This is a genomic window from Actinacidiphila glaucinigra (assembly GCF_900188405.1).
Taxonomy (GTDB): domain Bacteria; phylum Actinomycetota; class Actinomycetes; order Streptomycetales; family Streptomycetaceae; genus Actinacidiphila; species Actinacidiphila glaucinigra.
Map to the genome: position 1 here is coordinate 1 of NZ_FZOF01000023.1, position 56,852 is coordinate 56,852.

The following is a 56,852-nucleotide window of genomic DNA, read 5'->3' on the forward strand; positions in this document are numbered from 1 at the left end:
CGCCGGTGGAGATGACCAGCAGGAAGTCGCAGACGCTCTCCAGCTCGCTGAGCATGTGCGAGGACATCAGCACCGTGGTGCCGTGCTCGGCGGCCTCGGCCATCAGGGTGCTCATCATCTCGTGGCGCACCAGCGGGTCCAGGTCGGACATCGGCTCGTCGAGCAGCAGCAGGTCCGGTCGCTTGCCGAAGGCCAGGGCGAAGGCGACCCGGGTGCGCTGGCCGCCGGACAGGGTGCCGACCCTCGCGTGCAGGGGCACGTTGCCCGCGCGGACGATCTGCTCGGCGGCCCGCTGGTCCCAGCCCGGGTTCAGCTCCCGGCCAAGACGCAGCGTCTCGGCCACCGTGAAACGCCTGAACAGCGGCTTCTCCTGGGCGAGGAACGCCGTGCGACGCCCCGCCTCCGCCGACTGCGGCACCGCACCGAACACCGTCAAGGTGCCCTCCGTCGGCTCCAGCAGATTCGCCGCGATCGACATCAGCGTCGTCTTGCCCGCACCGTTGGGGCCCACCAGCCCGCAGATCCGCCCCGCAGGCAACCGGAACGAACAGTCCCGCAGCGCCCAGCCCCGACGGTACTTCCGCCCGACCCCATGAGCCTCGATCGCCGACTCCTCCAAGGGGCCACCCAAGTCCATGGCATCCGTGGTCTCACGCACTGGTCATCCTCTTTTCCCGACCTTCCGGTGTTCCGCCGGCCGCCGGGATGCCGGCGTACCGCTCCTCCAGGACCGCCGCGACCAGCGCCGCCACGTCCTCCCGTTCCAGGCCCGCCTCCTGGGCCCGGGTCATCCACGCCTCCAGCTCCACCCGCAGCGGGGAGTCGGCGCCCGCCTGGGGGCGGGCCAGTGAGCGGCGGATGAAGGTGCCGAGACCGGGCCTCGGCTCGACCAGCCCCTCGCGTTCCAGTTCGCGGTACGCCTTGAGCGTGGTGTTCGGATTGACGGCGCTGCTCTCGGCGACCTCCTTGGCGGTGGGCAGCCGGTCCCCCGGCATCAGGACGCCCAGCCGGAGGGCCTGCTTGGTCTGCTGCACGATCTGCTGGTACGCCGCGATCCCGCTGCGCCTGTCGATGCGAAACTCCACGAGGTTCAACACCCTTTAGCTACTCGATTAGTGGAATGATGATGAGAGGGCGATGCGAGCCGTGTCAAACACAGCGGCCGCCCCGGCGCCCCTCGGGACACAACCGTGACATTCGTGATGCGGGGGAAGCGCCTGGTCCCGGGCAGCACGAAGGCCCCGGGCGGGCGGGCCCGGGGCCTTCGTGGGGACGGGGGGAGGTCAGCGGTTCACGGGGCCGGCGCGGCCTTCCAGGCGCTGACGCCGAGCTTCCCCGTGGTGCCGAGGTCGAACTCCGGGGTCAGCGTCACCGGAGGCGAGCCGGGTGTCGCCCGCACCCTCGCGTAGGGCGCGTTGACGGGTGTGCCGTCGGTGACGGTGTTGCGCCACATCAGGCCGGCGGTCGCGCTCTCGCCCGGCGCCAGGGTGACCGGGCGGGGCGGGTCGTCGAAGCCGGTCACGAGGGCGACGCCGCCGCTGCCGCGGAAGACCTCGACGTCCGTGACGGGCTTCCGCTCCTCGTCGAGGAGCCGGACCAGCGGATGGCCCTCGACGCGCCGCACACCGGACGAGCAGTTCTCCAGGCGGAGTCCCACCACGCGCAGCCCCATGGCGGCGTCGCCTTCGTCGGCGGTGAGGCGCAGACCGGAGGAGGGGCAGGCGCCTCCCGGGGCCGGCGCCTCGTCCGCCGGGACGCTCCTGACCTTGACGACACGCACCCGTTCGCCGCCGGACCGCGGCGCGAGCGGTGCGCCGAGGTCGGCCTCGCCCCGCACGGTCCGGCCGGGCGGGACCGCGGGCACGGTGTGCGGCACGTTGGCCAGCGCCTCTCCGGCGCCGGTCGTCAGCCCGAAGGTGACGGTGTACGTGAGGGGTTCGCCGGAGTGATTGGTGACACGGAACGCGACGTGGAACGGGGCGGGGCCGGTGCAGTGGGCGGGCGGGACGCCCACCGCGGTGATCTCGACGTCGCCGGTCCCCTCGGCGCCCGCCGACGCCGAGGGGACCGGGACGGCCGAGGAGGCGCACGAGGGGCGGCCGTCCCCGTGCGGTACGACGCAGGCCGTCGCCAGGAGCAGGGGACCGGCGAGCACGGCCGGGAGGAGGAGGGCGGGGGAGCGCATCCGGCGACCCCATCAGGGCCCTCCCGTTCCCGGCCGTGGCGGAGGCCACAATTCCCGTCACACGACCGTCACAAAGCGCGGCGCACGGGGCGGCGGTCAGCGGGAGGCGGCGCTGTCGATCCACGCGACGACGGCGCCGACCGTGGCGTCGTCGAGCTGCCGGGCGATGGTGTGCACGGCGTCGCTGTCCCCCGGGAGCGGGGGCACCCCGGCCGCGATGAGCGCGGCGTGGAGTTCGATCCAGCGCGCGTCGACGGCGTCCAGATGGGCCCCCAGCGGGACACCACCCGGTGACTGCTGCGGAGTATCGAGAAGGTTCATGGTGTTTCCTCTCGGATCTCGGACGGTGTCGACCGGACTCGCCGTGCAGGACTGCCGCGCCGTGCCCGCCGGTTGCGCCGCGCCCCGGACTTCACCCGTCCGGCCCTCACCGTGCCCGCCGGGGCCTGTGCCATGGGGATGACATTCGCCGGTCCGGCGACGCGGGCGGCGCCGCACGGGGCATGGCCTACCTCAGTGCCCGCGCCCGCATCCCACGGAAGGCCTCGGATGATCGACAGGCGGACCTTCGGCACGATCGTCGGCACGGGAGCGGTCGCGGCTACGATGGCCGGACTCGCGACGGGGTGCGCGACGACCGGACCGGACGAGAACAAGCCGGCGCCGCCCATGGCCCCCGGCAAGGAACGGCCCGGCGACGCCGCGGCGTTCGGCCCCCTGAAGCAGGTGGAGGCCGGGGTCCTGGACGTCGGCTACGCGGAGGCCGGACCGGCCGACGGCCCCGCGGTGATCCTGCTCCACGGCTGGCCGTACGACATCCACAGTTATGTCGCCGTCGCACCGCTGCTGGCGGCGAAGGGCTACCGGGTGGTCGTCCCCTACCTGCGGGGCCACGGGACGACGCGCTTCCTGTCCCGCGCGACCCCGCGCGACCCCCAGCAGGCGGCGTTCGCCCTGGACATCGTCGCGCTCATGGACGCCCTGGGGATCAAGAAGGCGGTCCTCGCCGGCTTCGACTGGGGGTCGCGGACCGCGGACATCATCGCGGCGCTGTGGCCGGAGCGGGTCAAGGGGCTGGTCTCGGTGACCGGCTACCTGATCACCAACCGCGAGGCGAACAAGCAGCCGCTGCCGCCGAAGACGGAATGGGCCTGGTGGTACCAGTACTACTTCGCCACGGAGCGGGGCCGTAAGGGGCTGGAGCGCTACCGGGACGATCTGGCCCGGCTCGTGTGGAAGTTCAACTCCCCGACCTGGGGCTTCGACGACGCCACGTTCGAGCGGACCGCGACCGCCTTCGACAACCCGGACTACGTCCCCATCGTCATCGGCAACTACCGCTGGCGGCTGGGCCTGACGGAGGGCGACCCGCGCCACGCCGACATCGAGGCGCGGCTCGCCCGCGGTCCCGTCATCACCGTGCCCACGATCACCCTCGACGGGGCGGTCGATCCGTTCACCCCGCCGGGCGACGGCTCGGCCTACCGGGCCAAGTTCACCGGGAAGTACGCGCACCGCACGCTGCAGGGCATCGGGCACAACGTGCCGCAGGAGGCCCCGGCGGCGTTCGCGCAGGCCGTGATGGACGTCGGGCGGCTCTGACCGTTCGCCGACGGTCCGGGGCGGCGCCGGTGGCCGGGCGCGGGGGGCCCGGCCACACGGGGGGATGTCAGTGGTCGTCGCCACCGCGGCCGCGGCCCCGGCCGTGACCGCCGTGGTCGTCCCCTGAGCGGTCGTCGCCCCGGACGCGGTCGCCGCCGTGGTCGTCACCCGGGGGGTCGTCGCTGCCGGCGCGGTCGCCGCCGTGGTCGTCCCCGGAACGGTCGTCCCCGCGCACGCGGTCGCCGCCGTGGTCGTCGTACCCGTGGTCGTCGTACCCGCGCCGCGTGGCCGAGGGCGCGGGCGAGGCGGTGGGGGAGGACGTGGGGGACGCCGTGGGGGAGGCGTCCCCGGTGCGTGTGCGGCCGCGGGGGCGGTCGTCCTCCGTGACCCGGCCCGTCACGGCGTCCACGTGCAGTTCGTGCACGACCCCGTCCGCACCGGTGACGTACACCTCCCAGTAGCCGCGGTGCCGGTCGTCCGGCTCGATCTTCGTGACGGTGCCCGGCGTGTGGGCGACCGCGGCGGCGGCCGCCCGGCTCGCCGTGATCCCCCGGGAGCCGGCGTCGTGCCCCGGGGTCGCACCGGGTCCGGCGGTCGAGGAGACCGCGCCGCGCGCGTCGTCGCGGCCGCCGTCGTGGCCGCCCGTGGCGAACGCCGTGTAACCCCCGGCGACGAGGACCGCGGCCGCGATGGCCGCGACGGTGGTGTTGCGCTTCATGAGGAGCCCTTCCGACCGGGGCGTGCCCGGTCTGTGTCAGGTCTGTTCCGGGACCTCAATGTCGGCGGTACAGGCTGAAGGCAACCTGAAACCGGCTGAAGATCTCTTCAGGTTGATTTGGGAGGCTGGGCCCATGCGGGTGCTCATAGTGGAGGACGAGAGACGGCTCGCGGTCTCGCTGGCCAGAGGGCTGACGGCCGAGGGCTTCGCCGTGGACGTCGTCCACGACGGGCTCGAGGGGCTGCACCGGGCGGGGGAGGGCGTCCACGACCTCGTCGTGCTGGACATCATGCTGCCCGGCATGAACGGCTACCGCGTCTGCGCCGCACTGCGCGAGGCGGGCAACGAGGTCCCCATCCTGATGCTCACGGCCAAGGACGGCGAGTACGACGAGGCGGAGGGGCTCGACACCGGCGCCGACGACTACCTGACCAAGCCGTTCTCGTACGTCGTGCTCGTCGCCCGCGTCAAGGCGCTGCTGCGGCGCCGCGGTTCGGCGGGGGCGTCGCCCGTGCTGCGGCTGGGCTCCCTCGTGCTGGACACCGCCGCCCGCAGGGTCTTCCGCAACGACACCGAAGTGACTCTGACCGCGAAGGAGTTCGCCGTGCTGGAGCAACTGGCGGTGCGGGCCGGGCAGGTGGTCGGCAAGTCCCGCATCCTGGAGCACGTCTGGGACTTCGCGTACGACGGCGACCCCAACATCGTCGAGGTCTACATCAGCACGCTGCGCCGCAAGCTCGGCGCGGACCTCATCCAGACGGTGCGCGGCGCCGGGTACCGGCTGGCCTCCTCATGAGACGCCCCCGCCCCCTCGGCACCGTCCGGGCCAAGATGTCGCTGGGCGCCACGGTCGTGGTCGCGGTCGCGCTGGTGGCCGCCGGGGTGGCCGTCCTGCTGTCGCTGCGCGCCAACCTCACGGGCCAGGCGCAGAGCCAGGCCGACGACACGGCCCGCAGGATCGCCCTCGACGTCGCCAGCCGCGGGGCGGACCCGAACCGTTACGCGCGGCTCGAACTGCCCGAGGACGCACCGGTGCAGGTGACCACCGAGGACGGGCGGCTGCTCGCGGTGAGCCGGGGCCTGGAGCGGATCAGCGGCACCGGGGTCGCCGCCGTCAGGGCCGTCCGCGTGCCCGTCGCCACGCCCACTCCCACGCCCACTCCCACGCCCACCCCCACCCCCACCCCGTCCGCCGTGCCGGGCGACGACCACGGCGGCGGGGACGACGGCGGCCACGGGCGCGGCCGGGGCCGGGGCGGCCGCGACGACGAGTCGCGCGGCGGCGAGGACGACGACCGGCACGGCGGCAGCGGCACGGCCTCCCCCGCAGCCGGGGACGACCCGGTCGTCGGCGCCATCGGCAGGACGGTCGCGCACGGCACGGGGCGGGCCACGCTGGACGGCCGGACCGCCGACTACCGCTTCGCGACGGTCAAGGCCACCGACCTCGCCGGGCAGACCGTCCTCATCCACGCGGGCGCCTCGCTGACGGCCCGCGAGAGCGCGGTGAACACCACGGCGGCGGCCATGCTCGCGGGACTGCCCGTACTGCTGCTGGTGGTCGGCGGCGCGACCTGGCGGGTCACCCGGCGCGCGCTGGCCCCGGTGGAGGGCATCCGGCGCGAGATGGCCGCCATCACGGCCTCCGAGGACCTCTCCCGGCGCGTGCCCGAGCCGGCCGCCCGCGACGAGGTCGCCCTGCTGGCGCGCACCACCAACGAGACCCTGACCGCCCTGGAGGCCGCGGTCGAGCGGCAGCGCCGCTTCGTCGCCGACGCCTCGCACGAACTGCGCAGCCCGATCGCCTCGTTGCGCACGCAGCTGGAGGTCGGCTCGGCCCATCCGCACCTGCTCGACGTCCCCGGCGCCGTCAAGGACACCGAGCGGCTGCAGCACCTCGCGGGCGACCTGCTGCTGCTCGCCCGGCTCGACGCGGGGGAACGGCCCGCGCGGCGAAGGGTGGACCTGGGCGAACTGGTCCGCGAGGAGGTCCGCAGACGGCCCGCCGACCGGGTCCCGGTGACCGTCGACGTCGAGCCGCTACGGGAAGTGGCGGGTTCACGCGGCCAGTTGGCCCGGGTGGTCGGCAACCTGGTCGACAACGCCCAGCGTCACGCGCGGGCCGCGGTGACCGTGACCGTGGGCCTGCGGGACGGCCTGGTCGTCCTCGCGGTCGGCGACGACGGCGCCGGCGTGCCGGCCGCCGAACGCGCGCGGATCTTCGAGCGCTTCGTCCGCCTCGACGACGCCCGCAGCCGCGACGAAGGCGGCGCCGGGCTCGGCCTGGCCATCGCCCGCGACGTCGCGCACCGCCACGACGGCACGCTCACCGTCGGCGCGGCCCCGGCGGGCGGGGCGCTGTTCGAACTGCGCCTGCCGCCGGCGGCGGGGGACCCGGCCGCGTCCGTCAGGGGGTGAGGCCGAGCTGGCGCAGCATGCCGAGCTGGTCGCTGCTCCCCCAGCGCTCGACCATCTTCCCGTCCGCGAACCGGCTGATCTGCATACCCCGGTAGCTGACGGTGCGCCCCGTCGGGGCGTGGCCCATCAGTTCGCCGAGGTGCGTGCCGGTGATGGTGTACGCGAAGGCGATCTCGTCGTCGGTGGCCATGACGTGCTCGACCTCGACGTGCAGATCGGGGAAGGCCCGCCGCATCTCGCCGAACATCTCCTCGTAGCCCTCCGGCCCGGGCCCCTGGCCCGGGGCGGGGTCGTGGTCCACCGATCCGGCCGCGACGAATGTGCCGAGTTCGTCGAGATGGCCGCTGTTCACCGCTGTTCCGAAGCCCTCGAGGACGGAGATGTTGTCGCTGCGGGACATGCCGCGCTCCCTTGCGGTCGCGATCCCGGGCGCGCGGGGCGCCCCTTCCTCCCTTCCACCGTAGGCGCGGCGCGGCGAAGCGGCCTGCCGGGGCTCAGCCGACGCATTCCTCCTTGTCGGCGCGCGACTGCGGGATGTCGTCCGGGAGCCGGTCCGGGTCGGCGAGCGGGGTCCCCGGGCCCTGGTAGTCGCCGCCGAGGGTGAGGGTCATGTTCGCGCCGGCTTCGGCGTCCGCCGTGCCGGGGCGGAGGGCGGCGGCGGGGAGTCCCATCATCGCGGCCAGGGCCCGGGCCTGGTCGGCCTGGTCGGGCGCGTACTCCAGGGTCGTGCGGTCCTGCTTCCCGCCGGGGGCGTTGCCGCCGTTGGTGGAGTGGGTGACGCCCTTGGTGTTCTGCAGCCACTCCAGGGTGTCCTGCGCCGCGCCTTGGGGGCCGCCGCCGTTGTGGATGAGGACCCGGACCTGCGACGGATCCGCCTTGGCACCGCGGAGCTTGGAGTCGGCGGTCGCCGGCTTCTTCTTCTTCGCCTTGGTCAGCGAGACGTCGCTCTTGATCGCCTTGAAGAGCGCGGGCGCCTTCGTCTCGTCGACGACGACCGTCGCGTGCTTCGTCCCCTCGGCCGGGTTGTCCTTGACCGGGAGCGTCGTGAAGGTGATGTGCTCGGGGTCGACCCGGCTCAGGTCCTTGGCGAGGTCGGTGAGCTTGGCGACGCCGCCTATGCCGGTGTCCACGGTGAGCGACTTGGTGGCCGCGTTCGCCAGCTTGAAGAGCTTGGTGGGGTCGGTGAGGGTGTCACCGGACTTCATCTGGCGGATCATCGAGCCGAGGAACTGCTTCTGCAGGTCGATCCGGTCCAGGTCACTGCCGTTCTTCAGCGAGTGGCGGGTCCGGACGAAGGCCAGGGCCTGCTCGCCCTGGACCTTGCTCGGTCCGGCGGGGAGGTCCAGATGGGAGCCCTCGCCCTCGGGGGTCGTGTCCTTGATGGGGTGGGTGAGGCAGATCGGCACCCCGCCGACCGCCGTGGACAGGGTCTTCACGGCCTCGAAGTTGACCAGGACGAAGTGGTCGACGGGGATGCCCGTGATCTTCGTGACGGTCCGCATGGTGCAGCCCGGGTCGCGGCCCTCCTGGCCGAGGCTCTCGTTGAAGCGCGGGCCGAACGACCCCTGCGGCGTCGCGGGGATCGTCTTGGTGGAGCCGTCCTTCTGCTTGGTCGGGCAGTCCGGGATGCCGGTGACCATGTCGCGCGGGATGCTCATCGCGGTCGCGTTCGACCGGTCCTTCGCCACGTGGAAGAGGATCGTGGTGTCGGCGTGGCCGACGCTGCCGGCGTCCCCGTACTTGCCGCCGAGGCCCTGGCGGCTGTCGGTGCCGATGACCAGGATGTTCACCGCGTCCTTGCTGGTCGCCTGCTTGCTGCCCGCCGTGCCGACGTCGACGGTGGCGATGTTGCCGTCGAGATGCCGGTAGAGGAAGTAGGCGCCGGTGCTGCCCGCGAGCAGCACGAACCCGAGCGTGCCCGCGGTCCACATCAGGACCTTCCGCTTCGTGGACCGCTTCGCCTTGCGGGACGCGGGGGCCCCGGCGCGGCGGCGGCCGCCCGGCTCCGGGACGGGCCGCTGCTCCTCGCGGCGCGCACGCCGCCCGCCCTGGCGGGGCACCGTCGGGGCCGGAGGGGTGTCGGTGTCCAGCCGCAGCCGGTAGGAACCGGTCTCCGGGTCGAGGACCCACTGGTCCGCGGGGTCGATGTCGCTGCCGTCGTGCCTGTCCACGGTCGTACGGGTCCTCCGTCCACGCCCGGGGCGCCGCCCCCGCGGTGCGCCCGGTCGTCGCCTGTGTGGTCCTGGGTCCGCCCCGCGGCCGGCCCGGGGCAACCGTTCAGACATCCGAATACGGCACATGGTTGTCCTGGCGCGGTCAACTCCTGTGCGAAAGCCGGGATGCACCCGGGATTTCCGTGGCGGCTGAACCGGTTCCGCCGCCGGGCCGTACTAGGGACGGCGGTCCCGACACCCGCGCCTGGCCCGCCGTGCCGTCACGCATTCCACAGGGAAGGACCTCCGGGGTGTCGCTCTTCATACGCTCTGACCGGCCGGGCACGACGGACGACGGACCGCCGGCGGACGGGTCCTCCGCGGACGGGGGCGGCGCCCCCGGCGACGGCGCTGCCGCGCACACCGGATGGCGGGACCGGCGTCCCGCGGCCGCCCGGGCACTGCGCCGGGTGACGACGGCACTGGCCGCGGTGGTCGTCCTGGCCGCGCTCGTCGTGCCGGACCGGCTCTCCGCCATGGGGCCGGACCACTTCGTCCGGCTGCCCGTGGAGGGGCTGCTCGGGACCGCGCTGCTGATCGCCCTGCCGCGGCGGGCCCGGCGGCCGGCGGCCGTGCTCATCGGCCTGGGCCTGGGCGTGCTGGTCCTGCTGAAGTGCCTCGACATGGGCTTCTACGAGGTGTTCGCCCGGCGCTTCGACCCGGTCTTCGACTGGAGCCTGCTCGCCGACGGGGAGGGGTACCTCACCGCCACCTCCGGCCGGGCGTACGCCGTCGCCGCGACGACCGGGGTGGTGCTTCTCGTCCTTCTCGTACCGGCCCTGACGGTGCTGTCCACGGTCCGGCTGAGCCGGCTGGTGGACCGGCACGGCCGGGGGGCGACCCGGGCCACGCTCGCGCTCGGCACGGTGTGGGTGCTCTGCGCGGCGCTGGGGCTGGAGACGGCCGATGCGCCGGTCGCGTCCCGGGAGTCGTCGGCCTTCGTCCAAGAGCGCGCGGGCGACGTCCGGGCCTCGCTGCGGGACCGCGAGCACTTCGCCGAGGCGGCGGCGCACGACGCCTTCGCCGGCACCCCCGGCGACCGGATGCTGACCGCGCTGCGCGGCAAGGACGTGATCTTCGCCTTCGTCGAGAGCTACGGCCGCAGCGCCGTCGAGGACCCCAGGATCGCGCCCGGCGTCGACGCGGCCCTGGCGGACGGCACCCGCACGCTGCGTGCCGCCGGATTCTCCTCCCGGAGCGGCTGGCTCACCTCACCCACGTACGGCGGCGGGAGCTGGCTCGCGCACTCCACCTTCCTGTCCGGACTGTGGGTGCCCAACCAGCAGCGCTACCGCTCGGTCGTCACCAGCGACCGGCTGACGCTGACGGACGCGTTCCGACGCACCGGCGCCTGGCGCACGGTGGGCATCATGCCCGGGGTCACCGCCTCGTGGCCGGAGGGCGAGTTCTACGGCCTGGACCACGTCTACGACTCCCGCGACCTCGGCTACCGGGGGCCGAAGTTCAGCTGGGCACCCGTGCCCGACCAGTACAGCCTCTCGGCCTTCCAGCGGCTGGAGCACGGCAGGCCGCACGACAAGCCGCTGATGACGGAGATCATCCTGGTGTCGAGCCACCGCCCCTGGGCTCCCGTCCCCGAGATGATCGACTGGGACCGGGTCGGCGACGGCTCGGTCTACGACGGGATCAGCAAGCGGGGCAAGAACCCGGACGAGGTGTGGAAGGACCGTTCGAGCATCCGCACCGAGTACGGCAACTCCATCCGGTACTCGGTGAACAGCCTCGTCCAGTACGTGGCGAAGTACGGCACCAAGGACACCGTGCTCGTCTTCCTCGGCGACCACCAGCCCTCCCCCGTCGTCACCGGCAGCGACGCGACGAGCGACGTGCCGGTCGCGATCGTCGCCCACGACCAGGCCGTACTGGACCGGACGGACGGCTGGGGCTGGTCCGACGGGCTGCAGCCCGCCCACGACGCCCCGGTCTGGCGGATGGACACCTTCCGCGACCGCTTCCTGACCGCGTACGGGTCCCGGCCGGCCCCCTGACCGCCCCGCCCGAACCACCCCGCCCGTATCTCCCCGGCGTCGTCCACAGCCTGTGGACGACGCCGGGGCGCGCTCAGCCCCGCCGGGCGGCCCGTGCGGCGAGCCAGTCCAGCGCGTCCGTCGCGGAGCCGAGAACCGAGATGTGCCCCTCGCCGGGCCGCAGCCACAGCTCCGCGTCCGGGCACCGCCGGGACAGCCACACGCCGTGCGCGGCGGGCACGATGCGGTCCGCCCCGCCGTGCAGGACCAGGACGGGCGCGGCGACGCCGGCCGGGTCGAAGCCCCACGGCGCCACATAGGCGAGGTCGTCGTCGACCATGCCGCCCGGCCCGCCCTCGAGTCCCTTGCCAGCGACGTCGCCCAGCCACCCCCACGTTCCGGCCAGCGCGGCATGGTCCCCGGGCGTGAACAGCTCGGGGTCGAAGTCGCCGGAGGCCAGTGCCTCTTCGAGCGCCGCGCGCCCCCGGACCGCCGCACCGAGCTCCGCCGCGCCGGAGGGCCCCATCCCGGCGAACCAGTCGAGCCCCTCCGCGCCGAACGGCGCCAGGCCGGCCCCGCTGACCACCGCCAGGACCCGGTCCGGCAGCAGGGCGGCGCAGGCCAGCGCGTGCGGGCCGCCGCCGGAGTGGCCCATGACCGCGAAGCGGCCGATGCCCAGCGCGTCGGCCACGGCCGCCGCGTCACCGGCCGCCGAGGCGACGTCCCGGCCCGGACGGGGCGCCGAACCGCCGTACCCGGGGCGGTCGTAGCCCACCCAGCGGATGCCGCGCTCGGCGGCGGCCGCGAACAGCGGCTCCGGGGGCGTGCCGATGTTGGGCGTGCCGTGGTGCCACAGGACGGCCAGTTCGGCGCCGTCCTCCCGGCCGCCCGGCCCGGTGTCGTACACGTGCAGCGTCCGCCCGTCGGCGAGTGCGATATCCGTCTCCGTCACCATCCGGCCGAGTCTAGGCGCGGGCACCGACACCCCACCGGGACCGGGCGGACGGGCACCGGCCGCGGGCGCGGAAATCCGCTGCCCCGGCGCACCGCGCACTGTTACCGTCCCCCGGTGTTCTCCCTCCTCGAACCCGCCCTGTTCACCCGGCTGCGCGACGCGCGGCGGATCCTCGTCGCCGGGGCCGGCGGCGGCTTCGACGTCTACGCCGGGCTGCCGATCGCGCTGGCGCTGCGCGAGGCGGGCAAGGAGGTCCACCTCGCCAACCTCTCCTTCGCCGACCTCTACGGCCTGGACCTCGACGTGTGGGTGGACCACGACGTCGCCGCCGTGCGCCCCGCGACGGCCGCCCGCGGCGACTACTTCCCCGAGCGGACCCTCGCCCGCTGGCTGGAGTCGCAGGGCCTGCCCTCGACCGTGTACGCGCTGTGCCGTACGGGCGTCGCACCCCTGCGGGCCGCGTACCGGGCGCTGATCGGCCACTTGGGCGGGGTCGACGCGATCGTGCTGGTGGACGGCGGCACCGACATCCTCATGCGCGGCGACGAGAGCGGACTCGGCACGCCCGAGGAGGACATGGCGAGCCTCGCCGCGGTCGGCGGGCTCACCGGCGTCCCGCAGCGGCTGGTGGCCTGCCTCGGTTTCGGCGTGGACGCGTACCACGGGGTGAACCACTCCCTGGTGCTGGAGAACCTGGCCGCCCTGGAGCGCGACGGGGCGTACCTCGGGGCGTTCTCGCTGCCGCGCGACAGCCGCGAGGGCCGGCTCTACCTCGACGCGGTCGCGCACGCCCAGGAGGCGACCCCGGAGCACCCGAGCATCGTCCACGGCTCCGTCGCGGCCGCGGTGCGCGGCGACTTCGGCGACGTGCGGTTCACGGAGCGCACCAGGAACAGCGAACTGTTCGTCAACCCGCTTATGGCGATGTACTTCTGCGTGGACGCGGTGGGCCTGGCCGCCCGCAACCTCTACCTCGACCGGCTGGAACGGACGCAGCTCACCCGGCAGATCAGCTCGATCGTCGAGGAGTTCCGCGACGAACTGCCGCGCCAGCGACCGCCGCGGACCTTCCCGCACTGACCGTCCCCGCACCGCCGGCGGGCGGTCAGCCGCGCACGTCCGCCGCGAGGGCGTCCAGCGACAGCCGCCACAGCAGCGCGGCCGCGTCCGGGTCCAGCGCGTGGTCGGCCACGCCGCCGGAGGTCCCGGGGATGTGGCGGTGGGCCTCGGCGCAGTCCTCGAAGTAGCGCCCCGCCACGCGCTCCAGCCCGGGCGCGGTGGCGACGTACACGACCGTGGCGGCCCCCTGCTGCGGGGTCTTGAAGGTGTGGCCGCCGGACGCGGCGGCGGCGTCCAGGGCCTCGCGGGTGAGGTGACGGGACAGGTTGGTGCCCAGCACCGCCCCGGGGTGCACCGCGTTGACGGTCACGCCGTCGGCGGCCCAGCGCCGGCCGGCCTCCACCGCGAAGAGGACGTTGGCGGTCTTGGACTGGGCGTACGCGAGGCCGGCGTCGTAGGGGCGGTCGCGGAAGTGGACGTCGTCGAAGTGCACCGGGCTGCGCAGGTGGGCGACCGAGCTGAGGGAGACCACGCGGGCGCGGCCCGCGGCGGCGAGCGCCGGGTGCAGGCGGGTGGCGAGCGCGAAGTGCCCGAGGTGGTTGGTCGCGAACTGCAGCTCCCAGCCCTCGGGCGTGCGCGTCTCGGGGGTCATCATGACCCCGGCGTTGTTGACGAGGACGTGCAGGGGGCCGTGCCAGGCGGCGGCGAAAGCCGCCACGGAGCGCTGGTCCGCGAGGTCGAGCGGGGCGACCAGCACCCGCCCGGCGCCGCCGGCCGCGATGCCCGCGGCCGCGCGCTCGCCGGCGGCGGTGTCCCGTACCGCGAGGGTGACCTCGGCGCCGGCGCCGGCCAGGGCGCGGGCGGTCTCCAGGCCGATGCCGGAGGCCGCACCGGTGACGACGGCGCGGCCTCCGGTGAGGTCGATGCCGCCGACGACCTCGGCGGCGGTGGACTGTGCGGTGAAGCCGGAGCCGGTCATGGCGCTGCCTTCCTCTCGGCGCGGCGGTGGTGCCGCCCCCTTCCAGGCAACCACCGCCGGCCGTCCGCGGCGCCCCCGGGCGGGGGTCAGCGCAGCGCGCTCTTCTGCCGCCACTGGTCCCAGCCCACGTTCCAGTCGCCGAAGCCGTCGTTCGGCGCGACGGTGCCGAAGAACGCGGCGTTCCAGGGGGCGGCGTGCGCGTACATCCCGGACCAGGTGAGCCGGATCGAGTCGTGGACCGTCTCGTCGTAGGCGTCGCCGAGGCCGACGGTCTCGGAGTTCATCCGGACCGTGCCCTCCTTGGCCAGCACCACCGCCGTGCCGCGCCACGAACCGGTGTCCGGTCCGGGGGTGCCGCCCCCTTCCAGGCAACCACCGCCGGCCGTCCGCGGCGCCCCCGGGCGGGGGTCAGCGCAGCGCGCTCTTCTGCCGCCACTGGTCCCAGCCCACGTTCCAGTCGCCGAAGCCGTTGTTCGGCGCGACCGTTCCCTTGGCCTCGGACCCCTTGATCTCGAAGGGATCGCCGACCCGGACCTGGGAGTACAGCCAGCCCGCGTCGGCGTCGCTCATCCCGACGCAGCCGTGGCTGCGGTTGGCCCGGCCGAAGAACGCGGCGTTCCAGGGGGCGGCGTGCGCGTACATCCCGGACCAGGTGAGCCGGATCGAGTCGTGGACCGTCTCGTCGTAGGCGTCGCCGAGGCCGACGGTCTCGGAGTTCATCCGGACCGTGCCCTCCTTGGCCAGCACCACCGCCGTGCCGCGCCACGAACCGGTGTCCGGTCCGGGGGTGCCGCCCGAGACGGGGACCGTGCGCACCGTCCGGCCGTCGCGCTGCAGGGTGAGCTGCTTGCGGTCGAGGTCGACCTTGACCACCTGCCGGGCGCCGACGGTGAAGGAGGCCTGGTAGTCGCGGACGAACCAGCCGCCCCGCCCGGAGTCGGTGCCGTCCAGGCGGGCGTCCAGGGTGACCTCGGTGCCCGGCCGCCAGTACTCCCGGGGCCGCCAGTCGACCCGGTCCCGGCCCGAGTAGTCGGTCAGCCAGCCCCAGGAGCCCTCGGTGTCGTCGGAGGTCGTCACCTTCAGCTGCCGCTCCACGGCGGCCTTGTCGGTCACGGGGTTGTCGAAGACGAGGGATATCGGCTGGGCGACGCCGACCGTGGTGCCGTCGCCGGGCCGCCAGTCCACCTTGTTGACCTTGCGCGCCGCGGCGGTGGTGAAGCTCGACTCGCTCCTGCCGGTCGTGCCGCCCGGGGTGCGGGTACCGGCCTCGACGGTGTACGAGGCGCCGGGCACGACGTTGCGGTCCGAGGTCCAGGTGCGGCGGTCCGCGGACAGGGTGCCGGTCAGTGCCTTGTCGTGCGGCCCGGCGACGGTGACCGCCGTGAGGGTGCCGCCCTTCGCGGTGACGCGGACGGGCTCGCCGGCCGTTACCCGCCCGCCGTGCGGGGTGACGGTGACGGTCGCCGCCCGCTCCTTGTGCTGCTCCGTGTCGCCGGCGGCGTGCGTCGCCGCCGGGGCGCTGCCCGAGCAGGCGGTGAGCACGGCGGACAGCAGGGCGGCCGCGACGGCGGCGGTGCGCAGGCGGGGCCGGCGTATCGGGCCCACACGTTTCCGGGACAACGGAGACCTCCGGGAGGGACGGGGAGAGCACGGCCGGGAAACGGCCGGACCCCGGGGACTCTAGGCCGCGAAAAGCCCTGGTGGAGCGCCTGGGAGCCGTATGACGGCAGCTGGTGGGAAACGGTCATGGTCCGGTCACATTCGCCGCTCGGGGCGGTCACGAAGGGCTGTGAGCCTTCCGATGTTCCCACCCGACCACACCTCAGGGAGGCGCAGTGTCGGCACTGCTCGTGACGGCGGGCTGCGGCCCCCGGCAGGCCTGGCTCGGACCGGTCAGCGCGGAGACGTACCGCTCGTTCCTGGCGTCCCGGACGGGTTCGGCGCTCGGCCCGAGCTTCCTCCAGTGCCCGTCGTGGGCGCTGGTGAAGCCGGGCTGGCGGCCCCGGTTGCTCGGCTGGGGCACCGGGGACGACTCCGGGCGCGGTGAGCTGCGCGGCGTCGCGCTGGTGCTGCTGCGGCAGTTCCCCGGGACGCGGAAGTCCTTCGCCTACCTGCCCGAGGGGCCGGTCGCCGACTGGTCGGACCCCGGCATCGACGCCTGGCTGACGCCGCTCCTGCGCCACCTGCGCGGACTCGGTGCCTTCGCCGTGCGCATCGGCCCCTCGCCCGCCCACCGCCGCTGGGACGCCGCCGCGCTGAAGTCCGCGACCGGTCTCGGCCGGCGCCTGTCCGACGTCCTGGCGTGCGAGGTCGACCCGCTCGGCACGGTCGTGGCCGAGCGGCTGCGGGCCCGCGGCTGGCGGCGCTGCGGCGGCGACGGGCCGGACGGCGGCGGGGACGCGGACGCCCAGCCCCGCCACGTCTTCCGGGTCCCGCTGGCCGGCCGCAGCGCCGAGGACCTGTGGTCGGGACTCAACCAGGAGTGGCGCCGCAACATACGGAAGGCCCGGAAGTCGGGCGTCGAGGTGACCGTGGGCGGCGCGGCCGACCTCCCCGAGTTCTTCCGTCTGCTGCGGATCACCGAGGAGCGCGACGGCTTCCGGCTGGGCCGCTCGCTGGAGTACTACCAGCGCCAGTACGCGGCCCTCAACGCCGAGCAGCCGGGCCGGATGAAGCTCTACCTCGCCCGCCACGAGGGCGAGGTGCTCGCCGCCCACACGATGATCACCGTGGGCCGGAGGGCCTGGTACCAGACCGGCGCCTCGGCGGACCACCGCCGCGAGGTCCGCCCCTCCAACGCCCTGCAGTGGCGGATGCTGCAGGACGCCCACCAACAGGGCGCACTGGAGTACGACATGCGCGGGGTACCCTCCACACTCGACCCGGAGGACCGGGCGTTCGGTCTCACGCGATGGAAGCTCGGAACCGGCGGGCAGGTCGTCGAGACCCTGGGGGAATGGGAGACGGCCTTGGACGGCACCGCCAACCACACGCTCTACCGGGCCTTCCAGGTCTACCTGGCACGCCGGTGAGCGCCCCCGCGGCGGCCCGGCCGGCCGACGGGAAGGCCGCCCCGGCCGGGGCGGCAGCCACCGGCTCGGTGCTGCGCAGCGGCGCCCTCATGGCGGCGGGTTCGGTGGTCTCCCGCGCGACCGGCTTCGTACGGTCCGCGACCGTCGCCGCGGCGCTCGGCGTCGGCCTGGCCGCCGACGGCTACTCGGTCGGCAACTCGGTGCCCACGATCGTCTACATGCTGCTGCTGGGCGGCGCGCTCAACGCGGTGTTCGTACCCGAACTGGTGCGGGCCGCCAAGGAGCACGAGGACGGCGGCGCCGCCTACACCGACCGGCTGCTGACCGTGTGCACCGTCGCGCTGCTGCTGATCACGACGGCGGCCGTGCTGGCCGCGCCCGCGATCGTGGCCGCGTACACCGGCTACACCGGGGCGCAGGCGGCGACGACGGTGGCCTTCGCGCGCTCCTGCCTGCCGCAGATCCTCTTCCTCGGCCTGTTCACGCTGCTCGGCCAAGTCCTGAACGCCCGCGGCCGGTTCGGCGCGATGATGTGGACGCCCGTCCTCAACAACCTGGTCGTCATCGCCGTCTTCGGCCTCTACCTGGCCACGGCCGGCACCGGCGGCGGGCTGACCTCCGGCGAGACCGCGCTGCTCGGCTGGGGCACCACGGCCGGCATCGCGGTGCAGGCGCTGGCGCTGGTGCCGTCACTGCGGGCGGCGCGCTTCCGCTGGCGGCCGCGGTTCGACTGGCGGGGCAGCGGGCTGTCCCGGCCGCTGCGCTCCGCCGGGTGGCTGGTGCTGCTGGTGCTCACCAACCAGGTCGCCTACTGGGTGGTGACCCGGCTCGCCACCTCCGCCGGACAGCGCGCCGCGGCCCTCGGCATCGACGGCGGCGCCGGCTTCACCGCGTACAACAACGCCTATCTGCTGTGGGCCGTACCGCACGGCATCGTGACGGTCTCGCTGGTCACCGCCCTGCTGCCGCGGATGAGCGCGGCGGCGGCCGACGGCGACCCCGCGCGGGTGCGCCGCGACGTCTCGTACGCGCTGCGCAGCAGCTCCGCGCTGGTGGTGCCCGCCGCGTGCGCGCTGCTGGCGCTCGCCGGGCCGGCGATGGCGCTGGTCTTCGAGCACGGCAGGACCGACGCCGCCGACGTCGCGGTCATGGCGAACGCGCTGGTGGCCTTCGCCCCCGGTCTCGTCGCCTTCTCCGGGCAGTACGTGCTGTCGCGCACCTTCTACGCGCTCGGCGACACCCGCACCCCGTTCCTGCTCAACCTGGTGATCTCCGGGCTCAACGCGGGCCTGTCCGTCACCGCCTACCTGCTGCTGCCCGCGCGCTGGGCGGTCACCGGCATGGCCGGGGCGTACTCGGTGGCGCTCTTCGCGGGTTGGGCGGTCACCGCGCACGTGCTGGGCCGCAGGCTGGCGGCGCCGGACGGCGGTCGCGGGCCGTGGCGCTCGCCGACCGCGGGCGCGCTGGCCCGGCTGCTGCTCACCGCGGTGCCCGCCGCGGCCCTGGGCCGGACGACGGCGGACCTCGCCGCGGACCTCGGACCGCTCGCCGCGGCGGTGGCCGGGGCGGCCGTCGTCGTACTGGTCTTCGCGGCCGCGGCCCGCCCGCTGCGGCTGACCGAGGTCGAGGCCGCCCAGCGGGCGCTGCTCGGCAAACTGCGGCGCGGTGCGCGATGACTTGCGATACTCCGCTCATGCCACGCGTCCTTCTGATCGAAGACGACCCTTCCGTGCGCGAGGGTGTCGAACTGGGCCTGCGCCGCCGCGGTCATGAGGTCCGGACGGCCGCGACCGGCGAGGCCGGGCTCACCGCCCTCGGCGAGTTCCAGCCCGATCTGCTGCTGCTGGACCTGATGCTGCCCGGCATGAACGGCGTCCAGGTCTGCCGCCAGGTGCGCGAGACGAGCCAGCTGCCGATCATCATGCTCACCGCCCGCGGCGACGACTTCGACGTCGTCGTCGGGCTGGAGGCGGGGGCCGACGACTACATCGTCAAACCCGCCCGCACCGAGGTGATCGAGGCCCGCATCCGGGCCGTGCTGCGGCGCATCGAGGAGCCCGGGGGCCGCCCGGCCGTCGAGTTCCACGGCGACCTGGCCGTCGACCGCGCGGGGCTCGGCGTCGCCAAGTCCGGGCAGCGGGTGGCACTCGCGCCCTCCGAGCTGAAACTGCTGCTCTTCCTCTCCGCCGCGCCCGAACAGGTCTTCAGCCGCCAGCAGTTGCTGGAGCACGTGTGGGAGCACAGCTACCACGCGGACGCCCGGCTGGTCGACGCCTGCGTCCGGCGGCTGCGCAACAAGATCGAGGACGTGCCCGGCAGTCCCCGCTACATACAGACGCTGCGCGGCTTCGGCTACCGCTTCGGGCCGCTGTGATCCGCTGGAGGGCCCGGATCGGGCTGCGCAGCCGGCTGGTGCTGGCGTTTCTGCTCGTCGCCGCGGTCAGCGCGGGCACTACCGCCGCCCTCACGTACCGCGAGGCGCGCAACGCCATCCTCGAACAGGTCCAGAACACCGCCGTCTCCTCCTTCCGCGAGCAGGCCGCCACCGTCGGCACCACGCTCCCGATGGACGGCGCGGCCCTCCAGGAGGTGCTGCGCGACATCGCCCGCAAGGGCAAGCCGCGCACCTGGGTGGTGTTCGCCGAGTACGGATCGATGCGGGTCTCCTCGGGCACCAGCCCCGTCTCCACCGTCATCACGCCCGAACTGCGCCGCGCCGCGCTGGCCAGTCCCCGGGGCGTCTTCCAGCGCGTCGACAAGGACGGCACCCCCTGGCTGACCATGGCCGTGCCGACCGTCTTCAAGACCGGGCTGTCCGCCCGCCCCACCGGGCTCGTGCTCTACGCCGTGATGCCGCTGGCCACGGAGGAGGACGACATCCGGGCGATGCTCACCGCCGCCCGCGACGGAGCCCTGCCCGCGCTGCTCGTCGCCCTCGTCCCCGCCCTGCTCGCCGCCCGCAGCGTGCTCCGCCCGGTCCGCGACCTGCGCACGGCGGCACAGCGCATCGGCCGCGGCGAGCTCGACACCCGCATCCCCGTCAAGGGCAGCGACGAACTCGCCGACCTGGCGTACACCTTCAACGACACCGCCCTGCAACTGGAGCGCTCCGTCACCGAACTGCGCCGCGCCGAGGTGCGGGCCCGCCGCTTCGCCTCCGACGTCTCGCACGAACTGCGCACCCCGCTGGCCGGGATGCTCGCCGTCACCGACGTGCTCGACGAGGACGCCGAGCGGCTCGCCCCGGACACCGCGGCCGCCGTCCGCCTCATCAGCGCCGAGACCGGCAAGCTCGCCGTCCTGGTCGAGGACCTGATCGAGATCTCCCGCTTCGACGCGAAGGCCGCCGAGCTCAACGCCGACGAGGTCGACGTCGCCGAGACCATCCGCAGGACCCTGGCGACCCGGCGCTGGACGGACCCCGCGCAGGTGGCCTGCGAACTGCCCCCGGGCATCCGGGCCCGGCTCGACCCGCGGCGCTTCGACGTCGTGGTGGCCAACCTCGTCGGGAACGCGCTGCGCCACGGCGGCGCCCCCGTCCGCATCCGGCTGCGCGACGAGCCGCCCGACGGCGGCCGCGCCCGGTTCGCCGTCGAGGTCGCCGACAGCGGCCCCGGCATCGCCCCGGACGTCCTGCCGCACATCTTCGACCGCTTCTACAAGGCCGACGCCGCCCGCACCCGCTCCGCGGGCAGCGGCCTGGGCCTGGCCATCGTCCGGGAGAACGTCCGTCTGCACGGCGGCACGGTCCGCGCCGCCAACGGCCCGCACGGCGGCGCCGTCCTCACCGTGCGGATGCCGCTGGCCACCCCCCGTCCGGACGGGGAGGCGGCGCCGTGAGACCGCGGTCCGCACCGGCCGCCGCCGGCCGCCGGTTCGTCCCGGCCCTGGTCTGCGCGGCCGCGGCCCTGCTGACCGGCTGCGGGGTCCCGGGCTCCGGGGTCGTCGAGGCGGGCGGCCCGGCCACCGTCGAGGCCTTCCCCGGGACACCGAACCGGCTGACGCTCTTCTTCCTCTCCCCCGAGGGCCGGCTCACCCCGGTCCTGCGCGCGACCCGGGACGACGCGCAGGCCCCGCCGGTGGCGACCGCGCAGGTCGTCACGGTGCTGCTGGACGGGCCCGAGCCCCAGGAGAGCAAGGCGGGACTCGGCACCGGGCTGCCCTCCTCCGCCGGGCCGGTGGACGTCGCGTCGTCCCGGGGCACGATACGGATCACGCTGCCGTTCCCCGTACGGCGCCTGAAGGACAACGCCGTACGCCAGATCGTCTGCACCGCCGCCTACGCCGAGGGCCGCGAGGACGCCGCCGCGATCGTCCTGGCCGGCGGCGACGGCACCCTCCCGCCCGCCCGCTGCGGCGGCGCCCTGCCCGGCACGGCCTCCTCGCGCTGACCGCGACCGGCGCCGAACTGCGGGCGCGCGCCATGAGCGGTAGAAGTGGAGGTGGGCCCGGACGGCCGCGTCCTGGCGGGGCCGGAAGAGGACGGGCGAGAACGGCGACGGATGGCGATGCGAGATTCCAGCCTCGACGACGACTTCGACGGCGGCCTCCCTCCCCGGCCCGATTCGAGCGTTCCGGCCACGGCCGTCATCGACGCCCACGGGGTCGTCACGGGCTGGAGCAGCGAGGCCGAGCGGCTGCTGGGGTACGGGCACGACGAGGTCGTGGGGCAGCCCGCCAGCCGGCTGCTCGGCTCGGACGCCGCCCGGTCCACCGAGTGGTTCCTCGCGATGCCCTTCGGCTGGGGCGGCAGATCGGTGCTGCGCCGCCGGGACGGGCGCCACCTGGACGTGTCCGTGCGGGTCTACCCGTCGCTGGACGGCCACGGCCGGCCGCAGCGGCTCATCGTGGTCTCCCCGATGGACCGGCGGCACTGGGGGGCGGTGGACAGCGTGGTCGAGGAGGCCTTCGACCAGGCCATCCTGCCCATGGCGATCTTCGACAACGAGCTGCGGACCCTGCGCACCAGCAGGGGCATGCAGCGCGAGGCCGGACGCACCGAGGAGCAGATGCGGGGCAGACGCCCCTCGGAGTTCCTGGCGGGCAGCGCGGGGGAGGCCGTCGAGGAGGGCGTCCGGCACGTCCTGGCCAGCGGTGAGTCCCACGACCTGCACCTGCGCATCCGCTCCCGGGTGGCACCGGCGCCGCGCACCTGGACGATCACGCTCTCCCCGCTCGCCGATCCCCTGCGGCGCAGCGCGCGCGTCCAGCTCACCGCGGTCGACACCACCGAGCAGCACGTGGCACGGGAGCGGCTGGCCCTGCTCAACGAGGTCAGCACCCGGGTCGGCAGCACCCTGGACGTGAGCCGCACCGCCCAGGAGATGGCCGACGTGGTGGTGGGCAACCTCGCCGACTTCGCCACCGTCGACCTGCTCGACCCGCTGTTCCGCGGGGTGGAACCGCAGCCCGGGGACCCCGGGGTCGCCCTGCGCCGCGCCGCGCAGCAGTCCGTCCTCCCCGGCATGCCCGAGTCGGTGATCGCGACCGGGGAGCTGGACCACTACCCGCTGGACTCACCGCCCACCCGCTCCCTCGTCACCGGCCGCGCCTCGCTGCACGGCACCGTGGACCGCGCCATCGACGTCTGGGCCGCGGGCGACCCCGGACGGGCCGAGATGCTGCGCCGGCACGGCATCCACTCGGTGATGGTCATCCCGCTGCGGGCCCGCGGCATCACGCTCGGCGTCGCCGTGCTCGCCCGGCACCGCAGACCCGACCCCTTCGACGAGGACGATCTGCAGGTCGCCGAGGAGATCGGCGCCCGGGCCGCGGTCGCCGTCGACAACGCCCGCCGCTACACCCGCGAACGCGCCACCGCCCTGGCCCTCCAGCGCAGCCTGCTGCCCCAGCGGCTCGGCCGCCAGGAGGCGGTGGAGGTCGCCTCGCGCTACCTGCCCGCGGGCAGCGGCGCGGGCGTGGGCGGCGACTGGTTCGACGTGATCCCGCTGTCCGGGGCCCGGGTCGCGCTGGTCGCGGGCGACGTCGTCGGCCACGGACTGCGCGCCTCCGCCACCATGGGACGGCTGCGGACGGCCGTGCGCACCCTCGCCGACGTCGACCTGCCGCCCGACGAACTGCTCGTCCACCTCGACGACCTGGTCGTCCACCTCGCCGGGGAGGAGGTCGGCGAGGACGACTCCGAGAACGTCGTCACCGACCTCGTCGCCACCTGCCTGTACCTGGTCTACGACCCCGTCTCCCGGCTGTGCACCGCCGCCAGCGCGGGACACCCCCCGCCCGTGCTGACCACGCCGGACGGCACCGCGCAGTTCGTCGACCTGCCGCCCGGACCACCGCTCGGGCTGGGCGGACTGCCCTTCGAGACCGTCGAGTGCGCACTGGACCCGGACAGCCTCCTGGTGCTCTACACCAACGGCCTCATCGCCACCGAGGACCGGGACGTCGACACCGGCATGGCGGCGCTGCGCCGGGCGCTCACCCGGCCCGACCGCTCCCTGGAGTCCGTCTGCGAGAACCTGGTGGCCCTGGTCCCCGACCCCCCGGACGACGACGTCGCCCTGGTCGTCGCCCGCACCAAGGTGCTGGACGCGTCCCAGGTCGTCACCTGGGACGTGCCCGCCGAGCCCGCCGCGGTGGCCGGTATCCGCGCCGAGGTCACGCGCCGGCTGGCGGAATGGGGGATGGAGGACATCACCTACACCGTGGAGCTGGTCGTCAGCGAACTCGTCACCAACGCCGTCCGGTACGGAACCCCGCCCATCGGACTGCGCGTCATCCACAACTCCACCCTCATCGTCGAGGTCTCCGACGGCAGCGGCACCGCGCCCCACCTGCGCCGGGCCCGGGTCTTCGACGAGGGCGGCCGCGGACTGATGCTGGTGGCGCAGGTCACCGAACGCTGGGGGACGCGTCACACCCAGGAGGGCAAGACGATCTGGGCGGAGGTCGCCCTGGCCGATCCCTGAGAACGGACGCCACCCGAGGGCGCCGGACGAGGAAGGGAATGGTGCACATGTGCCGGTGGCTCGCCTACTCGGGCACACCCATGCTGCTCGACAACATCCTCTACAAACCGCGGCACTCCCTGATCGACCAGAGCCTGCACTCCCGCATGGGGGTCGAGACCACCAACGGGGACGGCTTCGGCATCGGCTGGTACGCCGCGGACCTGGACACCCCGGCGATCATCCGGGACATCGGGCCCGCCTGGAACAACCGCAACCTGCGGGAGATCTCGCGCCACGTCACCTCGCCGCTGTTCTTCGCCCACGTACGGGCGTCGACGGGCACCGCGATCCAGCAGACCAACTGCCATCCCTTCCGGCACGGCCGCTGGCTGTGGATGCACAACGGCGCGATCACCGACTTCCACCGGCTGCGCCGCGACCTCTCGCTCGCCGTCGACCCGGCGCTGTTCTCCTGCATCGAGGGCTCGACGGACTCCGAGGTGATGTTCTTCCTCGCGCTCACCTTCGGCCTGGACCAGGACGTGCCCGGGGCCGTGGCGCGGATGGCCGGGCTGGTGGAACGCACCGGCCACGAGCACGGGGTCGAGTTCCCGGTCCAGATGACCGTGGCGGTCACCGACGGGGAGAGCCTGTGGGCCTTCCGCTACTCCAGCGAGCACACCTCGCGGTCGCTCTTCTACAGCAGCAGGGTGGACTCGCTGCGCGAGCTCCACCCCGACCTGTGGTTCCTGCAGGGTGTGTCGGAGGAGACCCGGCTCGTGGTGTCCGAACCCCTGGGCGACCTGCCGGACGCCTGGCACGAGGTCCCCGAGAGCACCTTCGGGGTGGTGCGGCCCGGCCAGGACGAGCTGCTGCCGTTCGAGCCCGCGGCCCCCGACGGCATCGCGGCGTGACACGGGTCACGGGAACCCGCGGGGGACGGACGGACAGCAGACAGAAGTGACCACTGATGTACGAACCCGGGTACGGGACGGGGACCCCGCCGCCTTCGCGGAGCTGTTCGACGCGTACGCCCGCGCCGTCTACAACCACGCCTTCCGGCTGACCGCCGACTGGTCGGTCGCCGAGGACGTGATGTCGGCGACCTTCCTGGAGGCCTGGCGGCTGCGGGACCGCGTCGACCCCGAAGGGGGCTCGCTGCGGCCGTGGCTGCTGGGTATCGCCACCAACATCGCGCGCAACCACTGCCGCGGCAACCGCCGCTACCGGGCGGCGGTCGCCGCCGGCGCCCAGGCCGGGACCGCCGCGCTCGAAGTGCCGGACCACGCCGAGCTCGTGGCCGGCCGGGTCGACGACCGGCGCCGCCTCGCGGCCGTGCTCGCCGCCCTCGCCCGGCTGCGCCGCCCCGAACGCGAGGTGCTGACGCTGTGCCTGTGGGAGGGCCTGGAGTACACCGAGGCCGCCGAGGCCCTCGGCATCCCGGTCGGCACCGTGCGCTCCCGGCTGTCCCGGGCCCGTACGCGACTGCGCAAACTCGCCGACGCGGAGACGGAACCCGAAGGCCGCCGCCGACAGACAGAAGGGGACCGCACGAACGCGGTCCGGCCCGCACAGGAAGGAATCCGATGAACGCCCATCCCTCGGAATGGGAGGAGACCCCCCGTCTCCTGCCGCGCGTGGAGCGGGATCTGCCGGCGGACCGTCACCAGTTGCACAAGGAGCGTCTGATGACCCGGATCCACGAGGAGCTCGCCGCGAGCCCCGGCCCGCACGCCACCGCCGCCACCCGCCCGGCCGCGCGCCACAACCCCTTCCTGCGCCGCATGGTCCTCGTCCCGCTGACCGCGGGCGTGCTGGCCGGGGCCCTGGCGACGGGCCTGTTCGTGTTCGGCGGCACGGAGGACACCGGCACGGGCGGCGGCCCCGGCACCTCCGCCGCCGGCCCTGTCCTGACCACCCGCCTCGGCACCGCGGACCCCGAGGGCGCCGCCCGCCTGCTGGACACCGTCTCGCTGGCCGCCGCCGAGGCACCGGCCACGCCCGTTGGCGACGGCCAGTACGTCTACATCGAGTCGAAGACGTCCGCCATCAGCGTGCGGCACGTGCACGGCACGACCAGCCTGGCGAGCTCCCCGCTGCACCGGCGCCAGACCTGGCAGTCCCGCGACGGCAAGGACGGCTGGCTGATCGAGCCCGGCACCACCGGCCCGGAGGGCATGACCCTCGCGGGCACCGACGAGCACGGCGACGAGCCCGAGCCGACCCTGAACGCGCCGAGCTACGACTACCTCACCGCCCTGCCCACCGACCCCGACGTGCTCCTGGCCAAGATCTACGAGGAGACGAAGGGCACGGGCAACGGCCCCGACCAGGAGGCCTTCACCACCATCGGCGACCTGCTGATCGAGAGCTACCCGCCGGCCGAGCTGACCGCCGCCCTCTACAAGGCCGCCGCCAAGATCCCCGGGGTGGTCGCCGTGGACGACGCCGTGGACGCCGCCGGGCGGCACGGGGTGGCGGTGGCACGGCTGGAGGAGGCCACCGGAGAGCGCACCGAGTGGATCTTCGACCGGAAGACCCACGTCTTCCTCGGCGAGCGCACCGTCCAGGCCGCGCGGGACCCCCACGGAGTCGTGCCGCGCGGCACGGTCGTCTCGACCAGCGCGGTGCTGACCCGCTCGGTCGTCGACGGCGTCAAGCAGCTGCCCGGCGCGGCGGGCTGAGACCGGGTCAGTGCGGCGGGGGCGGGGGGAGCGTCGCCACGTCCGGCGCGGCCGCGGGCCACACCAGCAGGACCGGGCAGGGCGCGTGGTCCACGACGAAGCGCGCCACGGGGCCCAGGCTCCGCGGCCCGAGCCGCGCCAGGTCGCCGTCGCGGGCCATCACCAGCAGATCGGTGCCGGCCACGGCGGCGACCACCTCCCGCTCCACCCGCCCCGACCGCTCCTCACGGCGGCACGGGCGGCCCAGCCGCCGGGCCGCGGAGTCCAGCAGCCGTGCCGCGGAGTCCGCGCCGAGATCCTCCAGGCGGGTGCCCGGATCGTGCTCCGGGTGCCCGCGACCCAGCAGCCCGGCATAGGCGGCGTGCGCGAGACCGGGCACGTCGGGGCCGCTGACGTGCAGCAGGACGACGTCGGCGGCCTCCGGCGCGTGGACGCGGACGGCGTCGACACAGGCGGGCCAGGTCCCTTCGGCGATCCAGGCGGTCACGATCACGGACATCACCCTCCGAGGACGTACAGCGAACCCCACAGTGCCACCACCGCCAGGCCCAGCGCCGCAGGCACGGTGAGCAGGCCGAGGACGGTGAACTCCTTGAGGTCCACGTCGTGTTCGTGCTGGTGCACGATACGCCGCCACAGCAGGGTCGCCAGAGAGCCCGCGTAGGTCAGGTTGGGGCCGATGTTCACCCCGAGCAGGACGGCGAGGACGGCGCCCGGCCCGGCGGGTGCGGTCAGCGGCAGCAGGACCAGCACGGCGGGCAGGTTGTTGATCAGGTTGGCCAGGACGGCGGCGAGCGCCGCGACGCCGAGCAGCGCGGGCAGCCCGGTGCCCCCGGGCACGATCCGGCCCAGCACGTCGGCGAGCCCGTTGTCGACCACCGCCCGGACCACCACGCCCAGCGCCAGCACGAACGCCAGGAACGGCACCCCGGCCGCCCCCGCCACGGCGCGCACCGTCATCCGCCGCCGCATCAGCGCCCGTACGGCCAGCACCAGCGCCCCGGCCGCGGCCGCCCACGCGGGATCGATCCCGAGCGCCGGGGTGACGACGAAGCCCGCCAGCGTGCAGACCACCGTGACCAGAGCGAACACCGGCAGCGGCGGTGTCCCGGCACCGTCCGGGACGGGGACGGCGGCCGCCAGGTCGCCGCGGAACCAGCGGCGGAAGACGACGTACTCCACGGCGATCGCGACCAGCCACGGCAGCACCATCAGCCCGGCGAAGCGGGTGAAGCTCAGCCCGCTGGCCGCGAACGCCAGCAGGTTCGTCAGGTTCGAGACCGGCAGCAGCAGCGAGGCGGTGTTGGACAGGTGCGTGCAGGCGTACACGTGCGGCTTCGGCCGCACCCCCAGGCGGGCGGCGGTCGCGAACACCACCGGGGTGAGCAGCACCACCGTCGCGTCCAGGCTCAGCACCGCCGTCACCGCCGACGCCAGCACGAACACCGCACCGAGCAGCCGCCGCGGCCGCCCCGCGGCCACCCGGGCCATCCACGCCCCGCCGGCCCGGAAGAGCCCCTCCTCGTCGCAGAGCCGCGCCAGCACCAGCACCGCCGCCAGGAACCCGATCACCGGCCCCAGCCGCGCCGCCTCCTCCCGCGCGTGCTCCAGCGGGATCGCCCCGCTCCCCACGGCCACCGCCGCCGCCGGCACGGCGAGCACCGCCTCCGGAAGCCCGAACGGCCGGATCACCGCCCCGGCGAGCACGAGGAGCAGCAGCGCGACGGACAGCGCCTCCGCGGTCGTGGTGTTCAGGGTTCCGTTCCTCCCGGGTGGGGCCGTGATGGCCCCTCATGGAACCACGCCCCACCCGGGACGACGCTCACCCCTCCGCGTGCGTGCCGCCCGCGATCTCGGCGAGCGCCGCGGCGACATGGCCCTCGGTGGTGGCCTTGTCGAGGCCGAGGGAGGTCAGCGGGCCGTCGCCCGCCTCCAGTTCGAGGAGGGCGAGGAGGAGGTGCTCCGTGCCGATGTAGTTGTGGCCCAGGCGGAGGGCCTCGCGGAAGGTGAGTTCGAGGACCTTGCGGGAGGCGAGGTCGTACGGGATGAGCTCGGGGACCTCGGACACGGCCTCGGGGAGGCCCGCGGTGAGGGCGGTGCGGGCGGCGTCGGGGGTGACGCCCTGGGCCGTCATGGCGCGGCCGGCGAGGGCGTCGGGCTCGCTCAGCAGCCCGAGGGCGAGGTGCTCGGGGCGGACCTCGGGGTTGGCGGCGGCCTTGGCCTCGCTGTGGGCGACCATGACGACCTTGCGGGCCCGCGGGGTGAAGCGCGAGAAGCCCTGCGAGGGGTCGAGGTCGGGGAAGCCGCCGGGGTCCTTGGGGACGAAGCGCTTCTGGGCGGCCTGCTTGGTCACGCCCATGCTCTTGCCGATGTCGGTCCAGGAGGCGCCGGACCGCCGGGCCTGGTCGACGAAGTGTCCGATGAGGTGGTCGGCGACCTCGTCCAGGTGCTCGGCGGCGATGACGGCGTCCGAGAGCTGGTCGAGGGCGTCGGGGTGGGCCTTCTTGATGGCTTCGATCAGGTCGTCGAGCCGGATCTGCTGCGTCATGCGTCAACGATAGGTTGACGATGCCCGACCGTCAACCGGAAGTTGACGATCGGGGCGATTAACCGGTGGTGCCCCCGTCGAGCCGTACGGGCACCGGGAAGCTCGGTTCGAGCCCTGCCCCGGTGCCCGTACGGCCGGCCCTCGTCGCGGGACTCAGCGCACGGTGAGGACCAGCTTGCCCGTCGTGCGCCCGGTCTCCAGCGAGGCGTGCGCCTTGGCGGCCTCGGACAGGGGGAAGGTTTCGGCGACCGTGACGCGCAGGGCGCCCTCCTCGATCAGGCGGGCGACCGCGGTCATGCCGGCGTGGTCCGCCTCGACGAGCATGCCCGTGGCGCGCACCCCCCGGCGCTCGGCCTCGGCCCGGCCGGGCCGAGCGCGGGCGGCCGCCCGTCGCCGGTCTCCCGCCGGTCGTGGCCTCGCCGATCGGCAGGAGGGTCACGAGCAGCCCGCCCTCGCGCAGGGTGCCGAGGGAGCGGACGGACTCCGGCCCTCCGAGGGGGTCGAGGACGACGTCCACGTCGCGGACGGCCTCGGCGTAGTCGGTCGTGCGGTAGTCGACCAGTTCGTCGGCGCCGAGGCCGCGCAGGAAGTCGTGCTTGGCGGCGCTCGCGGTGCCGATGACGTACGCGCCGAGGGACTTGGCGATCTGGACCGCGACGTGGCCGACGCCTCCCGCGGCCGCGTGGACGAGCACCCGCTGCCCGGGCCGGAGCGCGGCGACGTCGGCCAGGGCCTGCCAGGCGGTGAGCGCCACCAGCGGGACCGCGGCGGCCTCCTCGTGGCTCATGGCGGACGGCTTCCGCACGAAGGCGCGGGCGGGACCGGTGACGTACTCGGCGTGGGAGCCGGCGCCGTACGGGTAGGGGAGCATGCCGAAGACCTCGTCGCCGGGACGGAACAGGGCGACTCCCAGCCCGGTCTCCTCCACGACGCCGGAGACGTCCCAGCCGAGGACGAACGGCGGGGCGCCGAGGAAGAGCCCGGACTGCCGGTGCTTGGTGTCGGTCGGGTTGAGGCCGGCGGCGTGGACGCGGACGAGCAATTGCCCGATGCCGGCGGTGGGGCGCTCCAGCTCCGCCTCCCGCAGGACCTCGGGGCCGCCGAGGACGTCCTGGGTGATCGCGCGCATGGTGCGAGGGGTCGTGTCGTTCATGCGCTCCAGCCTGCCGACCGGCGGCGCGAGGGAAAATGGCCTGATTGCCATCATCCGATAAGATCGTGCCATGCATCGTGTGGTCGTCCTCGCCCTCGACGGCGTCTATCCCTTCGAGCTGGGCATCCCCAACCGCGTCTTCGGCTCCGCCGGGGACCGCTACGAGGTGGTGACCTGCACCGCCGACGGGCGCCCCGTGCGCACCGACTCCGACTTCTCGGTCGCCGTCGAGAACGGCCCCGAGGTGCTGGCCACCGCCGACACCGTCGTGATCCCGCCGTACGACCAGGCGCGGATCACCGCCGAGCTCCCCGCCCCCGTCGCCGCCGCGCTCGGCAGGATCCGGCCGGGCACCCGGATCGTCTCCATCTGCACGGCGGCCTTCGCGCTCGCGGCCGCCGGACTCCTGGACGGCCGCCCCGCCACCACCCATTGGGCGCTGGCGGACCGCTTCCGGCGGATGTTCCCCGGTGTGGCGCTCGACGCGGACGTGCTCTTCGTCGACGACGGCGACGTCCTCACCTCGGCCGGGGCCGCCTCCGGGGTGGACGTCTGCCTGCACCTGGTGCGCGCGGACCACGGCAGCGCGGTCGCCAACCTCGTGGCCCGCTGCTGCGTCGTACCGCCCTGGCGGGACGGCGGCCAGGCCCAGTACATCGAGCAGCCGATGCCGCAGACCGCGGACGCCGGGACGGCGGCGACACGGCAGTGGGCGCTGGACCATCTCGACCTGCCGCTCACCCTGAACGACCTCGCGGACCACGCGCGGATGAGCCTGCGGACCTTCGCCCGGCGCTTCCGTGACGAGGTCGGCACGAGCCCGGGGAAGTGGCTCATCCAGCAGCGGGTCAGCCGGGCCCGGCACCTGCTGGAGTCCAGCGACCTCCCGGTGGACCGCATCGCCGGCGAGGTGGGATTCGCCACCGCGACCTCGCTGCGCCAGCACCTCCACGCCGCCATCGGCGTCTCCCCCCTGGCCTACCGGCGCACCTTCCGGGCCGCCGCCACCCGCTGACGCAACCGACCCGGGGAGGCCCCGATGGCAGTGGAGCTGATCTACGAGACGCACGCCACGACCACCGACAACGAGGCGGGCATCGCCACCGGACGGCTGCCCGGACGGCTGTCGGAGCGGGGCCGTCGGCAGGCCCGGGAGCTGGGCGAACGCCGCCGCGGCCAGGACATCGCAGCGGTGTACACCTCCGACCTGCACCGCGCCGTGGAGACCGCGGCCCTCGCCTTCCCGGACGGGCGGCCCCCGGTCCACCGGGACCCCCGGCTGCGCGAGTGCGACTACGGCGCGCTGAACGGCGGGCCGGCCGAGCTCGTCGCGGCCCAGCGCCTGCGGCGCGTCGACGAGCCGTTCCCCGGCGGCGGCCAGAGCTACCGGCAGGTACTCGCCGCCACGGACGCGCTCCTGCACGACCTGGCCGGACGGTGGGACGGCCGGCGCGTCCTGCTGATCGCCCACTCCGCCAACCGCTGGGCCCTGGCCTGCCTGCTGGGCGGGGTACCGCTGACGGAGAGCCTCCGGGCCCCCTTCGTCTGGCAGCCGGGCTGGACGTACACCCTGCCCGGCGACTGGCCGGGCCCGGACGGGGGGTCGGCGCGGCCTTGGGCCGTGTCGTCCTAGGGCCGTGTCGTCCTAGGGCGCGGTGAAGAGGGTGGGGAAGCGGGGGGCGAGCCAGGGGCGGCGGCCCCAGGCGGCGATCCTGCCGCGGGCCATGGCGGCGGTGGCGCCCCGGCGGCCGAGCGCGATCAGGAAGAAGGTGACCGGCTCGGTGGTGATGGTGCAGTCAGGACGGCGCGGCGGCTCGTCCGTGACGTCGGCGGCGCCGTCGGTGAAGGTCACGGCGAAACGGGTGATCCCTGGGACGCGCAGCGCGTAGCAGGCGGAGAAGCCGGCCGCCGCCCGCGCGTCGACGACCCGGGGCATGGCCGTCCTGAGGAAGGGCATGCAGCGGGCGACCCGCTCGCGGTCGACCATGTGGGGCCGGCGCAGGGCGACCGCGATGTCGTAGCCGTGGCCGAGCATGTGGGTGAGCAGGTACGAGCCGAGCGTGGCCAGGTCCATGGGGCCGAGCGGGGTGACCACCGCCGTGCCGGGCTCGCGGGCCGCGGCCGCCTCGGTGAACGCGCGGGCGTGCCGCACGATGCCCTCGGCCAGAACCGGGCCGCCGCGCTCGGGGAAGGCGGCCAGGGACGCGGCGTTCTCCGCGGCGAGGCTGCCGGGGGTGCCGTCGCCGTACGGCCGCTCGCGGCCCTCGGCCAGCGCGGCCATGAGTTCGCCCGCGAGCACCAGGTGCGCCGCGGCCTCGCCGACCGTCCACTCGGCACCGGGTATCGGCACCGAGGTGTCCGGGCACGCGCGGAGCAGGGCGGCTATGTCCTCGGCGGCGGCGTGCAGGGACTCGGCCTCGGCCGGGCGGTCAGGGGCGACGGTCATGGTCGGACAGCGTGGACCAGCACCGTTCACCTGTCCAGGCCCTGGGAGGGAAAGTCCTGCGCGAAAACGCGACCGGAAAAGCCGCGGAATGGCGGAACGCGAAAAGGGGGACGCCCCCGGGCAGCCGTGGCTGCCGGGGGCGTCCCCAGGGAATGCGCTGCGCGCGATCAGTACGCCGAGTTGACGTTGTCGATCGTGCCGTAGACGTGGGCCGCGTAGTTACAGGCGGCGGTGATGTTCGCGACCGGGTCGTAGATGTTCCACGAGGTACCGGGGACGTGGTACGCCTTGAACGTCGGGTCGATCACCTGCATCAGACCCTTGGAGGGAATTCCCTTGGCGGCGTTCGAGTCCCAGCCGTTGATGGCGTTCGGATTTCCGGAGGACTCGCGCATCAGGTTCTTGTAGATCCCGTTGTACGTGCCCGGGATGCCGTTGGCGCGCATCACCTTCAGGGACTCGTTGATCCACGTGTTGACGGAGCCCGACTGCGCCGTGGTGGCGGCGGAGGCGGTGGGGGCCATGGCCACGCCACCGGCGACGACGGCGACGCTCGCGGCAGCGCAGCCGAGGGAGATCTTCTTGGCCTTGGCGACGCGGTTGAGCTTCGACATAGCGGAGATCTGCATTCGAGTAATTCCTCTTCCGTGGGGTACGCCATGAATTGTTGGCCGACTTAAATCCCGAGGTCAATGCACCCCTGTTACTAACGGGATTAGTTGTGGGACCAGGGACGAAAGTCCCGCCGCTCAGGCGTGGGAAGGGGATTCCGGGGCGCGGTCTACTAAGAGACCGTGAAAGTGGCGCACGTCATATCGGCCACGTCACACGCAGACCCGGACAAATCGCCCATTGAGTGACGCGGGCCATGTGGCCCGCGTCACTTTTCTGGGCGATGGTTCACTCGGGGAAACGACGGATTCACGCACGGCGAGGATTTCCGGCCCGCCGGGTCGGCGGGCCGGCCCGGCGGGCGGATCCAGGCGCTCAGGGCCCCGGCCGGCTACGCCGAGGGGGCCGAGGCGATCACGACGGTCGCGTACAGCTCCTCCGACACGGCCACCCGTGCCTCCAGCCCGGCCCGGGCGACCGCGGCGACGGCGGCCGGGGCCTGCTCCTCGCCGGTCTCGAAGAGGAGCCGGCCGCCCGGAGCGAGCCACGCGGGCGCGGCGACGGCGACCCTGCGGAGGACGTCGAGGCCGTCGGCCCCGCCGTCGAGGGCGACGCGGGGCTCGTGGTCACGGGCCTCGGGGGGAAGGAGGGCGACGGCGCCGCTGGGGACGTACGGCACGTTCGCGACCAGCACGTCGACACGGCCGCGCAGCCCCTCGGGAAGGGGGCCGAAGAGGTCGCCCTCATGGACGTGGACGTCGCCGTCCGCCGCCGCGAGATTGCGGCGGGCGCAGGCGACCGCCGACGGGTCGATGTCGGCCGCGTGCAGCACGGGGCGGTCGAGCGTGGCGGCCAGGAAGGCGCCCACCGCGCCGGAGCCGCAGCACAGGTCGACGACGACGGCACCGGGCCGGCCCAGGGCGTGCCCGAGCGCGGCCGCCTGGCGGGCGAGGAACTCCGTACGGCGGCGCGGGACGAAGACCCCGGGGCCGACGGCGATCCGCAGGCCGCAGAACTCGGCCCAGCCCAGGACGTGTTCGAGCGGGAGGCCGGCCACCCGGCGCTCCACCATGGCGGCGAGCTCACCGGGGGTGCGGGCGGCGGAGACGAGCAACCGGGCCTCGTCCTCGGCGAAGACGCAGCCGGCCGCCCGGAGCACGGAGACGACCGGCGCGACGGACACGGCCAGGGGTACGGCGGAGGAGCCGGAAGAACCGGAAGAACCGGAAGAAGAGGAAGAAGAGGAACCGGAGAAAGAGGAGCCTGAGGAAAAGGGTCCGGAGGAAGCGGGTGAAGCGGAGGACATGGAGGCCTTTCGGGGCGCCGCGGGGCGCTCTCGACGGCCTAGGTCGTCCGGAGCGCGGGGCCGCCGGAGGAGAGCACCCAACCTGACATGGCGGTAATGGGTCTCACCTCCTCGGTACGTCCACTGCTGGGGACGGCAACGTTACCCGAGCCCCCGGTACCGCGCCCACCCCCAGGGCCGCGACGGCGGCACGCGGGTCGTCGGCGTGAAATCGCAGGACGCGGGCCTCCACGGGCGCCCCGAGGGGGCGCAGGAAGGTGACGGGCTCGGTCAGTTCGACGGTGACCGTGGTCTGGCCGCCGACGACCAGGTCGACGGTGCCGTCCCCGGCGAGCGTGACGAGTCGTCCGTCGGGGAAGCGCCGGTCGACCCGGGCCGCCGCGATCCGCCCGGCGGGTACGCGGATGTCGACGAGGGCGCCGTACCGCAGCCGCAGCGAGCCGTCCGCCCCGACGACGTGCGGGCGCACCACGCAGGCGGCGTGCATGGCCAGTACGAAGAAGCAGCCCCACACGTCGATGACGAGCGTGACGGCGTGCACCACGGGCCAGGGGATGACGAGCGCCAGCACCACCGTCTCGACGACGGAGACGAAGAGGAAGCCGTACATCGTCGCCGTCTGCGCCCCGGTGTACGGGACGGCCACGGCGCCCTCCCCCACCCCGTGCGGCCGGCGGGCGATCCAGCGCACCAGGCTCACCGACAGGGCGAGTTCATGGCGGATCAGCCGCCGCGCGGGCGCCGGGACGGTGTCGCACAGGGCGGTCCACGCGGCGGCGCGGCGCGTCAGGCCCCGCCGCCGTGCGTCCCGGTGGGCCCGCACCGCACGCGGCAGCCGCCACAGCAGGACGGCGGTCATGCACAGTTCCGCGCCCCAGAGCACCGGCTCCGGCACCGGCACGCCCGCCACCAGGCACGCGGCGAGCACCGCCTCGGCCGCCACCAGGGCACCCAGCGCCCACGCCCCCCGGCGGCTCACCGGGCACGCTCCTGCATCAGCCGGATCGCCTGCCGTACGGCCTCGGCCTGGGCGGGTGCGTGGTCGTCGAAGAAGGCCGCCATGAAGCCGTCCTCCGCACCGCCGGCCGTCGTGAGGTCCTCGCCGGAGACGTCGATCGCGGCGGCGACGTCGTCCGGGACGGAGTCGGCGATCGCCCGGGCCACCTCGGCGACCCGCGGGTCGTCCACGGCAGCCCCGGCCAGCTCGTCCATCCGCGCGTACACCTCGTAGGCGCGGCGCATCGCGCCGGGGTCGGAGCCCATGGAGCGCAGCAGGCCGGTGAGCCAGCTCCGGGCCTCGGGGGTGGCCGCCGTGTCCAGCAGCGCGAGCAGTTCGCGTTCCTTCACGGCCATCGTGGGCTCGGGTCCGGCCAGCTCCGCGGAGGTACGGGCCATCTCGGCGAAGAGCGCGGCCAGTTCCGGGGAGACCGGCGCCCCGGCGGGCAGTCCGCCGCCGGCCCCGGCCTGCTCGAGGAGTTCGGCGAGGCGGGCCCGGCGCGACCGGATGGCCTCCTCCTGCCGGGCGAGGTCCGCGTCGAGTTCCGCCAGCACCTCGTGCAGTTCCCTGCCCGCGTCGTCGGCGAGCACGTCCCTGACCTCGTCCAGGCCGAGGCCGAGTTCCGTCAGGCGCCGGATTCGGGTGAGCTCGACGGCGTCGCGCAGACCGTAGTCGCGGTAGCCGTTGACCCGGCGCGCGGGCTCGGGCAGCAGCCCGATGCGGTGGTAGTGCCGCACGGTGCGGGTGGTGACCCCGGCGAGGGCGGCGAGTTCTCCGATGCGCATGAGCCCAGTAGAGACCTTGACGCCGCGACAAGGTCAAGGAGCGAACAAGACCGGCCGGACATACGGTCGGAAACCTGGGAAAATCCCCCCAGGGCGGTGGCCGCCGACGCCCCGGCGACCCGGTCCGCGCCGCCCCGACGACCGCGGGCACCCTCAGGACCGCCGCCACCGCCGGCCCCGTCTCCCCGCGGGAGGGCCCCCGTCCGCGCGCGGCGGGCGGGAGCCTTTTGCGACTGTGACACGTCAAAGCGGAAAGGAGGCCATTCATGCGTCATACGACAGCCGCGGCCGTCGCGGCGACCGCACTCCTGCTGGCCGGCTGCGGCACGCAGTCCGGCGGCCCCGCGGGCGGCAGCCCCAGCGGTTCCCCGAGCGGCACCGGCACCGCCGGAGGCGGGGACGGTACGGGAGGGGCCTGCACGGCCGAGGCGGCGCTCACCGCCGAGGACACCGGCCGCACCGTCTGCCTCACCGCCGGCGGCACGGTCCGCGTCACCCTCGACGGCACACCCGACCGCCCGTGGTCCCCCGTGACCAGCGAGGGCAGTGCCCTCACCCCCACCAACGCGGGTATCGGCGCCCCCCGCGGCGACACCATCGCCGCCTACCGCGCCACCGCCCCCGGCACGGCGCGGCTCACCTCCACCCAGCCGCTGTGCGCCTCACCCACCGCCCCGGACCAGGTGGCCTGCCTGGGACTGCGGGAGTGGACGGTCACCGTGCGGGTCGCCGGCAACTGAACTCCCCGCCTCTCCAGGAAGGTTGTACTGCAACAGGCATCGAATCGGGCACGGTATCCCCACCACCGGGCGAAGCGCCGGTAACGGATCGGCACGGGCCGTCAATGCAGTGGCCCGCTGTCAGAGACATGACGTAGCGTTCCGTCTTGCCGCCGACGTAGGTGCGCCGGACCCGTCACGGACGTCCGCGCCCCGCGGCGCACCCATTGTCTCGCCGGAAGACGTCCGGCCACCCACGCCTGCCTGGGGGGAACCAGCTTGCGCACCCGCCACCTCGCGGGCGGGACGGCTCTGTCCGTCCTGCTCGCCACCGCATCCCTGCTCGGGGTCACGGCAACGCCGGCCGCGGCCGACGCCGCCCCGTCGGCCACCTCCTCCGAGGCGCAGCCCACGCTGCATGCCCTGGACGACCCGGCCCAGGCCGCGACCACGCTCACCGTGAACGTCCCCGCGACGGCCGTGCCCGGCGCCGAGGTCACGATCACCGGCACCCTCGGCTCGGCCGAGCCCTTCGCGGCCGGCACCGAGGTCACCGTCACCCGCACGGACCCGGCCGACACGGCCGGCACCCCGCTGGGCACCGCGGCCGTCGCCGAGGACGGCACCTTCCAGCTCAAGGACACCCCGGCCGCCCAGGGCAACAACACCTACTGGGTCAGCTACGCCGGCGACGCGACCCACGCCGCCGCCGCCGCAACGGGCACCGTCACCGTCGCCCGGGCCTCGACCACCCTCAACGTGTCCGCCCCGGAGACGGCCCTGCCCGGCGCCGAGGTCACCATCAGCGGCTCCCTCGGCTCCACCGAGGACTACGCGCCGGGCACCACGGTCGCCATCACCCGCACGGACAGCCACGGAGGGACCGGCACCCCGCTGGGTACCGCGACCATCGGCGAGCACAACATCTTCCAGCTCAAGGACACCCCCGCTGTCCAGGGCGACAACACCTACACGGTCAGCTACGCGGGCGACGCGACCCACACCGCCGCCACCGCCAAGAGGACCGTCAACGTCACCCGGGCCGCGACCACGCTCACCGTGAACGCCCCCGCCACCGCCAAGCGGGCCACGAAGCTCACGGTCACCGGCAAGCTCACGGCCGCCGCGCCCTTCCCGGCCGGCACCAAGGTCACGGTGACCCGGATCGACCTCACCACCCCGAAGGGCAAGTCCCTCGGCACCAAGACGGTCGCCTCCAACGGGACGTTCAGCTTCACGGACACCCCGTACACGGGCGGCAACGTCACCTACTCCGTGCACTACTCGGGCGACGCGACGCACACCGCCGCCCTGGGCAAGGACACGGTCGCGGTCTCCCGGGCGGCCACCTCGGTCAGCATCAAGACGAACCACTCGACCTACTCCTGGGGTTCGACGGCCACCGTCACCGGCCACCTCGGCAAGACCGGCAAGAGCCGCGTGGTGTCGATCTACTCCAAGGCGGCGGACGGCACGAAGAAGCTGGTGAAGACCGGCACGGTCAACAGCTCCGGCGACTTCAAGGTGAGCTACAAGCTCTACCGGAACACCACCTTCTGGGCGTCGTTCGGCGGCGACTTCTACTCGGCGCCGAAGTCCGTGTCGCGCTCGGTCGGCACCCGGATCAAGGTCTCCACGTCCGTCGCGCGGCACTACAAGACGGGCAAGATCGGCTCGACCACGTACTACTGGTTCCACAAGAACACCGACCCGGTGTTCACCACGAGCATGAGCTACTACAAGAACCGCAAGCAGCGGTTCGAGCTGCAGGTCTACTACCAGGGCAAGTGGTACTCGGCCGGCAGCGAGTACTTCTGGCTCGCCACCAACGGGAAGTCGGCCGTGCAGCTCGAGGCCCCCGGTGAGTCCGGCATCCGCGCCCGCATGCGGTCCACGTACGTCAAGGGCTCCTCGGGCGACTCCGTGAACACCACGACCTACGGCCCCTGGAAGTACATGTACTTCACCAAGTGACGCCGTCCGGCGTCGCACGCGGGCGAGGCCGCCCCGGAACCTCCGGGGCGGCCTCGCCCGCGTCACGCTCCGCCGCCGAGCGGCTCGGGCTCGGCGGCGCGGCCGGCGGGTCGGCGTCTCGGCCGAAGCGGGCTCTGGGGCACACGGGGCCTACGTGGCGTGAGCGCGACCGCGGGGGCTCACCAGGGGATGAAGCGTCCCGGTCGAGATCGCGAAGTGGAGGAATCGCCCACTCCGGAAACGCTCAGGCCTCGCCGGCCTCGAGCAGGTTCGCGGCGGCACCGACGATCCTCGGGTCGGGCACGCCCACGACCTCCTCGTCCTTGTCGCCGTAGTCGAAGCGGCCCAGCACGCTGCGCATGGCCTCCACGCGGGCCCGCTTCTTGTCGTTGCTCTTCACGACCGTCCAGGGCGCCTGCTCGGTGTCGGTCTCCCGGAACATCGTGACCTTGGCCTCGGTGTAGTCGTCCCACCGGTCCAGGGACGCCAGGTCCATCGGGCTGAGCTTCCACTGCCGCACCGGGTCCACCTGGCGGATCGTGAAGCGGGTGCGCTGCTCGTCGCGCGACACGGAGAACCAGAACTTCACCAGGTCGACGCCGTCGTCCACGAGCATCCGCTCGAACGCGGGCGCCTGCCGCATGAACCGCTGGTACTCGTCCTCCGTGCAGAAGCCCATGACGCGCTCCACGCCGGCCCGGTTGTACCAGGACCGGTCGAAGAGCACGATCTCCCCCGCGGTCGGCAGATGCTCCACGTACCGCTGGAAGTACCACTGCCCGCGCTCGCGCTCGGTCGGCTTCTCCAGCGCCACCACCCGCGCCCCGCGCGGGTTCAGGTGCTCGGTGAAGCGCTTGATCGTCCCGCCCTTGCCGGCCGCGTCACGCCCCTCGAAGACGATCACCAGCCGCCGGCCGGTCTCCTTGATCCAGCTCTGCAGCTTCAGCAGCTCTATCTGCTGGAGCCGCTTGTGCCACTCGTACTCCTTGCGCTCCATGCGGAAGTCGTACGGATAGTTCTCGCGCCACGTCTCGACCGGGGAGCCGTCCGGCCGGATCAGCACGGGGTCGTCCTGGTCGGTGTAGTCGACCTGCATCCCGGCGAGCAGATCCAGGTCCGCGGGGTGCGGGAGCGTCGTCATGTCGCCTCTCACCTCCGGGTCCGCGCGAACGCGCGTACGTCTGACCCCACGGTAACGCCGCCCGCCGCCACCCCGCCCCACGCCCCGGCGAACCCCACGTGACGGGCCCGGGTACATCTCGCCCGTGCGCCGTCAGGGGCGGCAGCGGTCCAGGCCCTCGGGGCTGTAGCAGGGGAGGTGGCCGTGGGACCTGACCACGTCCTGGCCGGCGCCGCGGATCATGTACGTGAGGAAGCTCGCGGCGAGCGAGCCCGTGGCGGGGCGGTCGTAGGTGTAGGCGTACTCGATCTCCGTGAAGGGGTAGCTGCTGTCGCCGATGGCGGCCGGGGTGGGCGTGCGGCCGTTGATGGCCAGGGTGTGCAGGCCCGGGGAGGCGGTGGCGGCGCGCAGTTCGCCGTAGCCGATGGCGCCGGGGAGGCGGGCGACGGTCTTGAGTACCTGGTCGGTGCTGTCCAGCTCGCAGCGGATGACCTTGTCGTCGGGGGAGTTGCGGTTGCGGCAGTCGCGTGAGGTGAACGCGGGCTCGCCGTGGCCGCCGAGGACGTGCCGGCGGAACAGGTCGCGGGTACCGGAGTCGGCGTTGCGGCTCACGAGGAGGACGGGCAGGTCGGGGCCGCCCAGTTGGCTCCAGTTGACGACGGCGCCGCTGTACACGCGGCGTATCTGCTCGACGGTCAGGTCCCTGACGGGGACGTCGTCGTTGACGACCAGCGCGAAGGCGGAGACGGCGACGCGGTTCTCGTCCAGGCGGGGGTTGCCGTCCGGTTTGGGGCCGTCGGAGAGGGCGACCACACCGGGGGCCCGGTCGTCGGCCAGCTCGCGGACGCCCTCGTTGCTGCCGTGCGCGTCGACCGTGATCGTCGTGTCGGGGCAGTCCGCGGCGTAGCGGCGGGCGAGCTCGTCCATGACCGGGGCGAAGGCCGTGGAGCCGGTGACGCTGAGCCGTCCGGTGGCGCAGCCGATGGGCGGCGGCGGGTCCTCGCGCACCACGATGATGGCGGCCAGGACGGTCACGCAGAGGGTGAGCATGATGGTGAGCCACCGGGCGGCCCGGCTGAACAGCGGCGGCTTGGAGTCGACCGGCATGGCCTTGTTGGGGACCACCACGCCGTCGCGGATGCCCCCGCTGACCCGGACCCCGCCGCCGACGTGGCCGCCGGTCAGCAGCACGAGCAGCTTGAAGTGCTGGCCCCGGTTGAGGGGGACGCGCGGCAGATGGATCACATTGCCCTGGTGCCGTACGCCGCCGGTGTCGCCCGCCGGGGCGAAGTGGTCCATCAGCGGCCCGGCGTCGGCCTCGGTGACGGCCACGCCCCGCACCGTGCGGCCGGCGAAGACGACGGTGAGCGCGCGGTCGGGGTCGCGGTTGGTGTAGTCGGAGTCGGTGACGGCCTCGCCGCCGTCGTTCTCGACGCGGATCAGCACCAGCGTGGCGTCCGACATGTCGGGGAGGTCGTTGAAGAGCCCGATCCGCACGTTGGGGGCGCCGCCCCCGCCGTCGGGGTCGTCGCTGCCGATGGGCGTGTCCATCTGCACGCGGTAGCCGATGCGCCTGCGACGCGGGACGCGGCGCTCGTACCAGACCACGCCGACGGAGACCACCAGACCGAGCAGCGCGGTCAGCACCGCCACCACGTTGTCGGCGCTCAGCCAGTCGCCCACCTCTCGCCCCGCTCCCCGCTGGTCCCGCCTGCAGTCCGGTCACCGTACGGCGGGGAACACGCCCCGGCGGCGCCTTCCCTGTCCCGCCGTCAGATGTTCGCCGGGCGTTTCCCGGGGTCAGGCGCGGGGGATCCGGCGGACGCTCCAGTCGAAGCCCCCGCGGCACACCACGGCGCCCGTGGCGTCCCTGATCTCGGCCGCCGTCGCCAGCCGCGCCCGGTCGCCGGCCCCGGACAGCACCTCCCGCAGCGCGCGCCGCGCGGACTCGCCCAGCGCGCAGGAGGCCACCAGTCGGCCGCGCGCGGGGGCGAGGAACTCGACCGTCGCCGCGGCCCCGAGCGGCACCACGCCGTCGAACTCCCCCGGGGCCTCGACCGCGGCGACCACCGCGGCCAGACCCGCCGCGTCCAGCAGGGCGATCAGCCCGCTGGAGTGCAGGCTGCCGATCACATTGGTCAGCGCGTACGGGGTGTCCAGCGCCACCTCGGCGGCGCAGTCCACGGCCCGCAGCACCTGGATCCCGGCGGTCCGGTGGGCCGGGACGGGTTCCAGCAGGGAACGCGCCAGCGCGGTGGCATCCATCCACCCAGGCTCGCGCCCCCGGCCGACGTCCGCGTTACGGGGAACCGTCGCCCCGCCCAAGAGCCGGGGCGAGGGAGACATACCCCCAACATTTGCACAGGCGAAAGTTTGCACCGTACCAACAACCACCGCCCGCGCTCAGGGAAATCGCGCAGGAGTACCGTCTCGGCGCGACGGGCTCTACCGTCCGGAAGCGCGTACGAATCCCGAGCATGGAGGCGCGATGAAGGCCAACCGGTTCACGGCGGCGACCGCCCTGGTCGCCGTGGCGCTGGTGTGCACGATCGCCGCGCTCGTGTACCCGGCGATGTCCGGGGCGAACGTCGCGGCGTCCTCCCCCGAGGCGCAGGCGGTGACCACCCCGTACGGCCCGCTGACCCCCCTCGACCGGGAGTTCGTCGTCAAGGTGCGGCTCGCCGGGCTGTGGGAGTTCCCCGCCGGGCAGATGGCGGAGCAGAAGGGCACGACACAGGCGGTCAAGACCGCCGGGCGGCACCTCATCGACGGGCACACCGCGCTGGACAGCGCCGACCGCACGGTGGCCACACAGCTCGGCATCCCGCTGCCCAACCAGCCCACGCCGCAGCAGATGGGCTTCCTCGGCACCCTGTCCTCCGCCTCCGGGGGCGACTTCGACAGCAAGCTCGCCAACATCCTGCGGCTGACCCACGGCCAGATCTTCAACACGATCGCCAAGGTCCGCTCCACGACCATGAACAGCCTCGTACGGCAGCTGGCCGACCAGGCCAACGACACCGTGCTGGACCACATCACCGTCATGGAGCAGACCGGGCTGGTGGACTTCCCGCAGATCGTCGCGCAGACCACCGCCAGCCCGACCACGGACCCCAAGGACCTGATCGCACCGACGCCGGTGCCGGGCGAGCCGACGCTGATCGTCAACCCCTCGGCCGCGCCGCCCTCCACGGCGCCGTCCTCGGCCGCGCCGACCATCGGCTGACGGCCTACTCCCCGCCCTCCAGGTCGCCCTCCGTCTCCAGGAAGGCCTGGCGGAGCTGCTCGACGACCTTCGGATCCGGCTCGGCCCACATGCCGCGCGACTCCGCCTCCAGCAGCCGCTCCGCCATGCCGTGCAGGGCCCAGGGATTGGCCTCCTGGAGGAAGGCGCGGTTCTCCGGGTCCAGGACGTAGGTGCGGGCCAGCTTGTCGTACATCCAGTCGGCCACGACGCCGGTCGTGGCGTCGTAGCCGAAGAGGTAGTCGACGGTGGCGGCCAGTTCGAAGGCGCCCTTGTAGCCGTGCCGCCGCATCGCCTCGATCCAGCGGGGGTTGACCACCCGGGCGCGGAAGACCCGGGAGGTCTCCTCCGCCAGGGAGCGGGTGCGCACCGTCTCCGGCCGGGTGGAGTCGCCGATGTACGCCTCGGGGGAACGGCCGGTCAGCGCGCGGACGGTGGCGACCATGCCGCCGTGGTACTGGTAGTAGTCGTCCGAGTCGGCGATGTCGTGCTCGCGGGTGTCGGTGTTCTTCGCGGCCACCGCGATCCGCCGGTAGGCGGTCTCCATCTCCTCGCGGGCCGGGCGCCCGTCGAGGCCGCGCCCGTAGGCATAGCCGCCCCAGACGGTGTAGACCTCGGCGAGGTCGGCGTCGCTGCGCCAGTCCCGGCTGTCGATCAGCTGCAGCAGGCCCGCCCCGTACGTCCCCGGCCGGGAGCCGAAGATGCGGGTGGTGGCGCGCCGTTCGTCGCCGTGCGCGGCGAGGTCGGCGCGGGTGTGGGCGCGCACGTAGTTGGCCTCGTCCGGCTCGTCGAGGCCGGCGACCAGCCGGACCGCGTCGTCCAGCAGGCCCACGACGTGCGGGAACGCGTCCCGGAAGAAGCCGCTGATGCGCAGGGTGACGTCGACGCGCGGACGGCCCAGCTCCCGCGCCGGGACGGCCTCGACGCCGGTGACGCGGCGGGACGCGTCGTCCCACACCGGCCGCACGCCCAGCAGCGCCAGCGCCTCGGCCACGTCGTCGCCCGAGGTGCGCATCGCGCTGGTGCCCCACAGCGACAGGCCCACCGACTGCGGCCAGGTGCCGTCGTTGTCCTCGCGGTAGCGGGCCAGCAGCGAGTCGGCGAGGGCCTGTCCGGTCTCCCAGGCGAGCCTGCTGGGCACGGCCTTGGGGTCGACGGAGTAGAAGTTGCGGCCGGTCGGCAGCACGTTGACCAGGCCGCGCAGCGGCGAGCCGGAGGGGCCCGCGGGCACGAAGCCGCCGTTCAGCGCGTGCACGACGGCCTCGGCCTCGTCCGTCGTACGGGCCAGCCGCGGCACGACCTGCCGGGCGGCGAAGTCCAGCACGCGGGCCACGTCCTCGGGCAGGCCCCCCGCGACCTCGGCGACGGACTCCGGCGCCCAGCCGGCGTCCTCCATGGCCTGCACCAGGGCGCGGGCCTGCTCCTCGGCGGCGTCCGCGGTCACGCGGGTCGCCTTCGACTCGTCCAGGCCCAGGGCCTCGCGCAGGCCCGGCAGCGCGGCCGTACCGCCCCAGATCTGCCGGGCGCGCAGGATGGCCAGCACCAGGTTGACCCGCTCGGCGCCGGCGGGGGCCCGGCCCAGCACGTGCAGACCGTCGCGGATCTGGGCGTCCTTGATCTCGCAGAGCCAGCCGTCGACGTGCAGCAGGAAGTCGTCGAACTCGGCGTCGTGGGGCCGGTCCTCCAGACCCAGGTCGTGGTCGAGCTTGGCGGCCTGGATCAGCGTCCAGATCTGTGCGCGGACGGCGGGCAGCTTGGCCGGGTCCATGGAGGCGATCGCCGCGTGCTCGTCGAGCAGCTGCTCCAGGCGCGCGATGTCGCCGTAGGAGTCGGCGCGGGCCATCGGCGGCACGAGGTGGTCGACGAGGGTGGCGTGCGCGCGGCGCTTGGCCTGGGTGCCCTCGCCGGGGTCGTTGACGAGGAACGGGTAGATCAGCGGCAGGTCGCCGAGGGCGGCGTCGGGACCGCAGGCGGCGGACAGGGCGGCGTTCTTGCCGGGCAGCCACTCCAGGTTGCCGTGCTTGCCCAGGTGGATCATCGCGTCGGCGCCGAAGCCGCCGTCGGCCTGGGCGGCGGCGATCCAGCGGTAGGCGGCGAGGTAGTGGTGGGAGGGCGGCAGGTCCGGGTCGTGGTAGATCGCGATCGGGTTCTCGCCGAAACCGCGCGGCGGCTGGATGAGGATCAGCAGGTTGCCGCGGCGCAGCGCCGCCAGCACGATGTCGCCCTCGGGGTTGGCGCTGGTGTCGACGAACATCGCGCCGGGCGGCGGGCCCCAGTGCTCCGTCACCGCGTCGCGCAGCTCCTGCGGCAGCGCGGCGAACCAGCGGCGGTAGTCGGCGGCCGGGATACGGACCGGGTTCGCGGCCAGCTGCTCCTCGGTCAGCCAGTCCTGGTCGTGACCGCCCGCGTCGATCAGCGCCCGGATCAGCTCGTCGCCGTCACCGGAGACCAGGCCCGGGATCTCCTCCCCGGGCCCGAAGTCCCACCCCTCGGCGCGCAGCCGGCGCAGCAGCGCGACCGCGCTGGCGGGGGTGTCGAGGCCCACCGCGTTGCCGATGCGGGAGTGCTTGGTCGGGTACGCCGACAGCACGAGCGCCAGTCGGCGCTCCGCGACCGGGATGTGCCGCAGCCGCGCGTGGCGGACGGCGATGCCCGCGACACGGGCGGCTCGTTCGGCGTCGGGGGCGTAGACGGGCAGGCCGTCCTCGTCGATCTCCTTGAAGGAGAACGGGACCGTGATCAGCCGGCCGTCGAACTCGGGGACGGCGACCTGCGTCGCGGCGTCCATCGGGGACAGGCCCTCGTCGCTGCCCTCCCACACCTCGCGGGAGGAGGTCAGGCAGAGCGCCTGCAGCACCGGCACGTCCAGCGAGGCGAGCGCGCCCGCGTCCCAGGCCTCCTCGTCGCCGCCCGCCGAGGCGTCGGCCGGGCGGGTGCCGCCGGCCGCCAGCACGGTGGTGACGACGGCGTCCACGCCCCGCAGGGCGTCGAGCAGTTCGGGTTCGGGCGCGCGCAGCGAGGCCACGTACAGCGGGAGCGCCCGGGCGCCGGCCTGCTCGATCGCGGCGCAGAGGGCCTCCACGAAGGCGGTGTTGCCGCTCATGTGGTGGGCCCGGTAGTAGAGGACGGCGACCAGCGGGCCGTCGGTCACCGCGGCGGCCCGCTCCAGCCTGCCCCAGGAGGGCGCGGAGGCAGGGGGCTCGAAGCCGTGGCCGGTGAGCAGCACCGTGTCGGACAGGAAGCGGGCCAGCTGCGCCAGGTTGGCCGGACCGCCGTGCGCGAGGTACGCGTGAGCCTCGGCCGCGATGCCGACGGGGACGGTGGACAGCTCCATCAGCTGGGCGTCCGGGGCCTGTTCGCCGGTGAGGACGACCACCGGGCGGGGTCCCGCGAGGAGCGCGTCCAGGCCCTCCTCCCAGGCGCGGCGCCCGCCGAGGAGCCGTACGACGACCAGTTCGGCGCCGTCGAGGAGGCCGGGCAGCTCGTCCTGCGGCAGCCGGGCGGGGTTGGCGAAGCGGATCGGGACGGGGCCGCCGGCGGCGTTCGCGGCCCGGGCGCTGAGCAGGTCGGTGTCGGAGGTCGACAGCAGCAGGATCACGTCGGACGTGCCTTCCTCGGGGTCCGCGCCCCGGGCCGGTGGAGGACGGCGGGAGTTCCTGGCTCCCGGGGCCCGGCGCTCACGCGCCGGCCCCGGTGACAGTGGCGGGACCGCACCGGAATCGCACCGGTTTCCTCCGCTGATGCCGTCGATGGCGTGGGCGCGGCTGGGTGGCCTGCCCGCGCAGCATAGTAAGCGCTGGGCCCGCCGTACGGACCCCTCGGGCCGCACGTCCCCGGAGTACCCGCAGGTATGCTCGCGGCCATGCCGTCGCCCTCCGATCCCCCCGTGAGCGGCGCCTTCGCCGCAGCGACGGCGGGGCGCGGACGCGACGACGCCTGCCCCGGAGCACTGCGGCTGCACGCCGCCGACGACGGCGCGCTCGCCCGGATCCGCATCCCCGGCGGCCTGCTGACGATACGTCAGGCCGAGGCGCCGGCGACCGCCGCGGACCGCCTCGGCGACGGCCGCATCGACCTCACCTCCCGCGGGAACCTGCAGGTGCGCGGGCTCCGCGACCCCGGCGCGGGAACGGAGCTGGCGGCGCTGCTCGGCGAGGCCGGACTGCTTCCCTCCTGGGCCCACGAACGGGCCCGCAACCTCCTCGCCTCACCGCTCGCCGGACTCGACGGCCGGGGCAACGGCGAGCTGCGGGGCTGGATACGGGAAGCGGACGCCCTGCTGTGCGCGAGCCCGGCCGCCGCCGGGCTCTCGGGGCGCTTCCTCTTCGCCCTCGACGACGGCCGCGGCGACACCGCCGCGCTCGGCGCCGATGTGACATTGATCGCGCTGCCCGGTGCCGCCACCGCCGAACTCCGCCTCGCCGGACGGCCCGTCGCGCGGGTACCGGCCGCCGACGCGCCGCGCTGGGCGGTGCGCGCCGCGGAGACCTTCCTGACCCTCGCCGCCGAACGCGGCGCCCGCGCCTGGCGGATCGCCGACATCGACCCGGACGGCACCGCGATCGCGGCGCAGCTGCGCGCCGAAGGCGCCCCGCCCGCCGGGCCCCCGGCCGCCACCGCGGGCGGACCGCCCCCGCTCGGCCTCGTCCCGCACCCCGGCGGAACCACCTGCGCGCTGTCCGTGGGCGTACGCCTGGGCCGCCTCACCACCGGCGCGTGGCGGCTGCTCGCGCGGATCGCCGGGACCGGCACCGGGGAGCTGCGGATCACCCCCTGGCGCGGTGTCGTCCTGCCGGGCCTGCCGCGCGCCGCCGCGCGGGAGGCGCTGGACCGCCTGGCCGCGGCCGGCTTCCTGACCGGCGAGGACTCCCCGTGGCGCGGCGTCACCGCCTGCGCGGGACGCCCGGGATGCGCCAAGTCGCTGGCGGACGTACGCGCCGACGCACTGGCCGCACTGCGCGACGCCGTCCCCGAGCCGGGACACCGCCTGCTGCCCGTGCACTTCTCCGGCTGCGAACGCCGCTGCGGCCACCCGGACGGCTCGTGGGTCGACGTGGTCGCCGGCGCCGACGGCCGCTACCGCGTCGCCACCGCGGGCACCACCTCCGCCACCACCGCCGCGGACCTGCCCGCCGCCCTGGACACCGCCCGCCGCACCAGCACCCCACCACCCCCGAGGACGACGTGATCGAGTACGAGAAGGACGGACCGGAGATCTACCGTCAGTCCTTTGCCATCATCCGCGCCGAGGCGGAACTCGACGGTCTGCCGCCGGACGTGGCGCAGGTCGCCGTCCGCATGATCCACGCCTGCGGCATGACCGACCTCGTACGGGACCTGGCCTACAGCCCGTCGGTGGTCGCGGACGCGCGCGCCGCGCTGCGCGCCGGGGCGCCGATCCTCTGCGACGTGCAGATGGTCGCCAGCGGCGTCACCCGCAAGCGGCTGCCCGCGGACAACGAGGTGGTCTGCACCCTCTCCGACCCCGCCGTCCCGGCCCTCGCCGCCGAACTCGGCACCACCCGCAGCGCCGCCGCCATGGAGCTGTGGCGGGACCGCCTGGAAGGCGCCGTCGTCGCCGTCGGCAACGCCCCGACCTCCCTGTTCCGGCTGCTGGAGATGATCGAGGCGGGCGCACCGCGCCCCGCCGCGGTCATCGGCGTGCCCGTCGGCTTCGTCGGCGCCGCCGAGTCCAAGGACGCCCTGGCCGCGCACGCCTCCCGCCTGGAACACCTGGTGGTACGGGGCCGGCGCGGCGGCAGCGCCCTGGCGGCCGCCGCCCTCAACGCCCTTGCGACCGAAAGCGAAATCGTATGACCACCGGCCGTCTCTACGGAGTGGGCCTCGGCCCCGGCGACCCCTCCCTGATGACCGTGCGGGCCGTGGAGGTCATCCGCTCCGCCGACGTCATCGCGTACCACTGCGCCCGGCACGGCCGCAGCATCGCCCGCTCCATCGCCGCGGCGCACATCCGCCCCGAGCAGATCGAGGAGCGGCTGATGTACCCCATCACGACGGAGACCACCGACCACCCCGGCGGCTACCGGGGCGCGCTGGACGACTTCTACGCCGAGTCCGCCGAACTGCTCGCCGCGCACCTGGACGCCGGGCGCACCGTCGCCGTCCTCGCGGAGGGCGATCCGCTCTTCTACGGCTCGTACATGCACATGCACAAGCGGCTCGCCGACCGCTACCCGGCCGAGGTGATCCCCGGCGTCACCTCCGTCAGCGCCGCCGCCGCCCGCATCGGGCGACCCCTGGTGGAGGGCGAGGAGGTCCTGACGATCCTGCCCGGCACGCTGCCGGAGGAGGAGCTCGCCGCGCGCCTCGCGACGGCGGACGCGGCGGCCGTGATGAAGCTCGGCCGCACCTTCCCCACCGTGCGCCGGGCCCTGGAGGCCGCCGGGCGGCTGGAGGACGCGCACTACGTCGAGCGCGCCACCATGGACGCCGAACGCCTGGAGATGCTGGCCGACGTCGACCCGGAGTCCGTGCCCTACTTCGCCGTCGCCGTGCTGCCCAGCCGCGTCGACGAGCGGCCCGCGGCGGACCCCTCCCCGGCGGACGGCGAGGTCGTGGTCGTCGGGCTCGGCCCGGCCGGTCCGATGTGGCTGACGCCGGAGGCGAGGTCCGCGCTCGCCGGGGCCGACGAACTCGTCGGCTACACCACCTACGTGGACCGCGTCCCGGTCCGCCCCGGGCAGCCGCGGCACGCCTCCGACAACCGCGTCGAGGCCGAACGCGCCGAGTTCGCCCTCGACCTCGCCCGGCGCGGGCGGAAGGTCGCCGTGGTGTCCTCGGGCGACCCGGGCGTCTTCGCCATGGCCACGGCCGTGCTGGAGGCCGCCTCCGCCGAGCCCTACCTCGGCGTCCGCGTACGGGTCGTGCCCGGCATCACCGCCGCCCAGTCGGCGGCGGCGCTCGCGGGCGCGCCCCTCGGCCACGACTACGCGGTCGTCTCGCTCTCCGACCGGCTCAAGCCCTGGACGGTCGTCGAGGAACGGCTGCGCGCCGCCACGGCCGCCGACCTCGTGCTGGCCCTCTACAACCCGGCCTCCCACAGCCGCAGGACGCAGCTGGAGAACGCGCTGAAGGTGCTGCGCGAGGGCCGTGTGCCGGGCACGCCCGTGGTCGTCGCCCGGGACGTCGGCGGCCCCGAGCAGGCCGTACGGGTCACGACGCTGGAGGACCTCGACCCGGCGACCGTCGACATGCGGTGCGTGCTGCTGGTCGGCTCGTCGCAGACGAGGACGGTACGGCGCGGCGACGGCACCACGGTGGTGTGGACACCCCGGCGGTACCCGGCCTGACGCCGGGCCCCGCTCAGGCCGTACGCGCGCGGAGCCACTCCAGGGCGCCCGCCACGTCCGGGACGACGGGCACGCCCTCCGGGACCGGTGGGCGTTCCACGACCACCACGGGCAGGCCCAGTTCGCGGGCGGCCGCGAGCTTGGGCGCGGTGGCGGTGCCGCCGCTGTCCTTGGTGACCAGCACGTCGACGCGGTGCCGGCGCATCAGCTCCAGCTCCCCGTCCAGAGTGAACGGGCCCCGGTCCAGCAGCACCTCCGTCAGCGGCGGGTGCGGCGGCTCCGGGGCGTCCACCGAACGCACAAGGAACCACAGGTCGGTGACCCCGGCGAAGGCCCCAAGACCCGTACGGCCCGTGGTGAGGAAGACCCGCCGCCCGAGCCCCGGCAGCACCCGGGCCGCCTCGGCCAGTGAGGCCACCGGGTGCCGGCGGTCCCCGGGGCCGGCGACCCAGCCGGGGCGGCGCAGGGCGAGCAGGGGAACATGGGTGGCCGAGGCCGCCTCGGCGGCGTTGAAGGACATCGTCCCGGCGAAAGGATGGGTGGCGTCGATGACCACGTCGACCGCGTGCGCCCGCAGCCACGCCGCGAGCCCCGCGGGGCCGCCGAAGCCGCCGGTGCGCACCTCCCCGGGCGGCAGCCGCGGGCGTTCCACCCGCCCCGCGAGCGAGCTGGTCACCCGCCACGCCGCCGGGTCGGCGGCCAGCGCCTCCGCGAGGCGGCGCCCCTCGGTGGTGCCGCCCAGGACGAGGACGTGCCGCTGTCTGCCGGTCATCCCCGCACCCTACGGTGCGCGGTGAGCGGCGGCCGGAGCGCCCAGCTGGAACGGACCGGGCTGCGGCACGGCTGGACCACCGGCGCCTGCGCGACGGCGGCCGCCACCGCCGCGTACACCGCCCTGCTGGGCGGCGAGTTCCCCGACCCGGTGACGATCACCCTGCCCAAGGGGCAGCGGCCCGCCTTCGCCCTCGCGGTGGAGGAGCGCGGCGACGGCTGGGCCATGGCGGGCGTCGTGAAGGACGCCGGCGACGACCCCGACGTCACCCACGGCGCCCTGGTCCGGACCACGGTGCGCCACGGCGCGCCCGGCAGCGGGGTCGTCTTCCGCGCCGGTCCGGGCGTCGGCACGGTCACCCGCCCCGGGCTCCCGCTCGCGGTCGGCGAGCCCGCCGTCAACCCCGTCCCGCGCACGATGATGCGCGAGCACCTCGCGGAGGTCGCCGCCCGGTACGGCGCCGCCTGCGACGCCGAGATCACCGTCTCCATAGACGACGGCGAGGAGTTGGCGCGCCGCACCTGGAACCCGCGGCTCGGCATCCTCGGCGGGCTGTCGGTGCTCGGCACCACCGGCATCGTGGTGCCGTACTCCTGCTCGGCCTGGATCGACAGCATCCGGCGCGGGGTGGACGTGGCGCGTGCGGCGGGCCGTACGCACGTCGCGGGCTGCACGGGGTCGACGTCGGAGAAGGTGGCCGTCGCCGTGCACGGCCTGCCCGAGGACGCGCTGCTGGACATGGGGGACTTCGCGGGCGCCGTGCTGAAGTACCTGCGCCGCCACCCGGTGCCGCGGCTCACGATAGCGGGCGGCTTCGCCAAGCTCTCCAAGCTGGCCGCGGGCCACCTCGACCTGCACTCCTCCCGCTCCCAGGTCGACAAGGCCTTCCTCGCGGACCTGGCCCGCCGCGGCGGCGCGGACGAGACCCTGGCCGAGGCCGTCGCCACCGCCAACACCGGCCTCCAGGCCGTCCAGTCGTGCCTCGCCCACGGCGTCCCGCTCGGCGACCTCGTCGCCGAGGCCGCCCGCCGCACCGCCATGGGCGTCCTGCGCGAGGCGCCCGTGGCGGTCGACGTCATCTGCATCGACCGCGCCGGGACGATCGTCGGCCGCGCGGGCTGAGGCACGCCCGCGGGACGGGGTCCGTCGCTAGGCTCGGGGCATGAGAGCCGCGGGAAGGTTCACCGTCACAGCGTTCGTGCCGACCGAGCTCGTGCCGGAGCCGGCCGTGACCACCGGGACGCCGGTCGGGGTCGCCACGATCGAGAAGACCTTCGAGGGCGAGGTCACCGGCCGCTCGTCGACCCTCTTCACCGCCGCCTACGACCAGGCGAGCGGCACCGGCACGTATGTGGCGATGGAGTCCTTCGAGGGTGCGCTGAACGGCCGCGCGGGCACCTTCAACTTCGCCCACTCGGCGACGACTTCCGGCAGCGACCGGACCGCCGAGTTCTTCGTCGTCGTCCCCACCAGCGGCACCGGCGAACTGTCCGGCATCACCGGCGCGGGCGGCCTCGCGATCGACGAGGACGGCACGCACCGGATCTGGTTCGACTACGACCTGGGTTGAAGGCTCTCGCGGCTGTCCCGCCGTCTCGCGCCCTGCGGGCGCAAGGACGCGGGCTGCGGACGGCGGGGTGAGGGTGTCGGGCCCGTCATCGCCGTGCGGATGGGTGGTGGCCGGGGTTCGGGCTCCGGAGCGGGGTGCCGTTCCGTTGGCGCGGGTCTCGTCGCCGTCCGCGGGTATAGATGGCCGCTTCCACGCCCACCCATGATGGCTGGCGCGCCCGCCGTAACCGGCGTCTGCGGCTGATTCGGGGTGCTGTCGAGGGGCCTGCAGCGGAAGCAGGTCCGATCCTTGAGGGATGTGGGGGAATCACCCGCAGACGCGGGTTACGGCACGCGCGGCACCCACGAACGGTAGGCGCGGCAACCGGCCGTCTGCACCCGCGGACGGCGACGAGACCCACGCCACCCGACACGCAGCCCGCTCCGGAGCCTGGACCCCCACCACCCACCCACCGGCGCGCCGCCGAGGCAGCCAGGCCCCGACTCTCCCGTCCGCAGCCCGCGTCTTTCCGCCCGGAGGACGCAGGACGAACCCGCGCCGCGAGCGCGTGCCCTAGGAGGAGGCAGCGCAGTCCGTCGCGTGCCGGTGAACGCGCTCGGCGGAGTACAGGTGGCTGTCGCGGAACTGCTCCGCGCCCAGCGTGCGGCCGACCATGATGACCGCGGTACGGACCACACCGGCCGCCTTCACCTGGTCCGCGATGTCCGCGAGCGTCCCGCGCAGCACCAGCTCGTCGGGGCGCGAGGCCATCGCCACGACGGCCGCCGGGCAGTCCGCCCCGTAGTGCGGGGTGAGTTCGGCCACGACGCGGTCGACGTAGCGGGCCGCCAGGTGCAGCACGATCAGCGCGCCGCTGCGGCCCAGCGTCGCCAGGTCCTCGCCCTCCGGCATGGGCGTGGCCTGCTGCGCGACCCGGGTGAGGATGACGGTCTGCCCGACGGTCGGCACCGTCAGCTCCCGCTTCAGGGCCGCCGCGGCCGCCGCGAACGCGGGGACGCCGGGCACGACCTCGTACGGGATTCCGGCCGCGTCGAGGCGGCGCATCTGCTCGGCGACGGCGCTGAACACGGACGGGTCGCCCGAGTGCAGCCGGGCGACGTCGTGGCCCTCCTCGTGGGCGCGGACCAGCTCCTCGGTGATCCGGTCGAGCGTGAGCTGCGCCGTGTCCACCAGCCGCGCGTCCGGCGGGCACTCGGCGAGCAGTTCGCGGGGGACGAGGCTCCCGGCGTACAGGCACACCTTGCTGGCCGCCAGGATCCGCAGGCCGCGCAGGGTGATCAGGTCGGCGGCACCGGGTCCGGCGCCGATGAAGTGGACGGTCATGGCTGCGCTCCCGCGGGTTTGACGGCGGACCACTGGGTGACGGGCATGGCCTGGCGCCAGCCCGTGAAGCCGCCGACCGGGGCGGCGTGCGCGACGGCGAGCCGGACGAGCTCGCCCCCGTGCCGTGCGTACCACCGGGCGAGCAGGGCCTCGGACTCCAGCGTGACGGTGTTGGCGACCAGCCGTCCGCCCGGCCGCAGGGCCGCCCAGCAGGCCTCCAGGAGGCCGGGCGCGGTGAGCCCGCCGCCGACGAAGACGGCGTCGGGGACGGGCAGTCCGTCCAGTGCCGCCGGGGCGGCGCCGGTCACGACCCGCAGCGCCGGGACGCCGAGCGAGGCCGCGTTGCGGGTGATGCGCTCGGCACGGACGGGGTCGCGCTCCACGGTGACCGCGCGGCAGGCGCGGTGCGCCCGCATCCACTCGACGGCGATCGAGCCCGAGCCGCCGCCCACGTCCCACAGCAGTTCGCCCGGCGCGGGCGCGAGCGCGGCGAGGGTCGCGGCCCGTACGTGGCGCTTGGTGAGCTGCCCGTCGTGCTCGTACGCGGTGTCCGGCAGCCCGGGGACGAGGCCCAGCCGCGGCGTGGCCGGCTCCGCGGCGCACTCGACCGCGACGACGTTCAGCGGATCGCCGGGCGGGTGCGGCCAGTCGCCGGCGGTGCCGTCCACGATCCGTTCGCGGGCCGAGCCCAGTTGCTCCAGCACCCGCAACCGGCTCGCGCCGTAGCCCTGTTCGCGCAGCAGCCCGGCCACCGCGGCAGGGGTGTCCGCGTCCCGGCTCAGCACCAGCACCCGGCGCCCGTCGTGCAGCGCGCCCGCCAGCGCGGGCAGCGGCCGCCCGACCAGGCTCACCACGTCGGTGTCCTCCACCGCCCAGCCGAGCCGCGCGCAGGCGTACGACACCGACGAGGGGTGCGGGAGCACCCGCAGCCGGTCCGCGCCCAGCACCTCGGTGAGCGTCCGCCCGATGCCGTGGAACATGGGGTCACCGCTGGCCAGCACCGCGATCCGGCGCCCCGCGTGGGCGGCGATCAGCCCCGGCACGGCCGGCCGCAGCGGCGAAGGCCAGGCGACCCGCTCGGCGGTGACCTCGGGGGGCAGCAGTTCGAGCTGGCGCGGGCCGCCGACGACGACCGCGGCACCGGTGAGCGCCTCCCGCGACGCCGAGGTCAGTCCGTCCCAGCCGTCGGCGCCGATACCGACGACGGCCACGAGGGCGGACGCGTCGTCGTCCATCACGGTCACCTCGGGAGTCGGCGGGAACGGTCGGGCACAGCAGCCGCACTCTACGTGACGTGCCAGGTGGGTCCCGGGCCCGGGGCCACTACCCTCGGATGCGTGGCAACGGACTCCCTGGCCGTCGGCCAGCGTTCGCTCGGCGACCCCGCCGTCGGCTATCCCCTGTGGCCGCCGCTGACGGAGGGCTGCCCGCGCACGAGCACGGCCAGCGTCTCCTACCCCGTCGAGGTCGACTACGCCTACGAGCGCGTCCCGGACGGCCTGTTCGGCTCCCCCGAGGCCACCACCGCCCGGCACGGCCTGGACCGCTGGGCACCGCTGCTGCCGCCGCTCGCGGCGCCGGGGCTGGGCGAGGGCGGCACCCCGCTGGTCGGCCTGGGCGGCGGGGTCCTGGTCAAGGACGAGTCGCGCAACCCGACGTGGAGCCACAAGGACCGCCTCAACCGCTGCACGGTCAGCGCGGCCCTCGCCTGCGGCGCGCCCGGCGTCGTCGTCGCGTCCTCCGGCAACCACGGCGCCTCGGCCGCCGCGTACGCCGCCCGGGCCGGGCTGCGCTGCGTCGTCCTCACCTCCCCGCAGCCGCCCCCGGCGGTCGTCTCCTTCCTGCACGCCTACGGCGCCGAGGTGCTGCCCGTGCCCGTGGAGGCGCGCCGGCCGCTGATGCGCCGCGTCCACGAGGAGTACGGCCTCCACCCGGTGAGCAGCCTCACCCCGACGCACACCGGGCACCCCTTCGGCGCGGAGGGCTACAAGACCGTCGCGTACGAGATCTTCGGCGAAGTCGGCGTGCCCGCGGCGGTGTTCGTCCCCACCGGCTACGGGGAACTGCTCTTCGGCGTCGCCAAGGGGTTCGCCGAAATCCGCCGCCTCGGCCTGGCCTCGGCCGTCCCGCGCCTGTTCAGCTGCGAGCCCGCCGCGGGCGGCCCGCTCGCCGCCGCCGTCCGCCGGGGACTGCCCGCGGTCACCGTGCCGGTCGGCCCCACGGACGCCT

Annotated in this window: 50 protein-coding genes, 2 pseudogenes and 1 riboswitch (1 of these 53 running past the window's edge); of the genes and pseudogenes, 25 read left to right on the forward strand and 27 right to left on the reverse strand. The window is 74.5% G+C overall.

The window, feature by feature from the left end:
• The 4 genes from CHF15_RS32175 to CHF15_RS32190 all read right to left on the reverse strand — a co-directional run.
• The coding region (locus tag CHF15_RS32175; protein ID WP_107418592.1) for an ABC transporter ATP-binding protein at positions 1-637 on the reverse strand (637 nt) is incomplete at its 3' end.
• A gap of 13 nt (positions 638-650) precedes the next feature.
• Positions 651-1,094 carry a GntR family transcriptional regulator gene (locus CHF15_RS32180; protein WP_179280066.1) on the reverse strand — a complete coding sequence of 148 codons (444 nt, stop codon included), beginning with the start codon at positions 1,092-1,094 and terminating at the stop codon, positions 651-653.
• Positions 1,095-1,291: 197 nt separating this feature from the next.
• The gene (locus CHF15_RS32185) at positions 1,292-2,185 is read right to left on the reverse strand and encodes a DUF4232 domain-containing protein (protein ID WP_089227443.1); all 894 of its coding nucleotides are present in this window, start codon (positions 2,183-2,185) and stop codon (positions 1,292-1,294) included.
• Between the two features lie 96 nt (positions 2,186-2,281).
• Positions 2,282-2,506, reverse strand: a complete 225-nt coding sequence (locus tag CHF15_RS32190; protein WP_089227444.1) for a hypothetical protein — start codon at positions 2,504-2,506, stop codon at positions 2,282-2,284.
• Positions 2,507-2,734: 228 nt separating this feature from the next.
• Between CHF15_RS32190 and CHF15_RS32195 the strand changes: the two genes are divergently transcribed.
• Complete coding sequence (locus CHF15_RS32195) at positions 2,735-3,787, forward strand: alpha/beta fold hydrolase (protein WP_089227445.1); 1,053 nt, start codon at positions 2,735-2,737, stop codon at positions 3,785-3,787.
• A 67-nt stretch (positions 3,788-3,854) separates the two neighbouring features.
• Here the strand turns inward: CHF15_RS32195 and CHF15_RS32200 are convergent, their stop codons facing one another.
• The gene (locus CHF15_RS32200) at positions 3,855-4,505 is read right to left on the reverse strand and encodes a PepSY domain-containing protein (protein WP_089227446.1); all 651 of its coding nucleotides are present in this window, start codon (positions 4,503-4,505) and stop codon (positions 3,855-3,857) included.
• A gap of 133 nt (positions 4,506-4,638) precedes the next feature.
• Here CHF15_RS32200 and CHF15_RS32205 point away from each other — a divergent pair, with 133 nt between their 5' ends.
• Entirely contained in the window at positions 4,639-5,301 is a 663-nt protein-coding gene (locus tag CHF15_RS32205; protein WP_089227447.1) for a response regulator transcription factor, read from the forward strand.
• Positions 5,298-6,923: a sensor histidine kinase gene (locus CHF15_RS32210; protein WP_089227448.1), complete on the forward strand. Its 1,626-nt coding sequence runs from the start codon at positions 5,298-5,300 to the stop codon at positions 6,921-6,923. The genes CHF15_RS32205 and CHF15_RS32210 overlap by 4 nt, the downstream gene beginning before the upstream one ends.
• Here CHF15_RS32210 and CHF15_RS32215 read toward each other — a convergent pair.
• Both CHF15_RS32215 and CHF15_RS32220 read right to left on the reverse strand, forming a co-directional pair.
• Complete coding sequence (locus CHF15_RS32215) at positions 6,913-7,323, reverse strand: ester cyclase (protein ID WP_089227449.1); 411 nt, start codon at positions 7,321-7,323, stop codon at positions 6,913-6,915. The genes CHF15_RS32210 and CHF15_RS32215 overlap by 11 nt on opposite strands.
• A 94-nt stretch (positions 7,324-7,417) precedes the next feature.
• Entirely contained in the window at positions 7,418-9,094 is a 1,677-nt protein-coding gene (locus CHF15_RS32220) for an LCP family protein (RefSeq protein WP_089227450.1), read from the reverse strand.
• A gap of 293 nt (positions 9,095-9,387) precedes the next feature.
• On the opposite strand from CHF15_RS32220, the gene CHF15_RS32225 reads away from it, so the two are divergent.
• Positions 9,388-11,145 carry an alkaline phosphatase family protein gene (locus tag CHF15_RS32225; RefSeq protein ID WP_245939148.1) on the forward strand — a complete coding sequence of 586 codons (1,758 nt, stop codon included), beginning with the start codon at positions 9,388-9,390 and terminating at the stop codon, positions 11,143-11,145.
• Between the two features lie 73 nt (positions 11,146-11,218).
• On the opposite strand, the gene CHF15_RS32230 is transcribed toward CHF15_RS32225, so the two are convergent.
• Positions 11,219-12,079: an alpha/beta fold hydrolase gene (locus tag CHF15_RS32230; RefSeq protein WP_089227451.1), complete on the reverse strand. Its 861-nt coding sequence runs from the start codon at positions 12,077-12,079 to the stop codon at positions 11,219-11,221.
• Between the two features lie 114 nt (positions 12,080-12,193).
• On the opposite strand from CHF15_RS32230, the gene CHF15_RS32235 reads away from it, so the two are divergent.
• Complete coding sequence (locus CHF15_RS32235; protein ID WP_089227452.1) at positions 12,194-13,159, forward strand: DUF1152 domain-containing protein; 966 nt, start codon at positions 12,194-12,196, stop codon at positions 13,157-13,159.
• A 25-nt stretch (positions 13,160-13,184) separates the two neighbouring features.
• Here CHF15_RS32235 and CHF15_RS32240 read toward each other — a convergent pair whose 3' ends face one another.
• The 3 genes and pseudogenes from CHF15_RS32240 to CHF15_RS32250 all read right to left on the reverse strand — a co-directional run bounded on the left by CHF15_RS32240 (position 13,185) and on the right by CHF15_RS32250 (position 15,737).
• Positions 13,185-14,117 carry an SDR family NAD(P)-dependent oxidoreductase gene (locus CHF15_RS32240; protein WP_089227453.1) on the reverse strand — a complete coding sequence of 311 codons (933 nt, stop codon included), beginning with the start codon at positions 14,115-14,117 and terminating at the stop codon, positions 13,185-13,187.
• Between the two features lie 86 nt (positions 14,118-14,203).
• A pseudogene (locus CHF15_RS32245) lies at positions 14,204-14,476 on the reverse strand (hypothetical protein); the annotation flags it as partial.
• Between the two features lie 49 nt (positions 14,477-14,525).
• Positions 14,526-15,737, reverse strand: a complete 1,212-nt coding sequence (locus CHF15_RS32250) for a L,D-transpeptidase (protein WP_245939149.1) — start codon at positions 15,735-15,737, stop codon at positions 14,526-14,528.
• Positions 15,738-15,952: 215 nt separating this feature from the next.
• Here CHF15_RS32250 and CHF15_RS32255 point away from each other — a divergent pair, with 215 nt between their 5' ends.
• The 9 genes from CHF15_RS32255 (at position 15,953) to CHF15_RS32295 (ending at position 26,744) form a co-directional block, all read left to right on the forward strand.
• Positions 15,953-17,149 (forward strand): lipid II:glycine glycyltransferase FemX, encoded by a 1,197-nt coding sequence (locus CHF15_RS32255; protein ID WP_089227455.1) that lies wholly within the window; start codon positions 15,953-15,955, stop codon positions 17,147-17,149.
• On the forward strand, positions 17,146-18,825 hold the full coding sequence (gene murJ / locus CHF15_RS32260; protein WP_089227456.1) for a murein biosynthesis integral membrane protein MurJ: 1,680 nt from the start codon (positions 17,146-17,148) through the stop codon (positions 18,823-18,825). Before CHF15_RS32255 ends, murJ begins: the two co-directional genes overlap by 4 nt.
• A 17-nt stretch (positions 18,826-18,842) precedes the next feature.
• On the forward strand, positions 18,843-19,523 hold the full coding sequence (locus CHF15_RS32265) for a response regulator transcription factor (protein WP_089227457.1): 681 nt from the start codon (positions 18,843-18,845) through the stop codon (positions 19,521-19,523).
• Complete coding sequence (locus CHF15_RS32270) at positions 19,520-20,989, forward strand: sensor histidine kinase (protein ID WP_089227458.1); 1,470 nt, start codon at positions 19,520-19,522, stop codon at positions 20,987-20,989. The genes CHF15_RS32265 and CHF15_RS32270 overlap by 4 nt, the downstream gene beginning before the upstream one ends.
• Positions 20,986-21,540 (forward strand): GerMN domain-containing protein, encoded by a 555-nt coding sequence (locus CHF15_RS32275; protein WP_089227459.1) that lies wholly within the window; start codon positions 20,986-20,988, stop codon positions 21,538-21,540. Before CHF15_RS32270 ends, CHF15_RS32275 begins: the two co-directional genes overlap by 4 nt.
• Positions 21,541-21,651: 111 nt before the next feature.
• Positions 21,652-24,078, forward strand: a complete 2,427-nt coding sequence (locus CHF15_RS32280; protein WP_089227564.1) for a SpoIIE family protein phosphatase — start codon at positions 21,652-21,654, stop codon at positions 24,076-24,078.
• A gap of 47 nt (positions 24,079-24,125) precedes the next feature.
• A complete protein-coding gene (locus CHF15_RS32285; protein WP_089227565.1) occupies positions 24,126-24,974 on the forward strand; it encodes a class II glutamine amidotransferase in 849 nt (282 codons plus the stop codon).
• 46 nt (positions 24,975-25,020) lie between these two features.
• Entirely contained in the window at positions 25,021-25,650 is a 630-nt protein-coding gene (locus tag CHF15_RS32290; RefSeq protein ID WP_089227460.1) for an RNA polymerase sigma factor, read from the forward strand.
• Positions 25,647-26,744, forward strand: a complete 1,098-nt coding sequence (locus CHF15_RS32295) for a CU044_5270 family protein (protein ID WP_089227461.1) — start codon at positions 25,647-25,649, stop codon at positions 26,742-26,744. Before CHF15_RS32290 ends, CHF15_RS32295 begins: the two co-directional genes overlap by 4 nt.
• Before the next feature lie 7 nt (positions 26,745-26,751).
• On the opposite strand, the gene CHF15_RS32300 is transcribed toward CHF15_RS32295, so the two are convergent.
• The 4 genes and pseudogenes from CHF15_RS32300 to CHF15_RS32315 all read right to left on the reverse strand — a co-directional run bounded on the left by CHF15_RS32300 (position 26,752) and on the right by CHF15_RS32315 (position 30,445).
• Positions 26,752-27,237 (reverse strand): universal stress protein, encoded by a 486-nt coding sequence (locus CHF15_RS32300; RefSeq protein ID WP_089227566.1) that lies wholly within the window; start codon positions 27,235-27,237, stop codon positions 26,752-26,754.
• Positions 27,238-27,242: 5 nt separating this feature from the next.
• A complete protein-coding gene (locus tag CHF15_RS32305; RefSeq protein ID WP_089227462.1) occupies positions 27,243-28,499 on the reverse strand; it encodes an SLC13 family permease in 1,257 nt (418 codons plus the stop codon).
• A 67-nt stretch (positions 28,500-28,566) separates the two neighbouring features.
• A complete protein-coding gene (locus tag CHF15_RS32310) occupies positions 28,567-29,292 on the reverse strand; it encodes a Clp protease N-terminal domain-containing protein (RefSeq protein WP_089227463.1) in 726 nt (241 codons plus the stop codon).
• A 153-nt stretch (positions 29,293-29,445) separates the two neighbouring features.
• Positions 29,446-30,445, reverse strand: a pseudogene (locus CHF15_RS32315) (NADP-dependent oxidoreductase).
• 70 nt (positions 30,446-30,515) lie between these two features.
• On the opposite strand from CHF15_RS32315, the gene CHF15_RS32320 reads away from it, so the two are divergent.
• Complete coding sequence (locus tag CHF15_RS32320) at positions 30,516-31,460, forward strand: GlxA family transcriptional regulator (RefSeq protein WP_089227464.1); 945 nt, start codon at positions 30,516-30,518, stop codon at positions 31,458-31,460.
• 24 nt (positions 31,461-31,484) lie between these two features.
• Positions 31,485-32,078 (forward strand): histidine phosphatase family protein, encoded by a 594-nt coding sequence (locus CHF15_RS32325; protein ID WP_089227465.1) that lies wholly within the window; start codon positions 31,485-31,487, stop codon positions 32,076-32,078.
• 12 nt (positions 32,079-32,090) lie between these two features.
• Here the strand turns inward: CHF15_RS32325 and CHF15_RS32330 are convergent, their stop codons facing one another.
• The 5 genes from CHF15_RS32330 to CHF15_RS32350 form a co-directional block, all read right to left on the reverse strand.
• Positions 32,091-32,891: a maleylpyruvate isomerase family mycothiol-dependent enzyme gene (locus CHF15_RS32330; protein ID WP_089227466.1), complete on the reverse strand. Its 801-nt coding sequence runs from the start codon at positions 32,889-32,891 to the stop codon at positions 32,091-32,093.
• Between the two features lie 167 nt (positions 32,892-33,058).
• Positions 33,059-33,520, reverse strand: a complete 462-nt coding sequence (locus tag CHF15_RS32335; RefSeq protein ID WP_245939151.1) for a transglycosylase SLT domain-containing protein — start codon at positions 33,518-33,520, stop codon at positions 33,059-33,061.
• Positions 33,521-33,894: 374 nt separating this feature from the next.
• The gene (locus tag CHF15_RS32340; protein ID WP_089227567.1) at positions 33,895-34,692 is read right to left on the reverse strand and encodes a putative protein N(5)-glutamine methyltransferase; all 798 of its coding nucleotides are present in this window, start codon (positions 34,690-34,692) and stop codon (positions 33,895-33,897) included.
• A 220-nt stretch (positions 34,693-34,912) separates the two neighbouring features.
• Positions 34,913-35,788: a hypothetical protein gene (locus tag CHF15_RS32345; RefSeq protein WP_245939152.1), complete on the reverse strand. Its 876-nt coding sequence runs from the start codon at positions 35,786-35,788 to the stop codon at positions 34,913-34,915.
• Complete coding sequence (locus tag CHF15_RS32350) at positions 35,785-36,591, reverse strand: MerR family transcriptional regulator (protein WP_089227468.1); 807 nt, start codon at positions 36,589-36,591, stop codon at positions 35,785-35,787. The genes CHF15_RS32345 and CHF15_RS32350 overlap by 4 nt, the downstream gene beginning before the upstream one ends.
• Before the next feature lie 266 nt (positions 36,592-36,857).
• On the opposite strand from CHF15_RS32350, the gene CHF15_RS32355 reads away from it, so the two are divergent.
• A complete protein-coding gene (locus CHF15_RS32355; protein ID WP_089227469.1) occupies positions 36,858-37,331 on the forward strand; it encodes a hypothetical protein in 474 nt (157 codons plus the stop codon).
• Positions 37,332-37,589: 258 nt separating this feature from the next.
• Positions 37,590-39,284, forward strand: a complete 1,695-nt coding sequence (locus CHF15_RS45170; RefSeq protein ID WP_179280068.1) for an Ig-like domain repeat protein — start codon at positions 37,590-37,592, stop codon at positions 39,282-39,284.
• A 244-nt stretch (positions 39,285-39,528) separates the two neighbouring features.
• On the opposite strand, the gene ppk2 is transcribed toward CHF15_RS45170, so the two are convergent.
• The 3 genes from ppk2 to CHF15_RS32375 form a co-directional block, all read right to left on the reverse strand.
• Positions 39,529-40,425 carry a polyphosphate kinase 2 gene (gene ppk2 / locus CHF15_RS32365; RefSeq protein ID WP_018559086.1) on the reverse strand — a complete coding sequence of 299 codons (897 nt, stop codon included), beginning with the start codon at positions 40,423-40,425 and terminating at the stop codon, positions 39,529-39,531.
• Positions 40,426-40,557: 132 nt separating this feature from the next.
• Positions 40,558-42,087, reverse strand: a complete 1,530-nt coding sequence (locus CHF15_RS32370) for a PstS family phosphate ABC transporter substrate-binding protein (RefSeq protein WP_089227470.1) — start codon at positions 42,085-42,087, stop codon at positions 40,558-40,560.
• A gap of 117 nt (positions 42,088-42,204) precedes the next feature.
• A complete protein-coding gene (locus tag CHF15_RS32375; protein ID WP_089227471.1) occupies positions 42,205-42,669 on the reverse strand; it encodes a DUF4442 domain-containing protein in 465 nt (154 codons plus the stop codon).
• Positions 42,670-42,892: 223 nt separating this feature from the next.
• Between CHF15_RS32375 and CHF15_RS32380 the strand changes: the two genes are divergently transcribed.
• Positions 42,893-43,630 carry a DUF4142 domain-containing protein gene (locus tag CHF15_RS32380; RefSeq protein WP_089227472.1) on the forward strand — a complete coding sequence of 246 codons (738 nt, stop codon included), beginning with the start codon at positions 42,893-42,895 and terminating at the stop codon, positions 43,628-43,630.
• 4 nt (positions 43,631-43,634) lie between these two features.
• Here the strand turns inward: CHF15_RS32380 and cobN are convergent, their stop codons facing one another.
• Positions 43,635-47,246 carry a cobaltochelatase subunit CobN gene (cobN, locus tag CHF15_RS32385; protein WP_089227473.1) on the reverse strand — a complete coding sequence of 1,204 codons (3,612 nt, stop codon included), beginning with the start codon at positions 47,244-47,246 and terminating at the stop codon, positions 43,635-43,637.
• A 52-nt stretch (positions 47,247-47,298) separates the two neighbouring features.
• Positions 47,299-47,383: riboswitch (cobalamin riboswitch) on the reverse strand.
• Positions 47,384-47,510: 127 nt separating this feature from the next.
• Here cobN and cobG point away from each other — a divergent pair.
• From cobG to CHF15_RS32400, 3 genes are read left to right on the forward strand one after another with little or no spacing between them, the layout of a single operon-like run.
• Complete coding sequence (gene cobG / locus CHF15_RS32390; RefSeq protein WP_245939153.1) at positions 47,511-48,836, forward strand: precorrin-3B synthase; 1,326 nt, start codon at positions 47,511-47,513, stop codon at positions 48,834-48,836.
• Positions 48,833-49,465, forward strand: coding sequence for a precorrin-8X methylmutase (locus CHF15_RS32395; protein ID WP_089227475.1), 633 nt, complete (start codon positions 48,833-48,835; stop codon positions 49,463-49,465). Before cobG ends, CHF15_RS32395 begins: the two co-directional genes overlap by 4 nt.
• Positions 49,462-50,958, forward strand: a complete 1,497-nt coding sequence (locus tag CHF15_RS32400; protein ID WP_089227476.1) for a precorrin-2 C(20)-methyltransferase — start codon at positions 49,462-49,464, stop codon at positions 50,956-50,958. Before CHF15_RS32395 ends, CHF15_RS32400 begins: the two co-directional genes overlap by 4 nt.
• A 13-nt stretch (positions 50,959-50,971) precedes the next feature.
• Here CHF15_RS32400 and CHF15_RS32405 read toward each other — a convergent pair whose 3' ends face one another.
• The gene (locus tag CHF15_RS32405; RefSeq protein WP_089227477.1) at positions 50,972-51,730 is read right to left on the reverse strand and encodes a cobalt-precorrin-6A reductase; all 759 of its coding nucleotides are present in this window, start codon (positions 51,728-51,730) and stop codon (positions 50,972-50,974) included.
• On the opposite strand from CHF15_RS32405, the gene CHF15_RS32410 reads away from it, so the two are divergent.
• Positions 51,716-52,852 (forward strand): cobalt-precorrin-5B (C(1))-methyltransferase, encoded by a 1,137-nt coding sequence (locus CHF15_RS32410; RefSeq protein ID WP_410169675.1) that lies wholly within the window; start codon positions 51,716-51,718, stop codon positions 52,850-52,852. The two genes, CHF15_RS32405 and CHF15_RS32410, sit on opposite strands and share 15 nt — an antisense overlap.
• 40 nt (positions 52,853-52,892) lie before the next feature.
• The gene (locus tag CHF15_RS32415; protein WP_089227479.1) at positions 52,893-53,300 is read left to right on the forward strand and encodes a DUF3224 domain-containing protein; all 408 of its coding nucleotides are present in this window, start codon (positions 52,893-52,895) and stop codon (positions 53,298-53,300) included.
• A 552-nt stretch (positions 53,301-53,852) separates the two neighbouring features.
• On the opposite strand, the gene cobM is transcribed toward CHF15_RS32415, so the two are convergent.
• Complete coding sequence (gene cobM / locus CHF15_RS32420; RefSeq protein WP_089227480.1) at positions 53,853-54,623, reverse strand: precorrin-4 C(11)-methyltransferase; 771 nt, start codon at positions 54,621-54,623, stop codon at positions 53,853-53,855.
• A complete protein-coding gene (gene cbiE / locus CHF15_RS32425; RefSeq protein WP_089227481.1) occupies positions 54,620-55,858 on the reverse strand; it encodes a precorrin-6y C5,15-methyltransferase (decarboxylating) subunit CbiE in 1,239 nt (412 codons plus the stop codon). Before cbiE ends, cobM begins: the two co-directional genes overlap by 4 nt.
• Positions 55,859-55,960: 102 nt before the next feature.
• On the opposite strand from cbiE, the gene CHF15_RS32430 reads away from it, so the two are divergent.
• Positions 55,961-56,852, forward strand: partial view of a threonine synthase gene (locus CHF15_RS32430; RefSeq protein ID WP_245939154.1) — the 5' portion only. Its footprint extends 323 nt past the window's final position; 892 of the gene's 1,215 nt are visible here — the first part of the coding sequence; it begins with the start codon at positions 55,961-55,963; its stop codon lies off the right edge, out of view.

Coding starts and splice junctions, on each gene's coding strand:
- CHF15_RS32310 (WP_089227463.1), bottom strand. CDS start 29,292: ATGACGCAGCAGATCCGGCTCGACGACCTGATCGAAGCCATCAAGAAG.
- CHF15_RS32280 (WP_089227564.1), top strand. CDS start 21,652: ATGGCGATGCGAGATTCCAGCCTCGACGACGACTTCGACGGCGGCCTC.
- CHF15_RS32350 (WP_089227468.1), bottom strand. CDS start 36,591: ATGCGCATCGGAGAACTCGCCGCCCTCGCCGGGGTCACCACCCGCACC.
- CHF15_RS32355 (WP_089227469.1), top strand. CDS start 36,858: ATGCGTCATACGACAGCCGCGGCCGTCGCGGCGACCGCACTCCTGCTG.
- CHF15_RS32400 (WP_089227476.1), top strand. CDS start 49,462: ATGACCACCGGCCGTCTCTACGGAGTGGGCCTCGGCCCCGGCGACCCC.
- CHF15_RS32330 (WP_089227466.1), bottom strand. CDS start 32,891: ATGACCGTCGCCCCTGACCGCCCGGCCGAGGCCGAGTCCCTGCACGCC.
- cobM (WP_089227480.1), bottom strand. CDS start 54,623: ATGACCGTCCACTTCATCGGCGCCGGACCCGGTGCCGCCGACCTGATC.
- CHF15_RS32325 (WP_089227465.1), top strand. CDS start 31,485: ATGGCAGTGGAGCTGATCTACGAGACGCACGCCACGACCACCGACAAC.
- CHF15_RS32375 (WP_089227471.1), bottom strand. CDS start 42,669: ATGGATGCCACCGCGCTGGCGCGTTCCCTGCTGGAACCCGTCCCGGCC.
- CHF15_RS32195 (WP_089227445.1), top strand. CDS start 2,735: ATGATCGACAGGCGGACCTTCGGCACGATCGTCGGCACGGGAGCGGTC.
- cobG (WP_245939153.1), top strand. CDS start 47,511: ATGCCGTCGCCCTCCGATCCCCCCGTGAGCGGCGCCTTCGCCGCAGCG.
- CHF15_RS32380 (WP_089227472.1), top strand. CDS start 42,893: ATGAAGGCCAACCGGTTCACGGCGGCGACCGCCCTGGTCGCCGTGGCG.
- CHF15_RS32295 (WP_089227461.1), top strand. CDS start 25,647: ATGAACGCCCATCCCTCGGAATGGGAGGAGACCCCCCGTCTCCTGCCG.
- CHF15_RS32200 (WP_089227446.1), bottom strand. CDS start 4,505: ATGAAGCGCAACACCACCGTCGCGGCCATCGCGGCCGCGGTCCTCGTC.
- ppk2 (WP_018559086.1), bottom strand. CDS start 40,425: ATGACGACGCTCCCGCACCCCGCGGACCTGGATCTGCTCGCCGGGATG.
- CHF15_RS32240 (WP_089227453.1), bottom strand. CDS start 14,117: ATGACCGGCTCCGGCTTCACCGCACAGTCCACCGCCGCCGAGGTCGTC.
- CHF15_RS32320 (WP_089227464.1), top strand. CDS start 30,516: ATGCATCGTGTGGTCGTCCTCGCCCTCGACGGCGTCTATCCCTTCGAG.
- CHF15_RS32190 (WP_089227444.1), bottom strand. CDS start 2,506: ATGAACCTTCTCGATACTCCGCAGCAGTCACCGGGTGGTGTCCCGCTG.
- CHF15_RS32335 (WP_245939151.1), bottom strand. CDS start 33,520: ATGCAGATCTCCGCTATGTCGAAGCTCAACCGCGTCGCCAAGGCCAAG.
- CHF15_RS32185 (WP_089227443.1), bottom strand. CDS start 2,185: ATGCGCTCCCCCGCCCTCCTCCTCCCGGCCGTGCTCGCCGGTCCCCTG.
- CHF15_RS32405 (WP_089227477.1), bottom strand. CDS start 51,730: ATGACCGGCAGACAGCGGCACGTCCTCGTCCTGGGCGGCACCACCGAG.
- CHF15_RS32230 (WP_089227451.1), bottom strand. CDS start 12,079: ATGGTGACGGAGACGGATATCGCACTCGCCGACGGGCGGACGCTGCAC.
- CHF15_RS32210 (WP_089227448.1), top strand. CDS start 5,298: ATGAGACGCCCCCGCCCCCTCGGCACCGTCCGGGCCAAGATGTCGCTG.
- CHF15_RS32285 (WP_089227565.1), top strand. CDS start 24,126: ATGTGCCGGTGGCTCGCCTACTCGGGCACACCCATGCTGCTCGACAAC.
- CHF15_RS32265 (WP_089227457.1), top strand. CDS start 18,843: ATGCCACGCGTCCTTCTGATCGAAGACGACCCTTCCGTGCGCGAGGGT.
- CHF15_RS32415 (WP_089227479.1), top strand. CDS start 52,893: ATGAGAGCCGCGGGAAGGTTCACCGTCACAGCGTTCGTGCCGACCGAG.
- CHF15_RS32205 (WP_089227447.1), top strand. CDS start 4,639: ATGCGGGTGCTCATAGTGGAGGACGAGAGACGGCTCGCGGTCTCGCTG.
- cbiE (WP_089227481.1), bottom strand. CDS start 55,858: ATGGACGACGACGCGTCCGCCCTCGTGGCCGTCGTCGGTATCGGCGCC.
- CHF15_RS32215 (WP_089227449.1), bottom strand. CDS start 7,323: ATGTCCCGCAGCGACAACATCTCCGTCCTCGAGGGCTTCGGAACAGCG.